A 57,671-nucleotide genomic window follows, 5' to 3' on the forward strand; every position below is an offset into this window, starting at 1 on the left:
CCGCCCCCCGAACCGCCACCTGCGGCTCATCACCGAACACCACCCCCGGCCACACCGCCGACGCCCCGACCGCCGACAAACCGGCCGACAAGCCGGCCGCAGGATCCAGATCCACCAACACGATCCGATCCGGATGCTCCGTCTGCGCCGAACGCAACAGACCCCACACCGCCGCCTGAACAGGATCCGCCGCCCCACCCCCGACAGCCATCGCCCCACACGTCAGCACCACCAACCGCGACGCGGCCAACCACTCCCGCGCCAACCACTCCTGCACCACACCCAACACCCACACGGTCACCCCGTGCACATCACCCGACACCGGCACCGGCAACACCACCACCGGCGGCACCACCCCACCCGCCAACTCCCCCACCAACGCACCCACATCACCGAACCCACGCACACCAGCGACCCCGACAGCACCCAACGCCGCCCAACCCGCCACATCCACCGACACCGGAACCGACACCGGTGCCGGCACCCAGTCCACCGCGAACAACGCGTCCTGCCATGCGTCCGAGGCCGCCTGAAGTGCCCCGGCCGAGACCTCGCGCATCACCAGCGATTCCACCGTGGCGACCGGCTCGCCCACGCCGTCCGCGAGGAGCAGCGAGAAGCCCTCCGCCGTGCCCTCGACCCGAACGCGGAGCACCGACGCGCCGACCGCGTCCAGCCGCGCCCCGGTCCAGGCGAACGGCAGCCGGGTACCGGTGGCCCGCACCGCCGGAGAGAGCCCCACCGCATGGAGAGCCGCGTCCAGCAGCGCGGGGTGCAGACCGAAGCCGCCCGCCTCGACCGCCACCTCCTCGGGCAACTCCACCTCGGCATACACCACATCGGCGTCCCGCCAGGCCGCCCGCAGACCCCGGAACACCGGCCCGTAGCCATAGCCGCTGTCCGCCAACGCGTCGTAGAAACCGTCCAACGGCACCACCGACGCACCAGCCGGCGGCCAGACCGTGAGGTCCGGCCCGGCGTCGGAAGGCACCGCGTCGGAAGGCCCGGCATCGGCCAGGAGTCCGGCCGCGTGGCTCAGCCAGGGCGCGTCCGGGGCCCCGTCGGGCCGCGAGTACAGCTCGACCGTGCGCTCGCCGCTCTCGCCGTCGGCGCCCACGCTCAGCTGGATCTGCACGCCGCCGTGCTCGGGCAGGACCAGCGGTGTCCGCAGGACCAGTTCCCGGATCGCCGGGCGACCGACCCGGCGGCCGGCGGCCCAGACCATCTCGACCAACGCGGCGCCGGGCACCACCACCCGTCCGAGGATGGCGTGATCGGCCAGCCACGGGTGCGTCGCCACCGACAACCGCCCGGTCAGCAGCAGGGCACCGCCGTCGGCCACCGTGAGGGCGGCGCTGAGCAGCGGGTGTCCGACCGGCTCCAGGCCGGCCGTGCCCGGGTCACCGGCCGTCGGGACGGCCTGCGGCCAGTACCGCTCCCGCTGGAACGCGTAGGTCGGCAGGTCCACCCGGCGGCCGGCCGGCAGCACCGACCGCCAGTCGACCTCGGCGCCGACCGTCCACAGCCGGGCCAGCGCGCGCAGCGCCGTGTCCACGTCGTCCCGGTCACGGCGCGCGACGGGTGCGAACACGCCTTCCGGGACGGACTGTTGGGCCAGCGCGCAGAGCACTCCGTCGGGGCCCAGTTCGACGAACCGGCTCACCCCCTGGCCCTCCAGGTGGGTGACGCCGTCGGCGAAGCGGACCGCCTCGCGGACCTGCCGCACCCAGTACTCCGGCGTCGACAGCAGGCCGGGCCCGGCCACCGCTCCGGTCAGGTTCGACACCACCGGAATGCGCGGCTCGGCGAAGCTCAACCCCTCCAGCACCGTGCCGAATTCGGCCAGCATCGGCTCCATCAGCACCGAGTGAAAGGCATGCGACACCGTCAGCCGACGCGTCCGACGCCCTTCGGCCGCCCACCGCCCGGCCAGCTCCTCAATGACCTCCGCCTCCCCCGACACCACCACCGACGCCGGACCGTTGACCGCCGCGACATCCAGCCGGTCACCGATCGCCGCGATGACCTCGGCCTCGGACGCCTCCAGCGCCAGCATCGCCCCACCGTCGGGCAGCGCCTGCATCAGCCGGCCGCGCGCCGCCACCAACACACACGCGTCCGCCAGCGAGAACACCCCCGCGCAGTGCGCCGCCGCCACCTCACCGATCGAATGACCCAACAGGAAGTCCGGCCTCACACCCCAGGATTCGAGCAACCGGAACGACGCCACCTCCAGCGCGAACAACCCCGCCTGCGCCCACACGGTTTGGTCCAGGTCGGCGCCCTCGAACACCACGTCCCTGACCGGCCGGTCCAGCAGCAGGTCCAACTCCGCGCAGACCGCGTCGAAGGCGTCCGCGAACACCGGGAACGCCTCGTAGAGCCCGCGTCCCATCCCGGCCCGCTGCGCGCCCTGGCCGGTGAACAGGAACGCCGTCTGGCCCTCGCCCGCCACGGCGGCGACCACGGCGCCGGACGGCGTGCCCGTGGCCAGGGTGGCCACCCCCTCGGCGAGGCCGGCCGCGTCCGCGGCGAGCACGACGGCGCGGTGCGGGAGCGCGGCCCTGCTGAGCAGCGCGTGCCCGAGGTCGGCGGCGTCCCGCCGCGGCCGCTCCGCCGCGGAGGCCGTGAAGCCCGCAAGGGCCGCGGAGCCCACGAAGCCCGCGAGCCGGTCGGCCTGGGCGCGCAGGCCGGGCTCGGTCCTGGCCGACAGCAGCCAGGGGATCACCGGCGGCACCGGTGCGACGGGCTCGGCCGGGGCGGGGCTCGGGAGCGCCTCGATGATGACGTGCGCGTTGGTGCCGCTGATCCCGAACGAGGACACGCCCGCCCGGCGCGGCCGGTCGGCCGCCGACCAGGGGCGGGCCTCGGTCAGCAGCTCCACCGCGCCGGCCGACCAGTCCACGTGGGGGGTCGGCTCGTCCACGTGCAGGGTGGCCGGGAGGACGTCGTGGCGCATGGCCATGACCATCTTGATGATGCCGGCGACGCCCGCGGCGGCCTGGGTGTGGCCGATGTTGGACTTGATCGACCCGAGCCACAGCGGCCGGTCCGCGGGCCGGTCCTGACCGTACGTCGCCAGCAGGGCCTGCGCCTCGATCGGGTCACCCAGCCGGGTCCCCGTGCCGTGCGCCTCCACCACGTCGATGTCGGCGGTGGTCAGCCCGGCGGTCGCCAGCGCCTGGCGGATCACCCGCTCCTGCGCCGGGCCGTTCGGCGCGGTCAGCCCGTTGGAGGCGCCGTCCTGGTTGACCGCGCTGCCGCGCACCCCGGCCAGGACCCGGTGCCCGAGCCGGCGCGCGTCCGACAGCCGCTCGACCAGCAGGACGCCGACGCCCTCGCCCCAGCCGGTGCCGTCCGCCGCCGACGCGAAGGCCTTGCACCGGCCGTCCGAGGCCAGCCCGCCCTGCCGGTCGAACTCGCCGAAGGTCGCCGGCGAGACCATCACCGTGACACCGCCCGCGAGCGCCATCGCGCACTCGCCGCGCCGCACCGCCTGGGTCGCCAGGTGCAGGGCCACCAGCGAGGACGAGCACGCCGTGTCCACCGTCACCGCCGGCCCCTCCAGGCCGAACGAGTAGGCGACCCGGCCGGAGATCACGCTGTTGGCGGTGCCGGACAGCAGGTGGCCCTCGGCGCCCTCGAAGCCCTGGGCGCCGCCCCCGCCGTAGCCGGAGGACGAGGCGCCGACGAACACGCCGATCTGCGCGCCGCGCACCGAGCGCGGGTCCACCTCGGCGTGCTCGAAGGCCTCCCAGGCCGCCTCCAACAGCAGCCGCTGCTGCGGGTCCATCGCCAGCGCCTCACGCGGCGAGATCCCGAACAGCCCCGCGTCGAACCGCGTCGCCTCGTGCACGAAACCGCCCTGCCGGGCGTACCCGCCCTCGGCGGCCGCGAACTCCCAACCGCGGTCGGCCGGGAAGGCCGTCACCCCGTCCTCGCCGGCGGCGACCAGCTCCCACAACTCGTCCGGCGACGCGATGCCGCCGGGGTAGCGGCAGCTCATCCCGACGATCACGATCGGGTCGTCGGTGTCGGTGCCGACCGGCGCGGCGGCCGGCGCCGCCATGGCCGTGACCGGCGCCAGGTCGTCGAGCAGCTCACCGGCCAGGTGCTCGGCCAGGTCGCCGGGGGTCGGATGGTCGAAGATCAGGGTGGCCGGCAGGGCCAGGCCGGTCTCGGTGCCGAGCGCGTTGCGCAGCTCCACCGCGGTCAGCGAGGTGAAGCCCAGGTCCCGGAAGGCCCGGTCCGGTTCGACGACCTCGGCGGTGCTGTGCCCGAGCACCGCGGCGACCCGGTCGCGGACCAGGTCCAGCAGCATCCGGGCCCGTTGCGGGGCCGGGGCCGCCGCGAGCCGCCGGACCAGGGCGGAGCCCGTCTCGACGGCCGGCTCCTCCCCCGCCAGGGCCCGCGCCGCCTCGGGCAGGTCGGCCAGCAGCGCGCTGGGGCGGCCGGAGGTGAACGCCGGGGCGAACCGCGCCCAGTCGACGTCGGCGACCACCACGCAGGAGTCCTCGCGGTCCACCGCCCGGGCCAGCGCGGTGACGGCCAACCCCGGGTCCAGCGCGGGCAGTCCGCGCCGGCGCAGGAAGTCCTCGGCCTCGCCGCGCACCGCCATGCCGGCCTCGGCCCACGGCCCCCAGGCCACCGAGAGGCCCGCCCGGCCGCGCGAGCGCCGTTGCTGCACCAGGGCGTCCAGGTACGCGTTCGCCGCGGCGTAGAGCCCCTGTCCGCCGCTGCCCCAGATCCCGGCGATGGACGAGAAGGTGACGAACAGGTCGAGGTCCCCGGTGAGTTCGTCCAGGTGCGCCGCGCCGGTCACCTTGCCACCGGTGGCGGACCGCACGTCCGCCGGGCCGGTCCAGTCGAGCGGAGCCGTCTCGGCGACCCCGGCCGCGTGCACCACCCCGGTCAGCGGGAGTTCGGCCGGGATCGCCGCCAGCACCCGGACGAGCGCGTCCCGGTCCGCGGCGTCGCAGGCCTCGACCGTCACCCGGGCGCCCAGGGCGGTCAGTTCGGCCACCAGCTCGGCCACCCCGGGCGTGGCCGTGCCGCGCCGGCCGGTCAGCACCAGGTGCGGCGCGCCGCGCCCGGCCAGCCAGCGCGCGACGGCCGCGCCCAGCGCGCCCGTGCCACCGGTGACCAGCACCGTGCCCGAGGGCGTCCACGGCTCGACGGCGGTCTCCTCGGCGGCCGCCCGGACCAGCCGGCGGGAGTAGACCGCGCTGTCGCGGACGGCGACCTGGTCCAGGCCCGGCCCGCCGGACAGCACGGCGGCCAGCCGGGCAGCGACCCGGGCGTCCACGGTGGCGGGGACGTCGATCAACCCGCCCCAGCGATCGGGGTGCTCCAGCGCGGCGACCCGGCCCGCTCCCCAGACCTGGGCCTGGAGCGGGTCGCGCAGCGGGTCGGAGCCGGCGACGGACACCGCTCCGCTGGTGACCGTCCAGAGCGGGGCGTCGATCGCGGCGTCACCCAGCGCCTGCAACAGGACCACCGACGCGGTCAGCCCGTCCGGGCCGAGCGCGGTCAGCGACAGCACCCCCGCGAGGTCGGCGGGCAGGTCCGCGAGCCGCCCGGCCAGCCCGGCCCGGCCTTCGGCCACCGGGTCGCAGACCAGCTCGACCAGGTCGGCCCCGCCGGCCCGCACCGCCGCGACCAGGCCTGCCGCCGGCCCTGCGGCGTCGGCCGGTGTGACGAGCAGCCAGGTCCCGGCGAGCGTGGCCGCGCCGAGCCCGTCCGTGGTCGGCTTCCAGGTGACCCGGTAGCGCCACCCGTCGATGACCGCGTCCGCGCGGCGGCGCTTGCGCCAGGACGACAGGACCGGCAGCAGCGGCTCCAGCTCCCGCGGTGCCTCCACCGCGAGGGTGCTCGCCAGCTCGCCCAGGTCCTCGCGTTCGACCGCGTCCCAGAACCGGGCCTCCACGGCGTCGCCGGCGCCCGCCGGGGCGGGCCCGGGGCTCGCCTCGGGCCAGTACCGCTCGCGCTGGAAGGCGTACGTCGGCAGCTCGACCCGCCGGCCGCCGCCCAGGACGGCCCGCCAGTCCAGGGGGACGCCGGCCGTCCACAGTCCGGCGACGGCGGCCGTCCCGCCGTCCGCCCGGTCCCGGCGCTGCATCGGCACGAAGACCCCGTCGGTGACGGTCAGTTGGGCCATCCCGCAGAGCACGGCGTCCGGCCCCAGCTCGACGAACCTGCGCACCCCCCGGTCGCGCAGGCACGCCACGCCGTCGGCGAACCGGACGGTCTCCCGAACGTGCCGGACCCAGTAGTCCGGCGTGCCCAGGGTCCCGGCGCCGGCGAGGGCGCCGGTGAGGTTGGAGACGATCGCGATCCGCGGCTCCTCGAACGCGATCGTCTCCAGCACCGCGCGGAACTCGGCCAGCATCGGCTCCATCAGCGCGGAGTGGAAGGCGTGCGACACCGTCAGCCGGGAGGTCCGGTGCCCCTCGGCGCGCCAGCGCGCCGCCAGCTCGTCGATCACGGCTTCGTCGCCAGAGACGACCAGGTCGGCGGGCCCGTTGATCGCGGCGATGTCGGCCCGGCCGTCCAGCGCCTCCCGGACGACCTCCTCGGTGGCCTGCACCGCGAGCATCGCGCCGCCGGCGGGGAGCGCCTGCATCAGCCGGGCGCGGGCCGCCACCAGCCGGCACGCGTCCGGCAGCGAGAAGACGCCGGCGCAGTGGGCCGCCGCGACCTCGCCGATCGAGTGGCCGAGCAGCAGGTTCGGCGTGACGCCCCAGGATTCGAGCAGCCGGAACAGCGCGACCTCGACCGCGAAGAGGCCGGTCTGGGCGTAGACGGTCCGGTCCAGGTCGACGCCGTCGGCCAGCACCTCCCGGATCGGCCGGTCCAGGGCCGGGTCCAGCTCGGCGCAGACCGCGTCGAAGGCGTCCGCGTACACCGGGAAGCGCGCGTACAGCTCCCGGCCCATGCCGGCGCGCTGCGCGCCCTGGCCGGTGAACAGGAACGCCGTCCCCCCGGGGACCACCGCGGCGGCCGTCGAGCCGTCGAACGCGGCCAGCCGGTCCAGGAGTTCGGCGCGGTCCCCGGCGACGAACACCGTGCGACGGTCCAGGGCGGCGCGGGTGGTGGCGAGCGAGTAGCCGATGTCGGCCAGGTCGGCGTCCGACTCCGCGACGAACGCCCGCAGCCGCTCCGCCTGGGCCCGCAGGCCGTCCGGGGTCTGCGCGGAGAGCGGCCACAGCGCGAGCGCGGGCGCGGGGGCGTCCTCCTCGACGGCCGCCGGCGGCTCCTCGATGATGACGTGGGCGTTGGTGCCGCTGATGCCGAAGGAGGACACGCCCGCCCGGCGCGGCCGGTCGAGCGCGGGCCACGGCCGGGCCTCGGTGAGCAGTTCCACCGCGCCGCGCGACCAGTCCACCTGGGTGCTGGGCTCGTCCACGTGCAGGGTGGCCGGCATCGTGCCGTGGCGCAGCGCCTGCACCATCTTGATCACACCGGCCGCGCCGGCGGCGGCCTGGGTGTGCCCGATGTTGGACTTGACCGACCCCAGCCGGAGCGGCGGCCCCCCGGCGCGGTCCTGGCCGTAGGTGGCCAGCAGGGCCTGCGCCTCGATCGGGTCGCCGAGCACCGTGCCGGTGCCGTGGCCCTCGACGAGGTCGACGTCGGACGTGGCCAGCCCGGCGTCGGCCAGCGCCCGCCGGATCACCCGCTGCTGCGCGGGGCCGTTCGGAGCGGTGAGGCCGTTGGAGGCGCCGTCCTGGTTGACCGCGCTGCCCCGGATCACCGCGAGGACGCGGTGGCCGGCGCGCCGGGCCGCCGAGAGCCGCTCGACCAGGAGCAGGCCGACGCCCTCGCCCCAGCCGGTGCCGTCCGCCGCGCCCGCGTACGATCGGCAGCGCCCGGTGGAGGAGAGCCCGCCCTGCCGGTCGAACTCGCCGAAGGCGGCCGGTGACACCATCACGGTGACGCCGCCGGCGAGTGCCAGCTCGCACTCGCCGCGCCGCACCGCCTGCGCCGCCAGGTGCAGGGCCACCAGCGAGGACGAGCACGCCGTGTCCACCGTGACGGCCGGCCCTTCGAGGCCGAAGGTGTACGCGACCCGGCCGGAGATCACGCTGTTGGCCGTGCCGGACAGCAGATGCCCCTCGGCACCCGCCAGTCCGAAGCCGCCGGCGCCGTAGCCGGAGGAGGACGCTCCCGCGAACACCCCGATCTGCGCGCCCTGGACCGACCGCGGGTTCACCCCGGCGGACTCGAAGGCCTCCCAGGCCGCCTCCAGCAGCAGCCGCTGCTGCGGGTCCATCGCCAGCGCCTCACGCGGCGAGATCCCGAACAGCCCCGCGTCGAACCGCGTCGCCTCGTGCACGAAACCGCCCTGCCGGGCGTACCCGCCCTCGGCGGCCGCGAACTCCCAACCGCGGTCGGCCGGGAAGGCCGTCACCCCGTCCTCGCCGGCGGCGACCAGCTCCCACAACTCGTCCGGCGACGCGATGCCCCCGGGGTAGCGGCAGCTCATCCCGACGATCACGACCGGGTCGTCGTCGGCCGCGACCTCGGCGCGGGTGTGCGCCGGGAGCGCGGCCGGCTCCTCGAAGATCTCGCCGAGCAGATGGGTGGCCAGCGCCGTCGGCGTCGGGTGGTCGAAGACCAGCGTGGCCGGCAGCCGGAGGCCGGTCTCCGCGTTGAGGAGGTTGCGCAGCTCCACCGCGGTCAGCGAGTCGAAGCCCAGGTCCCGGAAGACCTGGTCGGGGTCGACCGCCTCGGCCGTCCGGTGGCCCAGCACGGCGGCCGCGCGTTCCCGGACCAGCTCCAGCAGCACCGGGTGGCGGTGCCCGGCGGGCCCGGCGGCGAGCCGCTGCCGCAGCGCGGCGCCCAGTTCGAAGTCGGTCGTGTCCCCGGCGAGCGACCGCGCCACCTCGGGGAGGTCGGCCAGCAACGGGCTGGGGCGGCCCAGGGTGAAGGCCGGGGCGAACAGGGCCCAGTCGACGTCGGCGACGGTCACGCAGCCTTCGCCGTGGTCCACCGCCCTGGCCAGGGCGAGCACGGCCGGCGCCGGGTCCAGCGCGTTCAGCCCGCGACGGCGCAGGAAGTCCGCGGCCTCGCCCCGGACGGCCATGCCGGCCTCGGCCCAGGGGCCCCAGGCGATCGAGGTGCCGGCCAGCCCCCGGCCGCGGCGGTTCTCGACCAGCGCGTCCAGGTGGGCGTTGCCCGCCGCGTAGGCGGCCTGACCGCCGCTGCCCCAGGTCGCCGCGATCGAGGAGAAGGTGACGAACAGGTCCAGGCCGTCGGTGAGTTCGTCCAGGTGCGCCGCGCCGGCCGCCTTGCCGCCGACGACGTCGGCCAGCTCCGCGAGGCCCAGGTCCTCGATCGGGCCGTGCGCCGCCACACCGGCGGCGTGCACCACGCCGGTCAGCGGGAGTTCGGCCGGGATCCGCGCGAGCACCGCGGCCAGCGCGTCCCGGTCCGCGACGTCACAGGCCTCGACGGTGACCCGGGCGCCCGTGCCGGTCAGCTCGGCGACCAGTTCCTCGGCTCCCGGCGCGGCGGCGCCCCGCCGGCCGAGCAGCACCAGGTGCGGCACCCCGCGCCCGGCCAGCCAACGGGCGACGGCCGCGCCCAGCGCGCCGGTGCCTCCCGTCACCAGGACGGTGCCGGACGGCGCCCACGGCTCCCCGGCCGGCTTCGTCGGCTCCGCCCGGGACAGCCGGCGTCCGTAGACGGCGGAGCCGCGGACGGCGACCTGGTCCTCGCCCGTACCGCCGGACAGCACCGCGGCCAGCCGGGCGCCGACCCGGCCGTCCAGGGTGGCGGGCAGGTCGATCAGACCGCCCCAGCGGTCCGGGAGTTCCAGCGCGGCGACCCGCCCCAGCCCCCACACCTGCGCCGACCGCGGGTCGGAGGGCGGGTCGAACCGGCCGACCGAGACGGCGCCGGAGGTGAGCAGCCACAGCGGCGCGTCGATGCCCGACCGGCCCAGGCCCTGGAGGACCGTCAGGGCGTCACCGGCCGGGTCGGGGCCGGCGGCGAGCGCGAGGACGCCGGCCACCCCGGCCGCGTCGGTGGTCGGCCACTGCCCGGGCTCGCACCGGAGCACGGTGGCACCGGCGGCCCGGACGGCCTCCGCCACGGCGGCCGTCCGCTCGTCGTCGCGGGCGCCGGTCAGCAGCCAGGTGCCGCTGAGCGCGGTGGCCTCACCCGCCACGCCCAGCGGCTTCCAGGTCACCCGGTAGCGCCACGCGTCGACGACCGACTCCTGCCGCTGGGAGCGGCGCCAGGCGGACAGCGCGGGGACCACGTCGTCGAGGACGCCGGGGGCCTCCTCCAGCCTCAGGGTCACGGCCAGCTCCGCGAGGTCCTCGCGCTCCACCGCCGCCCAGAACCGGACGTCCTGCTCCGAGCCGGGGTGCGCGGCGGCGGGGTGCGACGGGCCGGCCGGGGCGGCCATCCGCTGCGGCCAGTAGCGCTCCCGCTGGAACGCGTACGTCGGCAGCTCCACCCGCCGGCCCCCGGGCAGGACGGCCCGCCAGTCGACATCGACGCCCGCCGTCCAGACCCGGGCCAACGCGGCCAGGGCGGTCTCGGCGTCGTCCCGGCCGCGGCGCAGCACCGGCGCGAACACGCCGTCGGCGCCGGCCTGTTGGGCCAGGCCGCAGAGCACGCCGTCCGGGCCGAGCTCGACGAACCTGGTCACGCCCTGGGCGGCCAGGCAGCTCACACCGTCGGCGAACCGGACGGCCTCGCGCACGTGCCGCACCCAGTAGTCCGGGGAGGTGATCCGGTCGGGTTCGGCGACGGCACCGGTGAGGTTCGACACGATCGCGATGCGCGGCCGCGCGAACGCGACCGTCTCCAGCACCGCGCGGAACTCCGCCAGCATCGGCTCCATCAGGGCCGAGTGGAAGGCGTGCGACACCGTCAGGCGGCTGGTCTTCCGGCCTTCGGCGGACCACCGCGCGGCCAGGTCGCCGATCACGTCGTCGGCGCCCGACACCACGACCGCGTCCGGGCCGTTGACCGCCGCGAGGTCCGCGCGCCCGGCGACCGCCGCGACCGCCTCGGCCTCGGTCGCCCGCACGGCGAGCATCGCGCCGCCCGCCGGCAGCGCCTGCATCAGCCGGCCGCGCGCGGCCACCACCGCGCACGCGTCCGCGAGGGAGAAGACGTCCGCGCAGTGCGCTGCCGCGAGTTCGCCGACCGAGTGGCCCAGCAGGAAGTCGGGGGCCACCCCCCACGACTCCAGCAGCCTGAAGGTGGCGACCTCGACGGCGAACAGTCCGGCCTGTGCCCACACCGTCCGGTCGAGGTCACGGCCCTCGAACACCACGTCCTTGACCGACGCGCCGAGGCGCGGGTCCAGTTCGGCGCACACCGCGTCGAAGGCCTCCGCGAACACGGGGAACGCCTCGTACAGGCCGCGGCCCATCGCCGCGCGCTGCGCGCCCTGGCCGGTGAACAGGAACGCGCACCGGCCCTCGCCGGCCACGCCCGACACCGCGCCGGCGGACTCGCCCGCGGCGAGCGCGTCCAGGCCCGGGAGCAGCGCGCCGAGCACCACCGCGCGGTGGTCCAGGGCCGCCCGGGTGGTGGCGAGCGACCAGGCGACGTCGGCCGGGTCCGGGCCGTCCTCCCGCGCGAGGTGCGCCCGCAGGGCGCGGGCCTGGGCCCGCAGCCCGGCCGCGCCCTTCCCGGAGACCGGCCACAGCGCCGGCCGGGGGACGGCGGCGGGCGACGGCCCGGCCACTGCGGTGGGCGCCGCCGGCGCGGCGTCGGCGGCCGGCGGTACGGGTCCGGGTTCGGCGGCCGGCGGTACGGGTCCGGCGTCGGCGGCCGGCGGTACCGGTGCGTCCGTGGGCGCCGCTTCCAGGATCACGTGCGCGTTGGTGCCGCTGATCCCGAACGACGAGACGCCCGCCCGGCGGGGGCGGTCGCCCTCCGGCCACGGCCGGGCCTCGGTGAGCAGCTCGACGCCGCCCCCGGTCCAGTCCACGTGCGGGGTGGGCGCGTCCACGTGCAGCGTCGCCGGGAGGGTCCCGTGCCGCATCGCCTGCACCATCTTGATCACCCCGGCCACCCCGGCGGCGGCCTGGGTGTGGCCGATGTTCGACTTGATCGAGCCGAGCCACAGCGGCTCGCCGGCCCGCTCCCGGCCGTAGGTGGCCAGCAGGGCCTGTGCCTCGATCGGGTCGCCCAGCCGGGTGCCGGTGCCGTGCGCCTCCACCGCGTCCACGTCGGCCGGCGACAGCCCGGCGCCGGCCAGCGCCTGCCGGATCACCCGCTGCTGCGCCGGACCGTTCGGTGCGGTCAGGCCGTTGGACGCGCCGTCCTGGTTGACCGCGCTGCCGCGCACCACCGCGAGCACCGGGTGCCCGAGCCGCTGCGCGTCCGAGAGCCGTTCCACCATCAGCAGGCCGACGCCCTCGCCCCAGCCGGTGCCGTCGGCCGCCGCGGCGAACGCCTTGCACCGCCCGTCCGAGGCCAGGCCGTCGAGGCGGCTGAACTCCGCGAAGACGCTCGGCGAGGACATCACCGTGACGCCGCCGGCCAGGGCCAGTTCGCAGTCGCCCGCGCGCAGGGCGTGGACGGCGAGGTGCAGGGCGACGAGCGAGGAGGAGCAGGCCGTGTCCACGGTGACCGCCGGGCCCTCCAGGCCCAGCGCGTAGGAGATCCGCCCGGACACCACGCTGGCCGCGTTGCCGATGGCCAGGTGCGTGGCGGCGCCCTCGGGGAGCGAGTGCGCGCCTTCGGCGTACCCCGAGGCCGAGGCGCCGACGAACACCCCGACCCGGCTGCCGCTGAGCGAGCGCGGGTCGATCCCGGCCCGCTCGACGACCTCCCACGCGGATTCCAGGAGCAGGCGCTGCTGCGGGTCCATCGCCAGGGCCTCGCGCGGGGAGATGCCGAACAGCCCGGCGTCGAAGTCGGCGACCGCGTCGACGAATCCGCCCTCGTTCGCGTAGCCGGACTCCTCCGGCCAGCCGCGGTCCTCGGGGAACCCGGTGATGCCGTCGCCGCCGCGGGTCACGAGCTGCCACAGGTCGGCGGGCGAGTTCACCCGGCCCGGGTAGCGGCAGGCCATCGCGACGATCGCGATGGGCTCCCGCTCGCGCATCTCGGCCACCTGGAGTTGACGACGTGTGCGCCGGAGATCGGCCGTCACCCGCTTCAGGTATTCGAGATACTTCTGCTCTTCCCCCACGCTGATCAACCCCTACTCCCGGCCTGCGGTGGACCGCAGCCGGTACCGATTACCCGTGAGACCGCAGCATTTCGCATCCTAGGGAGACAATCCGCGTGCGATACCCCTAGCCGACCCCAGAAATACGGACACCGGACGGCGCCGGCCGTTCCGGAACAAAGGCGGACCGGACCGGGCGCGCGCATTCGCGGCGCCCGGCTCCGGAATTCCCCGCGGAATCCGCCGTTGCCGGAACGGCGCGACCGCGCGCCGGTGTTCAGCCCCGCCGGAGCGAGGTCTGTCCCGGCTCCTCGGCGTTCACCAGGGCGGCCAGGTTGCCCACGCCCTGCTGGTTCGCGTACAGCATCTGGTGGCCCTCGCCGATCTGGTCGAAGGAGCCGCACCAGGTGATGCAGGGGTCGAGGCGGCCGTCCGCCATCAGCCCGATGACCGCGCGGTTCTCCCGGGTGTTCGAGCCGTGCGAACCCTGCAGCCGCTTGCTGCGCATCCACAGGTAGCGCAGGTCCAGGTCGCCGTTGTACCCGCTGGTGCCGCCGCACAGGACGACCATGCCGCCGTTGTCGCACACGAACAGCGAGGTGGGCAGGGTGTCCTCGCCGGGGTGCTCGACGACGATCCGCGGGTTGCGGCGCTCGCCGAGGATCTCCCAGATCTTGGCGCCGAACCGGCGCGCCTCGGCCGTCCACGCCTTGCCGGCCGCCTCGTCGTCGAGGTCCGGCAGCCGCCCCCAGTGCCGGAACTCCCGGCGGTCGATCACGCCCGCGGCGCCGAGGTCCAGGCAGAACTGGAAGCGGTCGGGGTTGGAGACCACGGCGATGGGGATGCCGCCGAGCAGCTTCACGATCTGGATCGCCGCCGAGCCGACCCCGCCGGAGCCGCCCCAGACCAGGACCGGATCGCCCGGCTTCACGTCGTGCGGTGCCCAGGTGGTCAACTGCCGGTACGCCGTGGCGCCGGTGATCAGGAAGCCGCCGGCCGCCTCCCACGACAGGTTGGCCGGCTTGGGGTGGCACTGGTGCTCCCGGACGACGGTGTACTGGGCGAACGAGCCGTAGTTCGTCTCGTAGCCCCACGCCCGGAGGGACTTGGCGGCCAGCGGGTCGACGCCCATCCGGACGTCCTCCGCCGTCTCGTCCCAGGTCGCCCCGGACATGATGACCTCGTCGCCGACCTTGAACTGCTTGACGCCCTCACCGACGGCCCAGACCACGCCGGAGCCGTCGCTGCCGCCGATGTGGAAGTCCTCCGGCGCGCCGAGCAGCCGCTGTCTCATCCCGATGACGTCGATCGGTTCGCCGAGCGACGCCCAGACGTTGTTGTAATTGATTCCCGCGGCCATGACGTACACCAGCACTTCGCCGTAACCGGGCTTCGGCACGGCGACGACCTCGGTCTGCATCGCCTTGGCGGGTTCTCCGAAACGGTCCTGCCGGATGACGGTCGCGTACATCTTCTCGGGGACGAGGCCGAGCGGCGGAACCTGGCCGAGTTCGTACAGTGGCTTGGACACGAACGACTCCTAGGGGCAGTGTCGGAGATTGTCGAGGACCGGCTCGCGGAGCAGCTCCGGGACCGGATCGGAAACCGGCTGCCCTTCACCACGGTCGACGCGCGCGGAAATCGTGGACGGGCCGCGCGGAAATCACGGACGGGCCGGTCAGCCGAGCCGGCCGCGGATTCCGTCGACGACGGTGCCCGCGTGCGCGTTGAGGTAGAAGTGACCGCCGCGGAACACCTCCAGCTCGAACGGGCCGGAGGTGTGGTCGCGCCACATCCGGGCCTCGTCGAGGGTGACCTTCGGGTCGTCGTCGCCGACCAGGGCGACGATCGGCGCGGTGAGCTTCGGGCCGGGGTCGGGGCGGTAGGTCTCGGCGGCCCGGTAGTCGCTCCGGATCACCGGGAGGATCATCCGGACCATCTCGTCGTCGTCGAACAGGTTGGAGTCGGTGCCGCCGAGCCGCTTGACCTCGGCGAGCAGCCCCTGGTCGTCGCGCTGGTGGATCCGCTCGTCGCGGTGGGCACCGGGAGCGCGCCGGCCGGAGGCGAACAGGCTGTGCGGCACGATGCCGAGGGCTTCCAGGCGCAGCGCCAGCTCGAACGCCACCGAGGCCCCCATGCTGTGGCCGAACAGCGACAGCGGGCGGTCGGCCCAGGGCTTGACGACGTCGACCAGGAGGTCGGCCAGCTCCTCCACCGACTCGACGCACGGCTCGTGACGGCGGTCCTGGCGCCCCGGGTACTGCACCGCGAGGACGTCGACCTGGGGCGACAGCGCGCGCGACACCGGGAAGAAGTAGCTCGCGGACCCGCCGGCGTACGGCAGGCAGAGCAGTTGGTGCCGGGCCTCGGGTGCGGGGTGGTAGCGGCGTACCCACAGGTCGTCGATTGCTGCCATGGTGACTGGTCATCCCTCCGGCGGTCGGCATGGTGGGACCACGACGCCGGTGAGCTGCCGCCCGCGGGCCGCGCGGGGCCGCGCGGCGGACCGTCTCACCGTGATCTGCGGGCGGCCGCGCACGAGGATCCGTGGCCGGCCTCCGGTCGCCCACTGTCCTGTCGGGACCTCATCGGCACCTACCGTGACGGGCTCCGCCCGGCCGGACAACCCCTAGCCCGGCGGTGCCGGCCCTCCCCCGGAGCCCGGTCGGCGGCCCCGCTAGGGGAGGCCCCGGCGCCGTCGCGGGCGGCTGGTCTGCGGCGAACATCCGGGCCGTCGGTCGGCGCCGGGCCGGGCCTGGCGTCCGGACCGCCGGACCTGCCCCGCCGCGGGGCAGGTTAGGGGGCGGGGCACGGCGAACTTTAGGGGTGTCGCCCGACGGCCTCCGCAGGCAGAACGTGCGCGGAACGACGGCCTCCGGTCCGGTCCGGCGCGGTCGGCACGGCATTGACCGGTCCCCCTCGGACGGGCGCACCCGATACAAAAGGAATGCGCTGTTCCGCTTCCGCTCCGCCCGCCCTCCGGAAAGAACCGGAACGAACGATTCAGCTCCTCCGTACCAGTGACTTAAGGCACCGGCCCGGCCGCCATCAGGCCGCGGATGGCGTGGTGGACCAGCAGATGGCCCCAGACCTCCTGCTCGACCCCGTCGGGCGACCGGGAGCGCAGCACCCGGACGGCGCCGAACTGATTCTCCGTCAGTTCGTCCAGCGCGGCCCCGGCCGCCCGCCGTTCGCGGCACAGGGTGACCAGATCGGCGGCGGGGGCGGCCCCGGGGTCCAGGATCGTGGTGACCAGCCGGCCGGCGGCCGCCGGCTCCCCGGGCAGGGGGCAGTCGACGACCCGCACCACCTCGCACTCCGCACCGTCACCGACACCGTCACCAGCACCGACACCGTCACCAGCACCGCCGCCGGCACCGTCACCCGCCGCGGCGCCGAGCTCCGCCAGGTACGAGCCGTCGGAGAGCCGCTGACGCACCGGCAGCGGCACGTCCGGGCCGGCCCGCCACAGCAGGTCCGCGCCGCCGGCCGAAGCCGTCCGCCACAGCCCCGGACCGTCGAACCCGCGGTCCGCCAGCACCAGGTCCCCCCGGCCGAGCCGGCCGAACAGGCCGCCGGCCAGGACCGACTCGCGGGACGAGGAGGGCCCCAGCACCGCCGCGGTGACGGCATTGGTGCCGCACTCGGCCAGCACCACCACCCGCACCTGCGGATACCCGCCCGGACCGGGCACCGGCGGCCCGAAGCACGCGGCGTTCTCCGGGCTGTTCGGCACGTCGAAGACCGCGCTCTCGACCGCCACCAGGCGCCGCCCGCGGTACCAGGCACCGCCGGCCCCCTCGGCCGGCAGCGACCGGGTGGCCTCGGCGAACAGCGCCTCCAGCGGCTCCGCCCCCAGCTTCGCCCGCGCCCGCGAGATCGCGGCCGCGGTGGGCACCTGCCCCGGCCCGCAGCACCGCCTCCCCCGGACCAGCCCCTGCGCCAGCCTCCGGGCCACCTCCTCGTAGCCCTGCCCCGGGAACAGACACATCGCCAGCACGAGGTAGACCACCACGCGCGGGGGCAGCAACCGGTTCCGCAGCCCGTCCCGGCCGCACCGGGTCACCACCCGGTCCACCAGCTCCGGCGGGAAGGCGCGGACCAGCAGCCCGATCGCGATCCGGTCCGGCAGCCACCCACCCGCCTCCGGCTTGACCTGCCCAGGTCGCGGCATCCGGCACCTCCCGAAACCACGCTACACGGGCGCCTAAGTCACTGATCTTGATCCGGTCGAAAGCTCTGGCCTTCCTTGCCGAAGTTCACCTAGGGTCAAGTGGATGCAAATCCGGACGTGCGGACCCGGGACTCCCCTCATGCTGTATGCGTGATGCACCCAGATGATCACTCAACGTCATGGAGGCTTGAGCGACGCGGGCGATCTCGCCTTTCCGTTGCGGTGGATGCAGGCTCTTATACAACATATCGGGGGAGGCATTCTTGCTGATTCGGGCCGAACAGCATGAAGCTTTGGAGTATTTGCTGGATCTATTCGACGGGCTGTCCAGCGGGAGCGGCCGGACAGTGCTCGTCAGTGGCACCCTGGGAAGCGGTAAAACCCAACTACTGCATGAATTCTCGGTGTTGGCCGCGAAGGAGGGGGCTCTGGTCCTCCACGCGACCGGCTCCCGGGCCGAGCGTGATCTCCCCATGGGAGTCGTCGAGCAACTCATCCACTGTGCCGAATTACCGCACGATCTCGCCAGGCAGCTGTCCACCCTGGTCGCCGAGGCATTCGCCGACCACCAGAGCCCCGACGACCGGTTCGAACGACCCCTGGCCGTGCAGAACGAGACCATCCGGACGGTCTGCAATGTCCTCCTGGGCGCCTTCGAAGGGCGTCCCGTGCTCATCGGTATTGACGATGTTCACTTCGCTGACACATCTTCACTGCAGGCGCTCCTCTATCTCCAGCGCCGCATGCGCCCCCAGCGCATGCTGATGGTCCTCAACGAGTGGGACCGCCCGCAGCCCACCCTGCCGCTGTTCCGGGCCGAGGTGACCCGCGCGCCGCACAGCCGCATCCAGCTGAAGCTGATGTCGGAGCGCACCATCCGCGCGATCCTGGAACGGACGGCGGACCACGCCATCTCCCCCCGCCTCGCCCCGGCCGTGCACCGGCTGAGCGGGGGCAACCCGATCCTGGTCAACGCCCTGATCGAGGACAACCACCTCGAATGCGCCGACGGCGGGGGCCGGCCGGCCGACCTGCCGGTGGTCGGCCGGTCCTTCGAAATGGCCGTCCTGGCCTGCCTGTACCGCTGGGAGCCGCAGATCCTCTCCGTCGCCAGCGGCATGGCCGTCCTGCGCGAGCACGCCTCCCCCGCCCTGCTCGGCCGGCTGCTCGACCTCGACCAGCGACGGGTCGCGCAGGCAGTGGAGATCCTCACCAACGCGGGCCTGGCGACCGGGAACGAGTTCCGGCACCCGAACGTCGCGACCGCCGTCCTCGCCTCGCTCTCCCACGAGGAGCAGGCGACGCTCTACACCAGGGCGACCAGGCTCCGGCGCGACCTGGGCCTCGCCACCACCGACCTCGCCGCCCAGCTCGTCGCCGCCGGTGAGGCCGACGGCGACTGGACCGTGCCGATCCTCACCGACGCCGCCGAGCAGGAGATGGCCGAGGGGAAGACCTCCACCGCGCACCTCTACCTCAACCTGGCGCTGGCCGCGGCGACCGACGACGACCAGCACCTGGCCACCCTGCGCACCTACGTCCACTCCACCTGGCCGACCAATCCCGCCGCCATCGCGCCCCACACGACGGCGCTGCGCAAGGCCCTGGCCGAGGGCAAGCTCACCGGCAAGGACGTGGTCGCCCTCTTCCGGACCTTGCTGTGGCGGGGAGACCTGGCCGGGGTCTCGGCCGTACTGGCGGAGGCGAAGAGGTCCGACGTCGTCCTCGGGCACCAGGACGGCGTCGAACTCCTCCATCTCTTCCTCTGGTTCTTCGGGCCCTCGTTCACCCGCTCCTGGAACCTCGACGAGCTCTGTCGCGGCGCCGCCGAGGGCGCTCAGCCGCCCTCGGCCACCGAGGCGATCGAGGTGTTCTCCCGGGCCTGGGCCCGCGGGGGCGACGAGGAGAGCGCCTCGATCGCCGAGCGCCTGCTCTCCTCGTGCCGGGTGGACGCACTCCCGTTGGAGGCGGTCACCACGGCGATCCTCACCCTCGCCGACGGCGACCGGTCCGGCCGGGCGCTGCTCTGGTGCGACGAGCTGATCGGACACGCCACCCGCCGCGGCGCGACCACCTGGCTGGCCCAGCTCAAGGCGGTGCGGGCCGACGTCTGCCTGCGCGACGGAGATCCCGGGGCCGCCGCCGAACTGGCGTCGGACGCCCTGGCGCTGGCGGGCGAGGAGAACTGGGGGGTGTCGATCGGCTATCCGCTGTCCGTCCTCATCCAGGCCCACCTCGCGTCGGGGCGGACGGACGACGCCGTCAAGGAAGCCGGGCGCGAGGTGCCGAGCGCCATGTTCGAGACCGTGATCGGCATCCACTACCTGCACGCCCGCAGCCGGCTCGCACTGGCGACCGGCCGGACCGCGGAGGCGCTCGAAGACCTGCGGACCTGCGCGCGAAGACTTCGCGTCTGGCGACTGGACATCCCCGCCCTGATCCCCCTGACCACCAGCCTGGTCGAAGTGACCTTCCGGGCCGGTGACACCGAGGCCGGCCGGGACCTGGCGGCCGGCCGGCTGGAGGATCCCTCGCTCGACGGACGCACCAGAGCCGCCCTGCTCCGGATCCTGGCCGACCACGACGCCGGCCACGACGGGGCCCCGGAGAGACCGGCCCCGCTCCAGGGGGCCGCCGACTGCCTGCTCATCTCCGGCGACCGACCGGAACCCGGCCGGACGAAGGCCGAACTGTTGCCCCCGGCCCGCACCGGGGCCGCTCCGGCCGCTCCGGCCGCGCCAGTCGCTCCGGGCGCTCCGGGCGCTCCGGGCGCTCCGGGCGACGTGTTCGCGTTCGGCGACGGCCTGCGGGGCGACGGCGGTCCGGCGCTCGCGCTGGAACCGTCCCCGACGACCGAGACCGGCAGCGCGGCACCCACGGTGGTCACCGGCCTCAGCCGCGCCGAGCTCCGGGTGGCGAAGCTGGCCGTGCAGGGGGACAGCAACCGGGAGATCAGTGACAAGCTCTGGATCACCGTCAGCACGGTGGAGCAACACCTGACGCGCATCTACCGCAAGCTGAACCTGAGCGGCCGGGCCGGTCTGGTGAACCTGCTCCGCTCCGACCAGCTCCCGGCGGAAGCCCTCGTGTTCCGGGACGCGGCCACCGGGTCCGCCCAGGCCCGGCACGAAGCCGGCTTCCACGCGGTGGAGATGACGTATCGCACCGCCTCCTCGGTCGAGGTGCTGAACGCCGTCGGCGACGGATACGACCACGGGGCGGACGGCATCGCCGTGGGCTGAACCGCCCGGGCCGCCCGGGGCGGCGCCCGACCGCGCGGCACCGGGCGTCCTCACGGCTCTCACCGCGAGGACGCCCGGTGCCGCGCGGTCGGGCGCCGCCCCGGCAACACGCCCCCACGCCGGGCCGGCCGGGGTCCGCGGGCTCCGGAGGCGGCGCCCCGAACGACCCCAACCGGGGCCCGGGAGTTGGCCTGTTGGCCTGCCGGTCGGGCTCCTGGGTGACCTAGAGTAGCCGTATGGTCAACGAGGAACTGCCAGCCGTACGCACGACGCCCGAGGCCGCGGTGGAACCCCGGGCCGGGGACGCCGACCGGGAGGCGGTGGCCGAGCAACTGCGGGTCGCCGCCGGTGAGGGCCGCATCGACCTCGGGGAGTTGGAGGAGCGGCTCGACCGGGCCTTCGCCGCCCGGACCTACCCCGAACTCGACGTCCTGGTGGCGGATCTGGGTGGCCGGACGGCCGGGGACGATCCCGAGGACGAGGACGTCCTGGTACTCAGGACCAGGCGGAACAACATCGTGCAGCGCGGCCGGTGGACCGTGCCCCGGCGGATCATCGCCGAGTGCCGGCTGCCGCTCATCACCATCGACTTCACCAACGCCGTGTGCGTCCACCGGGAGGTCACCGTCGAGGCGGTGACCGGCCTGGGCCACATCCGGCTGATCGTCCCGCGCGGCTGGGGCGTGCGGATCGACAAGTCGAGCACCAACACCGGCCACATCATCAACAAGGCCAGCGAGGTGGCGGAGTCCGGCGCCCCGACGCTGACCGTGATCGGCCATCCCCGGTCGGGGCCGATCAAGATCAAGCAGCGCCGCCGGGGCTGACGGGCCGGGACCCGCCCGGCCGGTGCCCCGCACCGCACCTCCCCGCGTGCGGTGCGCAGCGGTGGCGGGCGTGCTCCGCGCAGGCCGGGCGGAGCACGCCGAGCGGCAGCGGGTCGCCGAACTCCAGGCCGGCCTCGGCCGGCTCCCCGCCGACGGCGAGCCGTTCCCGGCCGCACCGGACGCACCGACGGCTCCGGCTCCGGCTCCGGCGGACGGTCGCCGACCGTACCCCCTCCGGGACGCGCACCTGACGGACGTCGGCGGCGAGCAGGACCGCACCGACGATCCGGCACTCGGCCGGACCCTCGGGCGGCGACGGCCGCCACGGTCCCGGGCCGCCCAAGCAGCCGACACCCGCCGGCCGACACCTGACGTTACTGCTTGACAGCGTGCGTAATACTGTAACGCGCACGCCCCGGGCGTCGTCGGAGCGGGCCGCGCCGCCCCGGCCTCGCGGGCCCGGCCGGTCCTTCTCCCAGCAGCTCGGAGCACGCCCATGCACCCCTTCCTCGACCAGCCGGGGCCGCTCGCCTTCGCGCACCGGGGCGGTGACCTCGGCCACCCCGAGAACTCGCTCGCCGCCTTCGAGGCCGCCGTCGCCCTCGGGTACCGCTACCTCGAAACGGATGTGCACGCCACCCGCGACGGCGTGCTGGTGGCCTTCCACGACTCCCGCCTCGACCGCGTCACCGACCGCGCCGGGGTGGTGGCCGACCTGCCCTGGGGCACCGTCAGGCAGGCCCGGATCGGCGGCACCGAGCCGGTGCCGCTGCTGGAGGACCTGCTCGGCGCGTTCCCCGGGGCCCGCTTCAACATCGACGTCAAGGCGGCGCCGGCCGTCGGTCCGCTGGTCACCGCGATCCGCCGGACGAACGCCTGGGACCGGGTCTGCGTCGGTGGCTTCTCCGACAGCCGCCTCGCCGCCGTCCGCGCCGCCGCCGGCCCCCGGCTGGCCACCTCGCTCGGCCCGCGCGAGGTGGCCCGGCTGCGGCTGCGCTCGCTGGCCGGGCCGCTGTCGCGCGGACGCGGGGCGCCGTTCGCCGGGGTGTGCGCGCAGGTGCCGGAGCAGTACCGCGGCGTCCGGGTCGTCGACCGGGCCTTCGTCCGCGCCGCCCACCGCCTCGGCCTGCAGGTGCACGTCTGGACCGTGGACGATCCCAGCCGGATCCGGGCCCTCCTCGACCTCGGTGTGGATGGCATCATGGCCGATCGCATCGACGTCCTGCGGGACGTCCTCGGCGAGCGCGGCTGCTGGACCGACGGCAGCACCGGCTCCAGCACCGTGACAGGAGCCCGATGAACACCACCACCACGGCCCACCGCCCGGACCACCCGGAGACCGCCGCCGACGACCGGGCCCTGCGCCGGATGCAGTTCGGCTGGTACCTCAACGACTGGGCCAACGCCGCCTTCTCGGCCACCGTCCTGACGGTGTTCCTCGGCCCGTACCTGACCTCGGTGGCCAAGAACGCCGCCGACCCGGCCGGCGACGTGCACCCGCTCGGCCTGTCGGTCCGCGCCGGATCGTTCTTCCCGTACACCGTCTCCTTCTCCGTGCTGCTCTCGGTCGCGGTGATGCTGCTGACCGGCACGGTCGCGGACCGCACCGGTCGGCACAAGGAACTGATGTGCGGCTTCGCCTACGTCGGCGCCGCCGCCACGATGGGGATGTTCTTCCTCGACGGCGACCGCTACCTGCTGGGCGGTGCGCTGCTGGTGGTCGCCAACATCGCGTACGCGGTGTCGGTGGCGCTCTCCTACGCCTACCTGCCGGGCCTGGCCGCGCCCGACGAGCGCGACGCCGTCTCCTCCAAGGGCTGGGCGTACGGGTACGCGGGCGGCGGCCTGCTGCTGATAGCCAACCTGGCGCTCTTCGAGGGCCATGACGCGCTCGGTCTCTCCTCCGGCACCGCCGTGCGGATCTGCCTGGCCTCGGCCGGCCTGTGGTGGGCGCTGTTCACCGTGGTCCCGATGCTGCGGCTGCCCTCCCGGGCCGGGGCGGCCCCCCGGCGCGCCGCGGCCGGGCCGGACCGGCCCACCGCCGGCAGCCTGCGCGAACTCGCCCGCACCCTGCGCGGCATGCGCGACTACCCGCTCACGCTGCTCTACCTGGGCGCCTTCCTCTGCTACAACGACGGCATCCAGACCGTCGTCTCCCAGGCCTCGCTCTACGGCAGCGAGGAACTCGGCATGGACCAGACCTCGCTGGTCGTCGCCGTGCTCCTGGTCCAGATCGTCGCGATCGGCGGCGCGCTGCTCCTCGGCCGGATCGCCCGCCGGTACGGCGCCAAGCGGACCGTCCTCGGCTCACTGGTCGGCTGGGTGGTCACCCTCGCCCTCGGGTACCTCATGCCCGCCCACCGGCCCGCCTGGTTCTTCGCCCTGGCCTGCATGATCGGCCTGGTGCTCGGCGGCAGCCAGGCGCTCTCCCGCTCGCTGTTCTCGCACCTGATCCCGGCCGGGCGGGAGGCCGAGTACTTCAGCCTCTACAAGGTCAGCGACCGGGGCACCAGTTGGATGGGCCCACTGGTCTTCGGCCTCGCCTACCAGCTCACCGGCAGCTACCGCTCGGCGATCATCTCGCTGCTGGTGTTCTTCGTGATCGGCTTCGCCCTGCTGGCGACGGTCCCCGTCCGCCGCGCCATCGAGGCCGTCGGCAACCCCGTCCCCGAACGCCTGTAGCGCCCACCCATGGGCCCTGGAACTGTCATGAACCAGGAAGCCCCGGGCCCCCGGGAATCACGCGACCCCTTCGCCCGACAGCAAGCACCACGAGCGGCTGCACCGTCCCCTCCGGCGGTGCAGCCGCTCACTATTGACGCCACGTCAGACCGCGCGCAGTCTCACCCCCGCAACCACGGACTTGCCACAGGTCCGCCGGGGCACGACGGCCCAGATGTCGCAGAGCGCGTCGACCAGCAGCAGGCCCCGCCCGCCGCACTCCTGCGGATGCGGTTCGACGAGGACGGGCCGGCCGGCCCCCGGGTCGGAGACGGCCAGCCAGCAGTGGCCGTCGGCGATCCAGAGGACGAGCTCGATCAGCTCGTCCTCGTCGGCGCGGGCGCCGTGGCGGATCGCATTGGTGACCAGCTCCGAGGTCACCAGGCGCAGCACGTCGGCGAGCTGGGGCTCATGGGGCTCCGGGATCGCGCCGACCACGGCCCGGCGGGCCCGCCGGACGGAGGCGAGCTCGGCGGGAAAGCGCCAGTGCGACGGCACCTCGGGGACGCCGGGCAGCGTCGGCGCGAGCACGACGGGGGTGGACGGAAGCGGGATTCCAGGCATGGCTGACTCCTCGCGGATGTGCAGTGGTTGAGCGAGCGCTGGTGCGGCTCCGACGCCGGTGGCACGCCTCCCTGGGCGCGGGCACACCTGTCCCAGGGAAGGCGGGCATGCTCGCGCGGTGCACTTCCGGACATTGCCGACTGTGATCCTTGCAACACTGAGAGTATCGCACGGCGGGGTAAATTTGCCGAGCTTCCTGGCAATCTGCCCCCGGGTAGTGGGTTGCTCCCTGCGGGCGGCAGACTGCATCCCACGTCGCACGGAAGGAACGGCATGACTCCCAGGATGTCTCTCACTGAACGTCAGAAGCGGTTGGGGATCGAGCTGCGGAAGATCCGAACCTCGGCAGGCATGAGTGCCGAGTACGCGGCGGGGCTGCTCGGCGTCGATCGTGGCAAGATCTCCAACATGGAGTCGGGTCTGCGGCCGATCACCACCGAGCGCTTGCGCACCCTGGCCCACAACTGCCACTGCACAGACCAGAAGTACATCGATGCCCTGGTCGACATGGCGCAGCCCGGGGACAAGGGCTGGTGGGAGCGGTATCGCGGCAGTCTTCCCCAGGGGCTGCTGGACATCGCCGAGCTCGAAGCACGCGCGAAGCGACTCCGCACCACCGACACCGTCCACGTTCCAGGACTGTTGCAGACCTCGGACCACGCTCTCGCCGTATTCCGGGCAGTGTTCCCACCGCTGCCCGAGCATGAGGTCGCCCTGCGACTCGCTCATCGGACGGAACGCCGGCAGGTGCTCACCGGTGACGATCCGCCCGACTATGTCGCCGTTGTGCACGAAGCAGCTCTGCGAATGCAGTTCGGCGGCCGCAAGGGCATGCACGCCCAACTGGACTACCTGCTCGACGCATCCGAACGGGACAACGTCACGCTCCGCGTCGTTCCTTTCGAGCACGGGGCCTTTCCGGGCGCCGGGCACACCGTCCTCTACGCGGAGGGGACAGTGCCACAGCTCGACACGGTTCAGGTGGACAGGGCACATGGCCCCGAATTCCTGGATGCCGAAGGCCAGCTGACGAAATACCGTGCCCAGCTTGATCGGTTGGAAGATCTGGCGCTGACCCCGCAACGATCCCGTGACTTCATCCGCGAGATCGCCAACCAACTGTAAGGAGAAGTTCGATGCCCACCATCACCTGGGAAGACCCCTTCTGCGGCGAGGGCAACTCATGCTTCCGCCTCGGCACCGACGCCGACGGCAACGCCTACATCGCCGTCAAGGGCCAGGAGGACCGGGCCATCACCGACTCCAGGGCTGCCCTGCGCACCCTCATCCTGGACATCAAGGCGGGCAAGGCCGACCACCTGCTCTAGCCCCTCCGGCCCGCAGCCGCCGGGCGGATGCCGGGCCGCCGCCGCCACGTCCCGCGCCCCGGCTGGAGCCGCAGCCGCGCGACGCCGGCGGCGTCCTGAGCCCGCCTCAGCCGGGTGCGCCCGTGCGCAGCAACTCCCCGGCCCGGGCCGCCAGCCCGTCGGCACCGCAGTGGGTGGCCAGCTCCAGTCCCCGGGCCAGGGCGGTGCGGGCGGCCGGCGCGGTGCCCAGCGCCTCGCCCAGGTCGACCAGGGCGATCGCGTGCTCGTAGCGGGCGGGTGACCGCTCCAGGTGCCGAACGGCCTCCGCGAGCAGTTCGGCGGCGCGCGGCCGGTCGTGCACCGCCGCGCAGAGCCGCAGCGCACTGCCGACGGCCGAGTCCGTCCCGGACTCCCGGGCCCGGCGGACGGCCTCCCCGGCGAGGTCCCGGGCCCGGTCCGGCTGGTCGGGGGCAATCGCGCGCGCCAGGTGCCCGAGCCACGGCGCCCACACCGTGTTGCGCCACCCGCGCGCGTCCAGGGCCGCGCCGGCGGCGGTCAGCGTCGCGGCCGCGCCGGGCGCGTCGCCCCGGGCCAGCAGCAGCCGGCCGTACAGCGTGGGCGCGTCGGGCAGCACCATCACCGTCGGGTACGGCGGGCCGAAGGCATGCGTCCGGGTCAGCTCCAGGGCCTCGGCGAGTTGCCCGCGCGCGGCCAGGGTCTCGGCCAGTGCCCCGACCGCGTCCCAGTGCAGCGGGGTCCCCGGCCCTATCCGCTCGGCGATCCGCAGGGCGCGGCGCAAGTAGTCCTCCGCCTCCGCCAGGGCGCCGCAGCGGAACCGGAGCATGCCGGTCAGCAGGTGGGCGAAGCCGAGGTGGCCGCCGCTCCACCCGGCCACCTCGTACGCCCGGACCGCCTCGGTGAAGAGCTCCTCCGCGCGGTCGACCCGGTCCGCGTAGAGGTAGCTGATGCCGAGGATCCCGGGCAGCTCGAAACCCCAGGTGGTGTTGGTCCAGCCGAGGCTGCGGGGCAGCCGGCCGCCCGGCAGCGCGGACTCGGCCAGCGCGATCGCCTCCGCCCGGTCGGCACCGCGCAGCGTGAGGTCCCAGCAGCGCAGCACGGCCACCGCGTGGGCCAGGCCGTCGCGTTCGAACAGGACCTCGTCGGGGGTCGGCCCGCCGCCCGTCCCCGGGCCCGCGGCGACATCGGCGGCGACACCGGCAGCGGCTCCGGCGTCGGTGAAGGCCAGTCCGATCATGTCGAGCATCTGGGCGAAGTCGGCGAGCCGCCGCGAGCGGCCCCGGCCGTCCGCGTCCTCGGACTGGAACGCGGCGAACATGAAGTGGGCCACCTCCAGGCGCAACCGGCCCGGGCCCGGCTCGGTGCGCGCGGCCTCCTCGGCGCACACCGCGGCGGCCTCGCCGACCCGGTTGCTGTGGGCGAGGGCCTGGGCGAGCCGGAAGGTCGCGTCCACCCTGAGCTCGGGGCCCGGCCCGTACGGGTCCGCGAGCGCCAGGCGCAGCTGGTTGACGGTGGTCGCCGGGTCGGTGAGCAGCGCGGAGCAGCCGAGTTCGTAGAGCACCACGGCCCGGTCCTCGTCGGCGGGCGGTTCGCTGATGGCGCGCCGCAGGCAGCGCTGGGCCGCCTCGGGCGCCCCGATGGCCAGATGTTCGCGGGCGGCCCGGCGCAGCTTGCCGACGATCGCGCCGTCCCCCTCGGGCAGGGTCTCCAGCAGGTGCCGGGATGCCGTCAGCAGGCCGAGGCCGGCGTTCTCGGTCTCGACGGCGGCGACCCCGTGCATCCCGGTCCGGACGGCAGGCGGCATCGACTGGTAGACGGAGGTGGCGATCAGCGGGTGGACGAACTCCAGTCGGCCGCCCGGTGTGCCGGTCAGCACCCCGTGCCGGCGCAGCTCCCGGATCGACTGGTCGGCGGTCTCCGGGCCCTGGGCGCAGACGACGGCGGCGAGGTCGGGGCGGATGTCGGTGCCCAGCATGGACGCCGCCCAGGCGAACTGCAGCGTGGTCGGGCCGATCTTGTCCAGCCAGTGCCGCAGCGTCATCCCCCGTGCGCCGGCGGCGAGTTCGCGCAGCTGCCCGGTGCTCTCCTCGACGGGGTCGAGCCGCTGGTCGGCCACCTCGCGCAGCAGGGCGGTGGTCTCGTAGGGGTTGCCGGCGGTGACGGCCCAGACGTGGCGGCAGAAGGCGTCCTCCGCCTCCGCGCCCAGGGCGGCCCGGACCAGGTGCGCGACCGAGGCCGGCTGGAGCGGCCGAAGTTCGTGCCGCCGGTCGGCCCGGCCGACGAGGCCTCGCTGCAGCGTCAGGGCGTCGTCGGGGAACTCGTCGCGGCAGGCGAGCACCAGCAGCGCCGGCAGCTCGCGTGCGCGCACGGCGAAGCCCGCCAGCCAGCCGAGCGACTCCGGGTCGGCCCAGTGCAGGTCGTCGACGATCACGGCCACCGGCGAACGCAGCTGCACGAGGCGGGTGAGCACGAAGTCCAGCCCGTCTCGCACGCCCTGCGGGTCGAGCTGCCCTCCGGGCGGCAGCAGTCCCACCGCAGGACCGACGATGTCCTCCCAGGGCCCGAACACCTGCGCCCGTTCCTCGTCCGACAGGGCCGCCAGCACCGGCTGCACCAACTGGCGCACCACGCGGAACGGCTCGTGGCGCTGCCGCTCCCCGCCCCGGGCGAACAGCACCGTGCAGCCGGCGCGTCGCGCCTCCCGTCGCGCCTCGGTCAGCACGGCGGTCTTGCCCAGCCCGGCCGCGCCGGTGTACACGAGCAGTTCCCCGGTTCCGGCACCGGCGGGCCGGGTGAGCGCCCCGACCGCCTGCCCGGCCGACCGGATCTCGACCTCGCGTTCGTGCAGCGGACAGCCGTCCTCGCCGGCTCCGCCGTCACCCCCGGCCCCGGACTCCCCTTCGGCCACCGTCGCCCCCAATGCGCCGTCGTACGAACGTCGTTACCGATGCCGAGGCTACTGCTGAACGGACGGCTCCGGTGCGGGCTTGACAATCCGCCCGGCCGGAACCGGATCCGCGCGAACGAGGCGTCCGGGCGGCGACGACGGGGGCTTTCCGCCGTCGCCCCGGCCTGCTACGGCCCGCGCGCGGGAAGCCGCGCGCCCACCCGCCGAGGAGACGGGGTGCGGCGCCGGCCGGGTCGGGACTCGCCCCGGCCGGTCACCCGGCCCTCACGAGCCGGCGGTGGCCGCCTCCAGGGTGGTCGCCATGATCGGACTGGTGAAGGTGTTCGTCGCGTTCCCCGAGGAGGGGTGGTAGGAGCCCCACTTGAGGTAGTTGCGGTCGCCGTCCCAGGTGGTGCCCTTGAAGGTGCCCGAGCCGGTGGTGAAGGTCTGCTTCACGCCGTCGAACCAGAAGTCGATGGTGCCGCTGGTGCGGCCCAGGCGGATCTTCAGCGCGTAGGAGTGCCACGTGTTGTTGGTGGTCGGCGCGGTCCACAGCGTGTGCGCGACGTGGTGGGTGTCCCACTCCTGGAGGCGGATGCGCCCGGTCGTCGCGTCGATCTCGATCGGGTGGTTCGCCGTGTCGGTGCTCGGCGAGCACTTCAGCTGGAAGACGTAGCGGCTGTTCGCGTCCTTGATGTCCACCTTGGACGACCAGCCGAGGTAGAAGGTGGAGCCCTCCTTCAGGTTCGGGCCGAGCGTCTCGCAACGCTCCTCCCCCGCCTTCTGGAACGCCCGCCACACACGGCCCTTGGCCGCGTCCTTGACGACGCCGAAGCCGCCCGACGCGCACTGGACGCCGGCGAAGGAGGACGGGCCCTTACTGGTGCTCGGGGCCCACAGGACCTTGCCCGTCACGGCGGCGGAGCTGGTGGCGACCGCCGAGCCGCAGGAGATCGCGAGCGTGGTGAGGGCCACGACGCCGAGGACGGTCTTGCGGTGGTGGAGCAGAAGGGACATGCCTCTCCCAGGTGGATGAGTGGCCGCAACGGACGAGGTCCGGGCCGTTCGGCCCGGACGCAGGCACCGATTCGACCACCTGACGGCCCGTCGGGCCAAGCGGGCCGACCGATCGAGGCCCTTTCGGGCACGTCGACCGGTCGGCCGGGCACCGGGCGAGGGCTGCCCGGCGGGGCGCCCTCACCGCCGGCGCGGACCGCTACCGGGTGCGCGGCTGCGCCCCGCCCGGTCCCCCGGAGTCCTCGCTGCCCGCGTCGTAGGAGGAGGTGCCCTCGTCCAGCAGCGGCTCCTGCGTCTTGAGGTGCGCGGGGGCCAGCGCCCGCAGCACGTGGTACCCGGTGATGACGACCAGGGTGCCCAGCGCGATGCCGCTGAGGCTGAAGGTGTCGGTGAACTTCATCGTCACGTTGCCGATGCCGATGATGATGCCCGCCGCGGCCGGCACCAGGTTCAGCGGATTGCGCAGGTCCACGCGGGCCGTGGTCCAGATCTGCGCGCCGAGCAGGCCGATCATGCCGTACAGGATGACGGTGATGCCGCCCAGCACCCCGCCGGGGATCGCGGCCACCACCGCGCCGAACTTCGGGCAGATGCCGAACAGCAGCGCGAAGCAGGCCGCGGCCCAGTAGGCGGCGGTGGAGTACACCCGGGTGGCGGCCATGACGCCGATGTTCTCCGAGTACGTGGTGTTCGGCGGGCCGCCGAGCGCGGTGGAGAGCATCGAGCCGACGCCGTCCGCGGAGATCGCGGTGCCGAGCTTGTCGTCCAGCGTCTGACCGGTCATCTCCCCCACGGCCTTGACGTGCCCGGCGTTCTCCGCGACCAGCGCGATCACCACGGGCAGGGCCACCAGGATCGCGGACCACTGGAAGGACGGGCCGTGGAAATCGGGCAGGCCCACCCAGGCCGCCTTGCCGACGCCCGACAGGTCCAGCCGCCAGTGGTCGGTGAGGTGTCCGCCGGCGTCCATCGAGTGGATCTTCCCGAAGACCCGGTCGAACAGCCAGGAGATCCCGTAGCCGAAGAGCAGCCCGAGGAAGATCGCCACGCGTGACCAGAAGCCGCGCAGGCACACCACGGCCAGCCCGGTGAACAGCATCACCAGCAGCGCCGTCCACTGGTCCTGCGGCCAGTAGGTCGCGGCGGTGACGGGCGCGAGGTTGAAGCCGATCAGCATGACGACGGCGCCGGTGACGATCGGCGGCATCGCGGCGTGGATGATCCGCGCCCCGAACCGCTGGACCGCCAGGCCCACCAGGAACAGGGCCACGCCCACCACGAACACGGCGCCGGTGACCGTCGCGCTGGTGCCGCCCTGTGCCCGGATCACCGCGGCCACGCCGACGAAGGACAGCGAGCAGCCGAGGTAGCTCGGGACCCGGCCGCGGGTCGCCAGCAGGAAGATGACGGTGGCGACGCCGGACATCATGATCGCCAGGTTGGGGTCGAGCCCCATCAGCACGGGCGCCACGAAGCTCGCACCGAACATGGCCACCACGTGCTGGGCGCCGAGCCCCGCCGTCCGGGGCCAGGAGAGTCGTTCGTCGGGGCGGACGACCGCCCCAGGTGCGGGCGTACGCCCGTCACCGTGCAGCTTCCAGCGCACGCCGAGATCCATGTGGGGGGTTCGCTTTCTCTGTACTTCCGGGGGAATGTCCGCACCATTCTCGTGGTCACCGGCGCCCCCGCCCGCCACCGCCCCGCCCCTGACCTGCGCCTGCGCCCCCCGGCCCGGTCGGCGGCCCCGCCCCGGCGCGGTGAAGGAGGCGCCGGGGTTCTCCTCATCGAGACTGTAGAAGCCGTACGGCCGGTCGGGACCGTTGACCATCCGGGGCATCTGGTCAACGGTGGCGATCCCGGCACCGGGGGCCACCCCCGGGCCGGCCGCCGGCAGACGAACGGAGACGTGTGATGGACGTGAACCCCCAGGGGCAGTTCGGGGACTTCCAGAACGAGATCTACTTCAACGGCCTGTCGGGCGTGGTGCCGACGATGCCGATGACCTTCACCGAGCTGGAGGCCCGCGCCCAGGCCGCGCTGCCGCCGTCGGTGCTCTCCTACGTGGCCGGCGGGGCCGGGGACGAGTCCACCCAGCGGGCGAACGTCACCGCCTTCGGACGGTACGGCCTGGTGCCGCGGATGATGGTCGGCGCCGCCCGACGGGACCTGTCGGTCGACCTGTTCGGGCTGAAGCTGGCGTCGCCCCTGTTCATGGCCCCGGTCGGGGTGATCGGGCTGTGCGCGCAGGACGGCCACGGCGATCTGGCCACCGCCCGCGCCGCCGCACGCAGCGGAGTGCCGATGATCGCCTCCACCCTGACCGTCGACCCGATGGAGCAGGTCGCCGCCGAATTCGGCGCCACCCCCGGCTTCTTCCAGCTCTACACCCCGACCGACCGGGCGCTCGCGGAGAGCCTGGTGCACCGCGCGGAGGCCGCCGGCTTCCGAGGCATCGTGATCACCCTGGACACCTGGCTCACCGGCTGGCGCCCGCGCGACCTCAGCACCGGAAACCTCCCGCAGCTGCGCGGCCACGCGCTGGCCAACTACACCTCCGACCCGGTCTTCCGCGCCCGCCTCGCGAAGGCCCCCGAGGAGGACCTCGGGGCCGTCGTCCGTGAATGGATCGGCATCTTCGGCAACCCGCTGACCTGGGACGACCTGCCCTGGCTGAGGTCGATCACCGACCTGCCGATCATCCTCAAGGGCATCTGCGCCCCGGAGGACGTCCGCCGGGCCAAGGACGGCGGCGTGGACGGCGTCTACTGCTCCAACCACGGCGGCCGCCAGGCCAACGGCGGGCTGCCCGCCCTCGACGCCCTGCCCGGCGTGGTCGAGGCCGCCGACGGCCTGCCCGTCCTGTTCGACTCCGGGATCCGCACCGGCGCCGACGTGGTCAAGGCGCTCGCCCTCGGCGCCACGGCCGTCGGGGTCGGCCGCCCGTACGCCTACGGCCTGGCGGTCGGCGGCACCGACGGCATCGTGCACGTGCTGCGCTCGCTGCTCGCCGAGGCCGACCTGATCATGGCCGTCGACGGCTACCCCACCCTCGCCGACCTACGGGCCGAAGGTGCGCTGCGCCGGCTCTGAACGACATGACCGCGGCCCGGCTCCCCGCCGAGGGGGAGCCGGGCCACGGCTGTTCGTCAGACCGTCACCCGGTGCAGCCGGTAGGGCGGTTCGGCCCCGGAGCCGGTCCGGTCGCCCCTTCGCTAGCCGAGACCGCGAGCGTCCTGCTTCAGTGCGGTGTCCACGGTCAGCGCGGTCGCCACGACGAGGCTGAGCAGCGGGTCGGCGAGCGGGCGGTGGATCTGGAGCACGTAGTTGTCGGCCGTGGTGAACATGGTCTTCGCCAGGCCTTCCCAGGTCTTGGTGATCCGGGCGACCTCGGTGTCCGTCTCGTCGACGATGGAGAAGTTCCAGGCCCGCCAGTTCTCGGCCTTGACGGCGCCGATCTTCTGCCCACCGACCTCCATCGCGAAATTGATCTTCCCGATGGCGTTCTGCTGAACGATCTGGCCGACCTCCTGGCCGTTCGGACGCTGCACGACCACCCGCGACTTGATGAACTTCGCCGGGCGGGTCAGCAGCAGCACCGGGACGCCCTGCGCGTCACGGATCTCCAGCTTGTGGGTCAGGTACTGGTCGAGGGAGGTGAGCAGCCGGATGGCCTTGCGCAGCGCGCTCTGACCGACCTGGACCACCGAGCCCAGCGCGGCCCCCTGCTGGTCGAAGACCGCGTACTCGTTGGTCAGCTCGATCAGCTTGGCCTTCTGGTTCACCACCAGGACCGGCTCGGAGAAGAGGGTGCCGCCGCCACCGGCGACCGGTCCGACGCCCGCCTGCCGCTGCACCTGGCGCTGCACCTTGGCGGAGTCGCCGACCGGAGCGGCCGGCTGCCCGGGGAAGCCGGGGATGTTCGTGTTCTGGGACATGGCGGGCAGGCTAGGCTCAATCCTCCCCGGGTAGCCAGATCGTTTGCGCGGCCCCAGATCGTCCAGGGCAGCGGATTGTGCCTGTGACCTGCGGATTCGGCCGCTGCGACGGCCAGTTGGCCGCGACCCGACGGGCAGCGGTGTGGCCGATATCACACCCCGGACGCTCGCCGCGCGGTCGCGTCGACCGCGTTCGTCCCGGCCCGGACCTGTCGCAACGACAGCTCCCGGACCTCGCCCACCGAACCAGCGCCGTCGCCATTCCCGAAGCCTTCCAGGGCCCGACCTCCGGCACACGGACCCATGACACACCGAAGGCGATGCGGACGAGCCCCAGGTCACGGCCGGCGCAGCGAACCGGGAGCACCGCGCCCGTCACGCCCGATGAGCGACGATCAGGTCGCGGCACCAGGCATACGACGCCTTGGGCGTGCACCGCCACGTCCCGAACCCGACGCGGACGACGCCGAACCTGTGAGGGAGCCCCTCGGCCCGTCGGACAGGCTGTCATCTCGGCTTACCCTCCGGTCGCCCCCCGTCGGGGGCGCGGTCAGTGCTCCGGGACGCGGCCGCACATCACATTGCCGGCCTCGGACGGGTCACCGCTGATCCAGAACTGCTCCCACAGAAGGGCGAATTCGGACCGGCTGAGATAGCCGTCACCGTCCAGGTCGAGGAGGCCGAAGACATCGCCGGTCTCCACGCTCCGGCCGTGCCAGACGTCGACGAGGCGACCGTGCTCGGCGCGCGAGATGCGGCCGTCGCCGTTCTCGTCCACAGCGTCGAAGACCGTGTCGGCGGTCGCCGTGACAACCTCACGCAGGACGGGGAGCCGGTCGACGAGGGCCAGGAACTCGCCCATGTCGACCTTGCCGTCGTGGTTGGTGTCGGCGACCGTGAGCAGGTGGTCCCACCAGCCCATCATGAGCGCCTCGACCCTGCCCCTCAGCCCCGCGTCCCGCCGGACGGCCGGCAGGCGACTCCAACGTTCCGTCAGGGCCTCGAAGTCGTTCTGCCGCAGGCAGCCGTCCCCGTCCGTGTCGAACGCGGCGAACACACCACGGAGCTTGCGCCGCTGGAACTCGTTGGCCATGAACAGGCCTCCCCTGTGCCGAACCACTGCCCCACCACGCGTGGCGACATGACGGTGACCATAAGTGCACGGAGCCGGCCTCGCCGGGGCTTCGAGAGAAGTCCCGGCACAGTCACCCCGTGGTGTGGTAGGCCACCACCCTCCTGTCGCGACACCCGCGCACTCGACACCTTCGGCGTGCGGCGCCGCGTCGTGAAGTCGAGGCGGACGGGGCTGAAGCGCTGTGGGTAGCCCTCAGCCCGTCGAACGGGCTGTCATGTCGGGAGAGCCTTGACCCTACGTCAGCAAACTGTCCAAGTGTGCGCTCTGACCGTGGAGTTGAGGCGACAGCTGGGGCACCTACTGCGCGTATCGCCCCCGGTGGGCAGTGACCAGTTCCCGGTACCAGGCATACGACGCCCTCGGGGTGCGCCGCTGCGTCCCGAAGTCGACGTGCACCAGGCCGAACCTTTGATGGAACCCCTCGGCCCGTCAGACACCCTGTCATTGTACAAATCGGTCGATCATTGTTGTTGGCGTCACACGAACTCGCCGCGCGCCCCGTTCCAACTCGGTGCTTCGCCGGAGCCTTGATGAAGCCCTCGTGCGCGTGGATGGCCCTGGTACGCAAGGACCTCCACCACCTTGTAGACGGCGTCCTCGACGGCCTCGTGCTCCCACACTCTCAGAGGGTGCCAGCCAAGCCGGAGGAGGGTGGCATCGGTGTCCCTGTCACGACGCGTGTTGTCGTCGAGCTTCCGCCACCACCACTCGGCATTGTGCTTCGGCGCGTGCCGGTGTTCGGGACAGGCGTGCCAGAAGCACCCCTGTACGAATACCGCCGTGCGCCAGCGCACGAACGTGTTGTCCGCCCTCCGGCGCCGCATCGTGGGAAGGGGCAGGTTCACCCGGTACCGGAAGCCCATCGAGTGCAGCGCCCGCCGGAGGGCGAGTTCGGGAGCCGTGTCCACGCTGCGCTGCGCCCGCATCACCCGACGGACGTTGGCATCCCTCGGCGGCGGAACGTCCGTCCGATTGCCCCTGTCTCCCATGCACCGATCAACCTCGGTCGAGGTGTAATGGTCACCCTCTCGGAGACGGCGATGACATCGATCGGCGCGCCGTACCTCAACAACGGCCTCCGCGCCGACCCCGGAGCTCAGTCAAGTGGCAGGGCAGCCAGGCGGAGCTGTTCCTCCTCCACGATCCGAACCGCCAATGACTGCTCCGAGACGTCCACGGCCTCCGGCGTCGACTCCGCCACCTCGCTTCGCCGCGCATACTCGTCGAAGAGCCGGTCCTTCGCCCGCAGGATCTCCAGCATCCGCTGGTCGACGCTGTCGGCGACGAGCAACCGGTGCACCTGGACCCGCCGGACCTGTCCCATGCGTTGTGACCGACCCACGGCCTGACTCTCCATGGTGGGCTTCACCTGCGGCTCGCACAGGATGACGACCGAAGCCGCCTGGATATTCAGCCCCACACCTCCGGCCTGGATCTGGCTCAGCAGCACTGCGTGGCCCACCACCGCGGCGAACTGGTCCACCACGTCCTGGCGCCGAACCGCCGGGACGCTACCGTCGATCGGACCGAACGCCCTTTGGCTCAGTGCTTCTTGGACAACCGCCAAAACGTCGCGGAAATAGGAGAAGACAACGACCTTCCGCCCGTTTCCGGCAGCCTCCTCGATGAGCTCCCGGAGGCGCTGCAGCTTCGCCGACTGCCCAGGATTCGCGTACGCCGCACGGCGCATGGCCATGAAGTTGCCTTCGGCGACGGCCGCCCGGTACGCCGCGAAGTCGGCAGGCGTGAACTCCTCCCACTCGTCGACGTGAACGGCATCGGGAAGTTCGGTGAGGACATCCTGCTGGTTCCGGCGGAGGTAGGCCGGAGCAACCGCCTTCCGGAACGCCTTCGGTCCGGCGGCAGCCGAACCGCTGTGGATCCGAGGCAGCAGGTCAGGCTGGAGGTAGCTGACCAGGTTGCCGAACTCCTCGACCCGGTTCTCCATCGGAGTGCCGGTGAGGAAGAGCACCCTCTCGACACGGTCGGTCCACGCGGCTACCGCCCGGGAGCGCTGCGCCTTGGGGTTCTTGACGTAATGGGCCTCGTCGACCACGACCATTCCGACGGCTTGCTCCGGAGGGGCCTCCAGCTGGCGGAGGCCGTCGAACGTCACCACCACGACGCCACCTTCACGGAGCCACTCGGCACGCGCCAGTTCCCGGTCCTGGCCGTGGAAACGGTGGGCGCGCAGCATGCTTCGAGCCTCGATCTCCCGGGTCCAGTTGATGAGGACGCTCGCCGGACAGACGACGAGGAAGTGCGTGCTCCCGCGCGCTCGGAGGTGCGCCATCGCAGCGATCGCCTGAACGGTCTTCCCCAGACCCATTTCGTCGCCGATGATCACCCGCTTCTGCTTGAGTGCGAAGCGGACTCCGAAGGCCTGGTAGCCGCGGAGCGAGACCTTGCACTGTGTGTCGTCCAACGGCTCGGCCCGGACCCCGTCGGACAGTTCATCGGGGAGGAAGCCTTCGGAGGCGCTGACCTCAGCCGGAGCGAACCCGGCAACCTCGCCAAGGATGCTGTAGAACTCGGCCGCGTGGTGCTCGAAGTCCGTCCACGCCTCGACCTCGGATGCCGGCGGACGCAGGAGGTCCGCAGAAGTCTGGGCGAAGAGCATCGATGTCGTCTGCACCTCCAACTCCGCGAGAAGAGCCGTGAGCTGATCGATCGCCGCGAGGGCTTCCTGCTTCCTCTGCCGTCCGGCGAACAGGGAACGGATGGCTCCTCTGGCCGGCTGAGCAGTAGAGATGAGGCCAGCAACCTCACCGACGACACGCTGCGCGATCTCATTGGCACGAGCAGCCTCGGGCCCGGCGACGACCAGCCGCTGGAGCGCGATGACCAGCGTCGTGCTCGCCTGGTCCCGGTGCTCGATGTCGAGCCGGATCGCCACGGTCTGCTCGGCCGCCTCGGCGATCCGGCGTGCAGCGGCGATGGTCTGGGCAGCCGTCTGCGCACCGATTCCCGGGAGCTGCTGGAGCGCGTAGGCGGAGGCATCCAGGACCTGCCGCACGGTCCCGAGCCCAGCGGCCTCCAACGCGCCGACCCTGAGGCGCCCCTCCGTCACATCCCTGAGCCGGCCTACTGGGATGGCTTCCAGTTCGTCGCGAACCAGGCGGTCCCTCAGCGCGGCCGCGGCCTGGATCACCTGTGTAACTACACTCCGATGATCTTCAGTGACCGCGCGAGCGGCCGCGTGGAGTCGCTCGGCATCCGCGAGGACTACCCGCGGCTTGCGAGCGGTCCGTTGCCCGTCCCCCACTCACAGCCCCCATCAAGGCTCAACCATCCGTCGTTCTCGCTGGCGCTCCACATGATTCCACCCCAGCCCTGCCCACGCCGCCACGATCGTCTTCCTCATCCGCGACCCGCGTTGGGCTCAGCGCGACCCAGCGCGAGCCGAGAGAGGGCGCACAACCCGCGGACTCGCTGAACGCCTCCGTGCGCCCGTACGCCCCAGTCGTTCACGTCAAGAACCGTCCCCTTTCCGCCAAAGGACGGATCCACAGGCATAGTCCTGGCTAGGCTCGTCACTCCGCGTGCGAATCGACACGTAGGCTGTTACGAGGGGGAGTCGTGGAAGAGCTTCAGGTAGCAGAACACCGGATCGAGTTCTTGGACAGCGACCCGCTACGCGCCCGGCGCGAGGCCCGCGAGCTGACCGCAGCGCTCTCGGCTCACGAGATCGAGGCTCCCCTCCTGCTTCCCGGCGCCCAGCCGTCAGCCGGTACCGACAAGGGCGCCGAGGTGGCGGAGTTGGTTGGTGTACTGATCTCCGGGGGCTCCCTCGTCGTCTCGATCGTGCAGACCTGGCTCGCCCGAGTACCCAACCGCACGATCAGCGTCACACGGCGTTCGGACGGTGCGACGCTCACGGTCTCGGGCAGGCAGGCGCGGGAAGACGCGGCCCTCCTGGAGCGCTTCCTCTCCGAGGGCTCCGCAGGCCCGGAGGAACGGGACGGCTCCGCCGAGTCCGAAGGCTGAGCCCGCCCGTGGACAACGACCGCCATGCGCTCCTCCTCGGAGTCTCGGTCTACGAGAGCGACGCCTACCACGACCTCCCCTCCGTCCGAGCCGACCTGCACTACATGCGCGCCGTGTTGGAGAGCACGGAGATCGGGATGTACAACGAGTGCGCCGTGGTGGCCGAGCCCACCCGGGCCGAAATGCTGCGCGCCCTCGAGGACTTCCTAGCAGAACGCCAGCAGAGTGAGACTGCACTGGTGTACTTCAGCGGCCACGGGGAGTTCTGTGAGGAGGACAACCAGCTCTACTTCCTCACCCGCGACTCCGATCGTTCGAACCTCCCTGGAACCGCAGTCTCCGCCGAATTCCTGGAACGGACCCTGCAGGAGTGCCGGGCCGCCTCGAAGATCGTCCTGCTGGACTGCTGCTCCAGCGGTTCCGTGGTCCAGGGGTGGACCGCCAAGGGGGCCCAGCCGGACCCCGATGGAGAGGAGCAGCCGCTGGAGGGTGTTGCCCGCAGCACCCTCCTACACCCGACCGGGGTGTACTTCATCACTGCATCAGACGCACTTCAGGCCGCCTCGGCCATGGCACCTCCCGGTTCGACGCTCGGGACGTCCCGCTTCACAGGTGAGATCGTCGAAGGACTGCGCAACGGGCGTATCAAGGACAGTGGGTGGATCAGCCCGGACGACCTCTTCACCTACCTCACCCAACAGATGGCGCGCAACGGAGTGCCCGAGGAACAACGACCCACCAAGTCCACGATCCGGGCCACGCGGAGTCTCCCGTTCGCCCGCTCAGTGGCTCAGCCGGTCTTCCTCCCGCCCGCGCCCGGGCAGCGACCGCACGGAGACGTCCCGTCGTCTTCCCTGCTCAAGGCGCGGCTCCGGGCGACAACCGAAGAGGGTGCCGGTATCGACTGGCAGCGGCTCATCGGTTACTACGTCGGCTGCATCGCCGCCGAAACGGCCTCGGAAATGCTCCCCCAGCGTGAGGGCGGCGAGGGGAGCAGTTACTTCCTGCTCGGATCCGGTCCGGAGCTGATCCAGAGCGGCCTGAAGCGCTCGTTCCGCGCGCCCCGGATCCCGGATCGCCACGACGGCCGGGAGAACGAGTTCTGGTACGGGTACCCGGCGGTCTCCCTACCGACCGAGGACAGCGCCAACCGCGGCCGGCTGTCCGTGCGTGTTGCACCCCTCCTGCTCCAGCAAATGGAGCTGACTCCGGACGAGGAGGGACGATCGACGCTCCGGCCGAGCGGTGTGCCGTCCTTGCACAGCGGTCTCCTCACACAGCTCATGACCGTCGAGGAAGCCGCGGAACTCGTTGCCCGCTGGCAGCCCGCCTGGCAGGAGGGCAACGGGGCCCAGATGCTCCGGGCCATCCGCGAGCTGCTGACAGAACTCAGGCTGCCGGAGCTCGAACCCTTGGACGTCTCCGCCCTGAGTCGGGAGGGCGTGGTCACTGCACTTCGACCCGGTGCCCACAACACCGCCATGCTGCTGGTCGCATCGGGCTCCAACCAGATGACCCAGGGGCTCGTGGACAACCTGGAGTACATGGCCACCCACCCGCACTTGATCCCCGGTACGGCTCTGGAATCCCTGCTGTCGGGTCACGAACTCGGCTCCACGGACGGCGAGCCCGTCACCGTGGTGGTCTCCGGCCCGTGCAACGAGAGCCAGGAAGCGGTTATCCGCTCGGCCATGGGGAACACCGTCACCATTGCCACTGGTCCACCGGGCACCGGGAAGAGCGAGGTGGTGACCGCACTCGTCGAGACGTGCGTCCAGGCGGGGCAATCGGTCCTCGTGGCCTCCACCAACAACGAAGCCGTCAACGTTGTCGCGACCCGTTGCGAGGCGATCGCACCCGGGTTGTTGTTCCGCACCGGAAACTCCAAGGCGCTGCAGGAGGAGGCCTCGAAGCTGGAGCGGCTCCTGCGCGAAACCCCCCAGCCGCCCGGACGGAGTTCGGCCACGGTCACGGGCGAACTCCGCATGACCGCTGCCCGAGTCGGCGACCAGCGTCGCGCAATGGGTCGACACGTGCGGAGGGAGCTCCGGCTGACGGACCTCCTCCGCCTGCGTGAGTCACACGCAAAGACGCTCGATGTGCCCGACAGTGTCCTCTCAGCCGCGTGGATGAGCGAGGACGAGGCCCTCCAACGATGGGAGGAGAGGGCGCGCAGAGCTCTTCGGGCGCGATGGTTTGCTCCTGGCTTGCGCCGATCGCGCGCAACAGCCGCCTTCGTCAAAGCGGCCACCGCTGGCACGGGCTCGCCGTGGCCGAGATCTGGCCCCGGAGGGCCTGAAGACCTCGGCCAGCTGGCCGACTTCGCCATGACTGAAGTCGAGCTCAGGAGACTTCTGTCCGAACTGGAGGCTACGGACGACCAGACCACTGGAGCGGGTTTGCTGACGCTCGCCGGCAGGATGTCCGCGCTGTCGGCCGAGGCTTCACAGTCCAGGTCCGCAGAAGCTCTCCGTACAGCGAGGGAGGCAATGAACGAGCGACTCCAGGCACTTCGCCAGCGGAAGTCCTTCCAGAAGAGTCAGCGGCAACTACTGAGGCACCTCAAGGGTTGGGCCATCAGTACCCACTCGGTGCGCCAGTTGGAGCGGTCACCCAAGTTGTTCGACCTCGTGATCATCGACGAGGCCAGCCAGTGTTCCGTCCCGTCGATCTTCCCGTTGCTGCTCCGCGCCAAGCGGGCGCTGATCATCGGCGACCCGATGCAGCTGGGGCACATCGCCTCGATCTCCCCCGAGCAGGAGAGAACCGCCAGGGAGCGCGCTGGGTTGAGCGCCGCCTGGTTGGAGGAGCACCGGCTCTCCTACCGGACGCATTCCTCTTACGACGCCGCCCGCTCAGGTGCGTCGTCGGCGCTGCTACTCGATGAGCACTACCGCTGCCACCCCGAGATCGCGGATGTCGTGAACGGCTACTGCTACGCGGGGCGGCTGAAGGTGCTGACCGACATCCGGGAACAGGTACCGGCTGTGAACCTGACCGGGGGCCCCGGTCCCGGGGCCGTGCTGTCGTGGGTCGATGTGCCCACCGGGGATTCCGCCCGCGGCCAGCGCGGGGGATCCTGGTGCAACACCATGGAGGTGTCGGCTGTCGAGCGGGTGGTGTCCGAGTTGCTGAGCCACCTGCCTGTCGATGCGACCGTCGGCGTTGTGACTCCCTTCCGGGCACAGAAGGAACTCCTGGAGCGGAGACTGCGCGACGACCGCGTCCTGGTCGGAACGGTGCACGCCTTCCAGGGCGGCCAGCGCGACGTCATGGTGCTCACCCTCGTCGCCACCGACAACGCGCCGCAGAACACGATCCACTGGGTGGCGGGCCAGATGAACCTCTGGAACGTTGCCATCACCCGAGCCAGGTCTCAGCTGATCACGGTTGGCCACCGTGCCTTCTGGCAAAAGCACGCCGGGCTTCCGGCCGAGCTGGCGAACCGGTCGGTCCCGGTCAACCGCGACCGGACCACCAGGCCGGCTGCGCTCGATCACGTGCCCATTACCCCGGCTCCAGTGTCCGCACGACACACTGAACTCGCGGACCGGCTCCAGGCCCACCTCAACGACCACGGCATCCACGCTCTGGAGCGCTCCGCCCCTGTCGGGGGGACGACCGTCGACTTCGTGGTCACGACACGCGGCCAGGACTCGGGGAATGACGAGAACGTCGTGCTGATCATCGACGAAGGCCCACAGAACGACGAGGAGCCGGCGCGCCACCTGCGACTCGCACAGGCTCGCTGCGATCTTCTCGTGGGACTGCCTTCGGGTGGAGTCGGGGCAAAATCGGCACCGGTCACCCGAAGCATCCGCACCCCGGCATGGCGCATCTTGGCCGGAACGGGCGTGCCAGGTCTCACCAGTTGAGCATGAAGATACCCCTCGGGCACCGACGAACTGGTCGGCGGCGATCCATAGTGAATCTTCCGTGGTCGCCGCCTGGCGTTCGAGTCGCAGCTCGCCGCTACTCCTCCTGCCAAGCCCACTGAGCCGCGATCAGGTACCAGTTCTTCGACATGGGATCCTGGATTTCACTTCTGCGTGCGGCAGTTGACGTCATATGGAGCGAACCACCAGCCGAACACCTCTGTCCGCCTGGCGTCTCTCCGGTCCGTACACTGAAGTCACGAGTACGTCGTCGAGTGTTTCCGCCGAATTCGAAGGCGAGGCCATGCCCGACTCCTCCGTCCCGCGCTCCCGTTCCCACGGATCCTCCCGACGCCGAGGGTCCCGTTTCATCGACCAAGCTCGTTTCACCCAACCGGAATTGCTCGCCGACCGACTGCTCGTCCATGTGGACGCCACGCGAGTGGGGTGGGTGCGAGGCCAGCTCAACACCGGCCGGAGCGGGCTCGTGATCGGTGGGCCGAAGGCCCTCAGGAAGGCACTGGACCTACGGGAGGAGGGCTATGAGGACGTGCTCCTTGCCGACCCGGCGTTCTACGAGGTCGGCATCGCGACGGCAGGCCTGCCCTACCTGCAGCGGACCGGTGAGTTCCCCGCCGCCGACCCGCTCGGTCAGGCAGTCCAGGAGCAGCTCGCCGTCGGCGCGACGGCGGCACTCACGCCAACCGGGTACCTCCGTGCCGGGGACACTGCCGCTGTGCGGGCTGCTGTGCGCGAGGTGGTCGTGCGCGAGGATCCTCGAATCGTGCTCGCGCTACCGATCGACGTCGGCTGGTTGCAGCCCGACTTGGTCGACAGTCTCATCGATGAACTGAGCACAGCACCGGGATCCAAGGCCATCATGCTCGGCGGCCAGTTGGACCCGCTGGCGAGCTTCCCCGACGCTCTCACCGGCCTGACCCGAGTCCTGGCTCAGGTACCGGGCACCGCCCTGCTGCGGGCCGATCTCGCGGCGTTCGGCGCGCTCGCCGGGGGCGCGGCATTCGCCGGCTACGGGCTTTCGGGGCGCCTCCGGCACGTCGTGCCGCCCGGCGAGCCGACGCAGAGCTCGGGATTCGCCGATTCCCCGTCCGTTCTGTTCCCCGAGTTGATGGCCCTGTTCCTCGGAAAGACCCTCGCACGCCGCTTCGCGGCGACGCTCGCACCCGTTTGTGAGTGCACGGCCTGCGGACGACGGCCGCTGGACAGCTTCCCGAGCAATCGTGACGCCAAAACGGCAGCCCAGCACAACACATCCGTGCTGTTGTCCTGGCAGCAGACGTTGCAGACCCTGGCGCCCGGGCCCGACCGTCAACGGTGGTGGCAGGAACGCTGCCGTGCCGCCGTGAACCGCTATCCGCTCGTCAACGCCGCCATCCAGCAGCCGAACGGATTCAGGGTCCAGCCGCAACTGCTGCGATGGTCCCTCCTGAATGCGACGACACCTTCGACCTCGGCAGGCACAGACTGATAGGCGGGCGGTTCAACCAAGTCGCCCGTACAGCTCCTCGACGAAGTGCCAGGCCGCTGCGGTGTGCCGCAGTGGCCTGTACGCCTCGGGTTGCAGGGCTATCCGGATCCCGTCCCGCTCATGGACGAAGACGCCGATGCCGTAGAAGGCGGCCTCCGTCAAGATCTCGTCCAGCCCCGCGCACGGGGGCCGGCGGAGCAGGACAGCTCGGCGGCAGAACGGTGCGAATCGGCCTGCACGCTCGAGACCCCGCCGCCAGTCGGTGGCCGGCACAACCGCGAGGTCAACGGCGAGCGGCCGGACCGCTCGACGTGTGACCAGCTCCGTGTCCGACTCGACCGCTCCGTGTGGGAAGCCAGGAACCTCTACTCGCTGCGGGAGCGAGCCCACCGGAACGGGAAGGTCGACCGGAAGGCCGAGCAGGCGCTCCAATACGGGGATGCTGTCCAACCGCTCGGCGCCGACCGCTTCCCGCCTGCGATGCTCACCTTCATCAATCCGGTACAGCAGAAGGGCGCGGGTACCCAGGACCGAGAGCGTGATCCCTTCACTCTCCGAGGACACCTGCGAGAGGGCCGCCTCGCGGACAGAGCGCCAAGCCGCAGGATTCGCCACACTTGCCATGGACCCCACCTTGCCGTACAGCGCGGCACCACGGCCAGGCGCCCCTCCGCGCCGGGCCTCCGGGATTGCACGAGCGGATCTCGCATCCTCAGGGCTGCACGGGCCCGAGTAGCCGCGTCGGGCCCGTAGCTGAACCACTGGGGACGGGCTACGGACTCGTCGAACACCCTGTCTTCTGCCTGAGGCCGGGCTCAGCTGCTGCGGTCCGCGCCATCCCAATGGCCCCTCGACTGCCGCCAAGCGGCCATCCATTCCGCAGCGTCGTGAGGCCAACTAAGTTGAAGAATTCGATCGATGAGTGGTAATCAGGTCGCGGTACCAGGTGTAGGACGCCTTGGGTGTGCGCCGCTGGGTCTCGAAGTCGACGTGCACCAGGCCGAACCTCTGACTGAACCCCTCGGCCCATCGAACGAGCTGTCAATCTATCCGTGGCCGGTGGTCGGCCAGGTCCTCGAGGAGGATGTCGGCGACCACCTCCTCGACCACTGCGGTTCGCAGTTCGGCCATGGAGTCGGTGAGCGTCCGGTCCCACGGTGCGGGCGTGAGACGCCCCGGATCGGGGCCTGCGGGGACCCGGGGCGCGGCGGCCCGGTAGTCGTCGGATGTCAACCGCCATGGGAGGGCTCCGGTCCTGGCGAGGACGTGGGCCGCGATGCGGATGCCCTCGCCGTCGAAGTCCCCGTGGTACTGCAGGGACGCGCCGTCTTCGGCGAGTCGACGCAGCAGGTGGATCACGGCGGTGTTGGGCCAGCCGGAGGTGCAGACCAACGGGGGGCAGTGGCGGCCGAAGCGCCGTAGAGCCAGGGCGAGCACACTGGGGTTCTCGGTGATGTGCACCACTCCTGCGGGACCGGTGAATTCGCCGGGTGAGCGCAGTTGGGCGAGGGTGAGACTGACGGGGTGACCGGCTCCGGCGCAGATGCGGGAGATCATGGCGACCGGGCCTTCTCCCCCAGGGCGGAGACCGACGGCGAGCACCGTGGCGGACAGTTCGTCGTCGGCCACCCCGGCCCGGCTCCAGAGCGCACGGCGCCCCTCGGCGCCGTCCGGCACATCGGTGCCGTACAGCACCGCCAGTGCGCGCAGGACGAGGGAGGACAGCCGAGTCCCGTCGTCGAGCGCGTGGGAGTCACCATCGAGGAGGCGGGCGGCGAGGACCGGCAGTGGCTCGCCACCGGCTGGGAGTGCGGCGAGGACGGTCAGCGCGGCGGTCAGCAGGCCGCGGGTCCGGTCGGGTGAGCCGTCGACGAGGCCGTTGGCCCGCAGGTGACCGACCCATTCCAGGAGAACGGGCTGGGCCATGACCACCTCGTGGCCGGCCAGCCACCCCCACAGGGCGTCGCGCCGGCCGGTCTGGTGCCCTCGCTCGGCGGCCCGGTCGTGGATCGGGCCGAGGATCGCGGCCGCCACGTCCCGGAGGGGTCGGCCGCAGGCGTCCAGCACGGCACCGTCGAGGACCGCGAGGGGGATCGTCGGTTCGACCGCAGGGAGCCGGTCGAGTCCGAGGAGGTCGGCCAACGCCTCCCGGCCGGCCTGGTCGAGCGGTCCGGACCGTACCCGGCTGACGGGGCGGCCGGTCGAGAGACGATCGTGGACGGCCGACCAGAGGGGTCGGAGTTCGGGGAGGTCGAGGGGGTGGCGGTCCGTCATGCCGGTTCGTCCGTGCCGGGTTCGTCCGTGTCCGGTTCGTCCGGCAGGAGGTCGGTACCCGTCCAGGTGAAGCGGGCGCTGGTGACGGCGTCGTCGCCGTCGCCTCCGGTGATCAGCTGGTGAACGGCGATGCCGGAGAGCTCCCGGTAGGTGCACCACTCGTGGTCGGAGGTGAGCACCAGGTCGAGGTCGAGCGCAGCGAGGAGGCCGAAGACCTGCCCGCGGTTGACGGTGTCGACGCCGACGAAGACCTCGTCGAGCAGGATCAGCCTCGGGGACTCCGGCACCGCCTCGTAGTGGGCGGCCACGGCGGCGAACAGCGGTAGGTGGAGGGCGATGGCCTTCTCGCCGCCCGAGAGCGCGCCGTGGAGCTTCTTGGTGAGCAGTTGCCACCCGGAGCCGTTGGCGCGGTCCAGCTTGACGACGAACTGGTGCCAGGCCGTGTAGTCGAGGACCTCGGCGAGCTGTTCCTCCCAAGTCGCCGCCGTGTTCCGGGTCTTGGCCTCCTCGATGCGGCCACGGAAGAAGGCGTGCAGGGCCTCGCGGTCGGCTTCGGTGATCCGGCCGGGGTCCCCGGGACCGGGAGCAGCTCGGCCGCCACGACGCACAGTAGCGTGTAGCGGCGACGGTCGAACGGAGCCCTGCCCGACCGCAGTCGGCGGGCGGGGCGCGAGGCGTCGGGGACCGCCCGGATCTTGAGCAGGCGCGCGTATCCCAGGCGTGGCTCCACCACCAGCTGCCAGCCGCAGTGGTAGTCGAACCACTTCGTCAGCGGGTCCTGCCGGCGGCGGATCAGCTCGAAGGCGGTCGGGTCTCCGCGCTCGGTGATCAGCGGCCGCCCGAGGAGCAGTCTGACGGCTCGGGCGACGTCCTGCTTCTCGGCCAGGACCAGCTGGTTGGCCAGGGTGCTCATGCGCCCCTCCCAATGATGATCACGCTCCGGTCGCTCATGCGGTCTCCTCACGCTGGACCGCCCGCAGGGCGCCCGGGCTGCGGATCTCCACCAGGAAGTCGGGCCCCTCCAGCCGACCGCGCGAGGTCCTCAGCACGGACCGCCCGCCGTCGGGAAGCGGCCGGAGCACGACCTCGACGCGACCGTCGGAGGTGACCGCCCGGCGCGCTCCGCCGGCGTCCGGTCGTACCGCCAGCGCCCGGCCGAGCAGGTCGAGCAACCGCTCGAAGACGGCGTGGTCCAGCGTTCCGAAGCCGGAGAGCCGCACCGGACCGTCGGTACCCAGGACGTCCCAGGCGGCTTCGAGTTCGGCGCGCTCCTTCCGGGCCCGCTCGGCCCGGGACGCCTTGAGGCCCCCGATGTCGCGCACCTTGCCGGTGCGCGTGAACCGCTCGGTGCGGCCGCTGGTGCGCAACAGGGCCGACACCTCCACCGGCGGGGCCACGGCCCAGCTGTCCGACGAGGGAACCAACTCCGGATCGGGGTGCGCGAGATGGGCGTGGCGGGCCGGGCCGAGACCGAAGGCGGCCGACCACAGGCGGTGGAGGTCGTCCTCACCGGGCGCCGCGGCGAACCAGCGGGCCAGCTCCCGGAAGTCCTGGACGGCGCTGGACGAGCGGCGCCGTGATTCGGTGATCCGGTCGAGGACCCGCAGGAGCGTCACGATCGCCCGCCGTGCCACGTCGTGCAGCTGTTCCACGCGGGGTCGCGACCCGTCCGCCGGCCGGAACCAGGCCTGAAGCCCCTCCCAACGCGCCCGGCGTCGTTCCAGCCAGGCCGGCGCGGGATCGCCGTCGGCGACCGGCGGCAGCTCGGCGCCCTGCAGTGCCCGCGCGTGCAGCAGGTTCACCCCGCGCTCCTCGACCCGCTCCACGGCAGAGGCAACCGCGTTTCCCCGCTGATCGAGGTTGACGAGGAATTCCTGGAGATAGGCCACCGTCGCCGCCTTCACCTCCCGAAACGTCGCCAGGTCCGCGCCCTCGGCGCGCAGCAGGCGCTGCAACTCACCGTTGAACGCCTTGGTGTTGGCCAGCAGCGCTTCCAGGTGGCCCTCCAGCTCCTGCAGCGTGGTGAACACCCGACGGTCCGAGGAGGCGGAGTCCCCCAGCAGGACGTACAGCTCGTCGAGCCGGTCCGTGATCGCCTCCAGCACCGCCGTCTGGAGCGCACCGGTCGATGCGAGCACGGACAGGGCGTGCTCGACCCCGGCGAACGCGGCCTCACCGCGCCGGGTCAGTGAGTACTGGAGGTTGCGGCGCTCGTACTCCTCGGCGGTGCGGTAGTTCTCCGCGTGGTTCTGGACGACATCCAGCAGCTGCCACTCCCTGAGTTTCCGCAGTGCCTCCTGGAGATCGTCGTCATGGATCGCGTCGAGCCAGCCGACCGTCCGCAGCCGGGCGCGGACGTCGTCCAACCCGAGCGCGGTCTCCAACCGCTCGTTGGCCGCACCGAAGGCCTGGAGGATCGCACCGTAGAGCTCGGCCTTCTCCCCCGTCGTGAACCGGAACATCTCCGGCGGCACCCTGCGCAACGCCTGTCCTCCCCTCGCCCCCCGTGTCCCCGGTGGTCACCACCGTACGCGGACCCACCGACACCCCGGTCCGGCCACCTCGTCCCGGTCACCGGTCCTCCCCCGACTGCGGTGATCCGAGCGTCCGGCCCCGCGGCCGGCTGTCAGCGCAGATGTCAGAAGCCGGAGAGGGCGTCCAGGAGATCCTGGAGCAGGGCGTCGTCGACGGGCGTGCGATGGGCGAGCTTGTTGCGTGCCCGCCGGAGCGTCGACAGCCGACCGAACTGCTCGTCGGTCAGGGTGATGTCCCGGTGCACCGCCGCGTCGTAGAGCTCGCCGAGTTCCATGGAAGCCGGATCCGCCGATGCGCCGTTGGCGTCGCGCAGGGACTGTCGAACGTAGGTGTCGACGAGTCGGGTGACGCCGCGCACCGCTATGCGCGGAAGCAGCTCGACGAAGCCGACGCGGGCGTCGTCGATGAGGGGCAGGAGAACGCGGTTCTGAGCCTGCCAGACCAGCTTGTCGAGTTCCGTGCCACCCGATCTCCCCGCACCGGCGCGGGGGCTGTGACGGATCTGCCCCTCCCAGCTGTCGACCAGCCCGGCCGACCACGCCTCGCGCAGGCCGTTCTCGGGGAGCGGCGCGTACGCCGCTCCGGGCGTACCCCGCCCCTGGGAGCCCCGTGCTACGGCGTCGTCCGCGTGGCAGCACTCACGCAGGGCGGAAGCCAGGTCATCGGTCCTGCCGTTCCAGACCTTGGCCAGCTCCACCGCCAGTCCCAGATCAGGCCCGGCCGTCTGGACCACGGTCTCGCGGCGCAGGGCGTGCCGGATGAGCTTGGTCGGCGTCATGCGGTTGTGGGCCTGCCCGAAGCCCGCATGCGGAATCGCATCGGCCACCACGGTGGCCGTGTCGAGGTGATTCCAAACCCCCCACCACCAGTGCGGCCTGGTCACCGTTCCGTCGAGGAGGCCCATGGTGTCCGCCTCCAGGTCCTGGAGGCGCGAGGCCACCAGCAGCCGCGGACGGTCGCTCGGCTTGAGTCCGGCCTCCTTCACGGCCGCCTGGAAACGACGTAGCAGCCGAGAGACCGCGTGCGGGTTCGCCTCGGTCCAGGCACGGACGACGAGCACGGGTGCACGGCCGTCCCCGTGGCCGACCAGCTCCGATACCAGGTCCCCGTCCAGGCCCAGACTGCGGGCCAGGCGCGCGGCGACGTCCGTGTCCGGGCCATCGGCGAGCCGGGCGTCGACGGTGGGTGCGAGCTGTGGACCCGCGGAGGCGTGGAAGCCCCCACCGCCGAAGACACCGAACGGGTCCCAGCCTCCGAAGCCGTCGTCGATGTCGAAGGTGTCCTCGACGTGGTGAACGACCGACTCGCCCCCGCTGCCGAGCGGCTCCCATGAGCCCCACGGCTCCGGCAAGGCCGCGACCGGAGTCGTGCGCACGGCCGCCGCCTTGCCGGGAACGTCCACGACGTCGTCCAGGCCGTGGATCACCTCCTCCACGGCTCGGTCGGCCCGGTTTGCCTCCACCTCGGCGTCCGGAAACAGCCAGACGCAGGTCAGCCCGGCGCGCAGGTCGGCAAGCACCCCCGCACAGTGGCGTCGTGGGCCCGGCAGGTACCGGACCGCCTCCGGAGACAGCGCGCCGGCCGGATCGATGAGCTCGGTCACACCGGCCCGCCCTGTGCACGGGCCACGGTCTTGAGCGCCCGGAAGGTGACGCTGTCCACGGTGAGGACCTCGCCGTCGTCGTCGAGAACCCCGAGCGCCTCCAGATCCGCCAGCAGTGCCTCGGCCTCGTCCAGGTCGTCGTCGAGCACGACGGCCAGGTCCTGGGGGATGGCGTGGGCCCTGCCCTGTCGGTGCTCCTCCAGGCTGAACATGTCAGCCCAGCCGGCCATCTGCTCGACACGGCGGTCGGAGAGACCGGCCCGCTGCAGGTGGCTGCGGGCGAAATCGGGGTCATCGGTCCGGGCCCGCACCGCGTCGAAGAGCCTCTCCCGGGGAGCGCCCTGCAGGTACTGGGCGATGGCCTGCTCGACGAAGGCCGGCCAGCCCCCGGTCACCTCGATCAGATTGCGACGCTCCTGGACCGAGACGAACGGCTGCTCCGGCCAGGCCCGCAGGCTGGTCGCGTTCCAGCGTTGCGGCTGTGCCCGGAACACCTCCGGGAAGTCCGGGCCGAGCGCGGTCAACGGGTCGACGACGGCCAACGCGCGCCGGCGCGGGATCTCCTTGCCGTCCTCCTCCGACGCCGAGGCGTACAGGGCGAGTCGCTCGACGGCGGCCCACACGTCCGCCGGGGAAACGCCCTGAAGGTCGACGAAGAGCAGGTGCGGCGAGCGCTCCCGGGCCCACCTGGTGACCGCCTGGGTCAGCTCCGCGGGCGCCACGGACACGACCTGACACTCTCGTCCGACGTGCTGCTCCACGGCCTTGGCCAGGGAACCGGCACCGAGCGCCGCCGAGGCCGTGATCACCGCCGTGCGCCGGGACAGCGCGTCGTGCCACTGCTCGTCCGTCAGCGGGCTCATCCGCATGACCCGTCGGTGGTCGAGGCCGATGGACCGGCGGGCGACGCGCGGGTTGTAGTCGTACTTCTGGGTGAACTCGCTGGTGCGCAGCTCCGCTTTGAGCTCGTCGCGGGTGCCGAGCATGTTGACGAGGTTCGGGCTGCGCATGACGAAGCTGTTGCTCCGGCCCGGGAGCGGGAGGACCAGTCCGAGGCCCTCCATCTCCACCAGGTCGGTCCGGACCTCGTCCACGCCGTTCTGCTCGGGGAATCCGTCCGGCCACACCCGGTGCGCCTCCTCCTGCAGCTCGTGAGGCGTGTAGCCGCGGGCGTAGCCGTCCGTGAGGCTGCGCAGGGCAAGGATCAGCGTCAGGACCCGGTACCGGTCCTCCAGATCGATGGTCAGGCGGAGCCGGTCGCGGATCTTGTCCCGGATCCCTCCGGACGCGACGACCTTCTGCACGTCGGCGTTGGTGATCCGGGGGCGCCCGCCCTCCGTGGACAGGGCGCGGCCCTGCATCTCCTCGACCAGTCCCTCGCAGACGATCTGGACGAGGTTGGCCTGGTTGTTGGTCAGCGCCAGGATGCTCCAGACCAGATCGGGATTCTCGAAGAACAGCCCGGCCGCGGCCAGTGGTTCGACGACCAGATTGATCGCGGCCTTCGCGCGCAGCGGCCCGACCAGGACCGGCTCACCGCCGTGCCCGGTGATGGAGTTGGTGAGCCGGTTGTAGCGCTGCACCTGGTGCAGACCCGCGAACACGATCTTGAAGCGGCGCTCGGTGTCGGCCATCAGCTTCATCAGACCGGTGAGGGTCCGGAAGGTCGACTGGGCTCCCGCCGTCTCGACCGGCCGGGCATCCGCGTTGAGGAACGCGTCCGCCTCGTCGGCGAGGAAGAGGATGCGGCGCTCCTCGCTCTCGTTCAGCCACTGCTGGACCTGGGCGCCGATGGCAGTGGCGGTGGCGTGCTCCGAGCCGCTGCGGTCGAGTACCCCGGCGTCCGTCAGCTGCTGAGCCAGTACGCTCCAGATCTCCTGAGGGAGCCGGCTGAGCCCGATCTCGGCGAACCGCAGATCCGTGTAGACCGCGACCTGGTTGCCGCCGTGCCCCGCCCGGAAGCTGTCGGCCACCTGCTGGAGCAGCGAGGACTTGCCCAACTGCCGGCCACCGTAGAGGAAGAGGCCGCCCTCGCGGGCCATGATCGTACGTTTCTCGTCATCACGACCCTTGAACACCTCCGCAGCCACCTGGCCGGCCTGGAACGGCTCGTACGGCCGGTACGCGGCCCACGGCAACGTCACCCGCTGGACCGCGCGGAAGGATCGGGCCTCGCCGGCGGCGATCCAGCCGAACACCGCCGGATCGACGACGATCGCCTGCTGCGGCTTCTGGTGGGAGGCCTGGGCGAGGCGCCGGCGCCCGCCGATGCCGAGCGGTTGAAGGTAGAGGATGATGTTGGCCCCGAGCGCGGACTCGGGCAGGTGACGCAGCAATGCGTCCGGGCCGAGCTCCTCGGTGCCGACGATGAGGACCCGGTAGTTGCCCTTGGCCCGGGAGCCGATCCGGGACACATAGCCCGGGACGTTGTCGCTTATCTCCGCGGTGATCGAGAGCGTCATCACCTGCCAGTCCTTGCGGTCCTGGTCCACCAGCCGGACCGGTCCCTTGACGCTCAGGCCGAGCATCCGCAGCACGCTGGGAACGTGCTTCTGGAAGGAGTTGCGGCGCTCGTTCAGCCGCCCCAGCGACTCCCAGGCCTCCAAGGCGACCGTGACCGCATCGGTCTCCGCCTCACCGGAACGCCCGCGTGCGTAGTGGTCGAACCACCAGCGCGCGTCGACTCCGGTGCTGCTGGCCTTGGGCGACTGCGGGTGACGGACACCCTCAAGGAAGGCCGCCAGCTCGGTGCCGGTCTCGGCGACCTGTTCCGGGATGCGGTCGCCCTTGCGGGCGAAGGAGAGCAACTCCTCCGCGGTGGCGACGTCGCCACGGTCGATCAGAGCGCTGACCCGGGCAAGGTCCGCCTCCTCCAGGTTCAGTTCGACCAGTTGCTCGCGCAGTTGGTCCGTCTTCTCCGACATCCTGTCGTCCAGTTGGGCGACAACGTCCCGCACCCGCTCCAGCAGACGGCGGAACCGAAGGCTCCGGTCTGAGGTCTTGAGGTCGAGGAGTTGGGCCGCCAGATGGCTCTCCTGCTCGGGGGTGAGCAGGTTCTGCAGGCGGACCTGTGCGAAGAGGTCATCGGCCTGGCGCAGGGCCGTCTCGACCTTGAGGCGCCACTGGGCCTCGGCGTCACCGAGCCGACGCCGCCACACGTCCGGCTGGTTCACCTCAAGCGCGGAGACGGCACCCAACCGGCCCGCTACCGCAAGGTCGAGGAGCCGCCCGGCGATGTGCAGGTCACCGCGGTCGATGTGAGCGGCGAACGCCTTCCCCGGATCGGCCGGATTCAGGAACTCCAGCAGGGCGTCCAGGGCGTCCGGCGCGGCGAGGTCCGGCGCGTCCTGGCCGTCCGCCGCCACGGTCCAGGCCAGGCGCGGCAGCCCGAGCAGCGCGTCGGTGCCGGGCAGACCGTGCAGGGCCCGCGTGACTCCCCTGGAGGCTCCGGTGCCGATCCAGTCGAGCAGCAGTCGGACCGCTTCGCCACCAGGGCCCGGAAGCAGTGCCGCCTGTCGCGCCGCCCGGAGCGCGGCGACCAGCTCGCTACCAAGTCGGCGGTTGTCGCTGCGGGGCGGCAGCTCGGCGACCTGAACTGCCTCACGCAGCAGCGCCGTCACCTCCCCGATGCGCCCCCGCAGTTGGTCCAGAGCCGTGGCAATGATCTTGGTCTTCCGCTGGTTGGGAGAACTGACCCGGCGCGTCGTCTCCTTGATGATCCGATCGATCGCGTCATCTTCCCCGTAGGTGTCCTCCAGGTCCTGACGGAGTTGCTCGGCGGTGGCACCGCCGACCGACCACGCCGCGACCAAGTTGAGGGTGTGCCCGAGTTCCGCGTCGTCCTTGAGCAGGGTCTGGAGCACCCGCGACGCGAGCTGGTACGCCGTCTTGCTGGTCCCCAGACGCGTCTTGAGGGCCACCGCCCGATCGCGCAGATCCGCCGGGTCCACGGTGTCGTCCTGCCCGAGCCGGACCTCGTCGCCCGGCTGGACGGGAACCCCCTTACGGATTTCCAGTGCCAACGTCCGGAAGAGCTCGTTCCAGACCTCGGGCAGCCCGGGGAGCTGGGCGAAGTCGTTGACGATCGGCAGCGCCCAGCCCGCCTGCAATCCGCTGCGCACCGCGGCGGCCAGGGCGATGAGGTAGCCGTCCCGATCCTCTGCGCTCGGCAGCGCTTTGCCCTCGACGCTGACCTGCAGGGTGATCGCTGCCTGCTGCCCAGGGGCCAAGCCGAACGCCGATGTGGCGAAGGCCAGAGACTGGCACCGCTCCTGGCGCTCCCGCGCGGCCCGGGTCAGCCAGTACGCCTCGGCCAGCCTGCCCTCGGCGACCATCTGCTCGACCGGGGAGGAGCCGTCGCCGGTCCGCGTCCAGACGTCGGTCGGCTCGACTGTCACCGGCTCCTCGACCGCCTCGGCGGCCTCCGACTCCGCTTCGACCGATGCCTGCTTCGGGATGCCGAGCGAGTGGGCGGCTCGCGGCTCGACCAACTGCCTTGACGGGCTCGATGGTTGCTTGATCTTGGATGTGGCGGGCCTGGTGCGGCCGTTCGACTCGTCCGCGGTCCGCGAGGCCGCAGCCGACCCCACTGGCGCGGGGATCGCGTTGGCCGGCGCCAGCTCGGGCTCGGTCGCTCTCTCGCCCGCCGCAGGCTCTGCCGGTATGGCTTCCTGGGCTCCCTGACCCCGCTCGGAGACCGGCGTGTCGAGGGTGTCCAGGAGCTGCGCGGGCGCCTCGAAGGTCTTCTCCGGCGGCTGCGTTTCTCCCTCGACTGCGGCGGGGATGGCATCTGCACCCGCCTGGGAGGACAGCTCCTCGCCAGAAGCGCCGCCCGTCGCGCCCGGCTCCGCGGACACCTCCGACCGGGGGGCGTGGACCGGGCGGGGCACGAGCCCCCGTCCATCGATCGACTGCAGCTCCTGGAGCCGGGCGTCGATGGCGTCAAGCTCCACCTGCAGCGCACTCAGCACACCCGGATAACTCACCGTGCCCAGCATCGCAACAAGTACCTCGCGCTCGGCCACGGCCGTCGCGATCTCCTCCCCGGCCTTCGCCGAGCGGACGTCCGCCAGGATCCGGTCGAGGTCATCATGGGTCTGCGCAGTTGCCCACCGGACGTCGCTGCCAAGTCCGAGCGCCAACTCCGCCGTATCCTCCCGCCGACCGAACCAGGCGTCCACTGCTGCAGACAGGTCGGTGTCCCGCCGCCCCACTCCTCTGCGGACATCCGCCGCCAGGCTCTCCAGCCGCCCAGCCAGTACCTCGCCTTCCCTACGAAGGCGGTGCGCAGCGGCTTCGAGCTTCTCCGCCAGGTCGCCAGACATCAAGCTCTCCCTGTCTACGTCTACAACTTCGGATCGCACGCTAGGCGGGTCGTCGCATCGGGCCGCATGCGAGGCCGTGCCGGACGCGCGCGTCTCCACTCTGCTCGCGCGGCGGGGGCGTTTCGGCTCGGGCCAATCCGCTGCAGTGGCAGCGGCCTCCCACAGAACGTCCCATTGCACCAGGACATGGTCGCGTTCGGGCGTGCTCTCGTCGGTCAGCACATACCAGTGGAGGGCGAGGCAGGCGAGGGACGGCGGCAGGCTCGTCAACGCCGCTCTCAGGCAGTCGGTGTCCGCGCCATGTAGGCCCTGCTTCACGAAGCCTTGCTGACGTGCCATCTGGTCGGCCACCTCGTGCCCGACCTCGGCGACACGCAAGAGCAGATCCGCAGGAGCCTTTGCGACCCAGGAGCGCACACCTGCGGCACTCGCGCGGGTATGTCGGGTCGATTCGCCCTTGTAGCCGAAGGGCTGGCCGTGCACGACGGCGAGGAAGGCGAGCAGGTGCTGAAGGGCGTCCGGCGGCTGACTGGAGAGCCAACGGCGGAGCTCGGGAGCTGGCGGCACGCCGCCCATCCTCACACGGCCTCGAGCTCATCCGCAGGAGAATCGGCCAGTACAGCAGCGTCTCTCGGCTTTCAAACATCGAGATCGCGCTGGCGCGCGCCCCGAGTCGCAAGCGCCCGGCCCTGCGCGACCGGCCCGCAGCAGAACAGCGGCAGCGGGATCCGAACTTGTCGAGCTCCCCGTTCTTTTGCTTGTTACTCAGGCCGCAGCTCCCGCGGGCCGCTCCATCCGGAGGACCTCTCGGGCATGACCAAGGAGAGCCTGCATCCACGCCGATCGGACATCAACCAAGTCACCATCCCTTCCAAGTATGCGACCTGACAAGGGGGGTGAAGGCGACAGCCCGGGAGCCTACTTCGCGAGTCGCTCCCGATGGGCAGTGACCAGCTCCCGGTACCAGGCGTACGAGGCCCTCGGCGTACGCACCTGCGTCTCGAAGTCGACGTGCAGCAGGCCGAACCTTTGATGGAACCCCTCAGCCCGTCGAACAGGCTGTCATTATAGCGAAGTCTTAACTCTAAGTCACCACATTTTCCAAGTATGCGATTTGACAAGGAAGTTGAGGCAACAGTCGGGGCGCCTACTTCGCGAATCGCCCCCGATGGGCAGCGATCAGCTCCCGGTACCAGCCATACGAGGCCCTCGGCGTGCGGCGCTGCGTCTCGAAGTCGACGCACACCAAGCCGAACTTTTGATTGAACCCCTCCGACCACTCTAGGTTATCGATCAGTGACCAGGTGTAGTAGCCGCGGACGTCGACGCCTTGGGCGACGGCCTCGGCGAGGGCGTCGAGGTGGCCGGCGAGGTAGTCGATGCGGGGCTGGTCGTCGACGGCCGCGGTCGTCGAGCAGCCGTTCTCGGTGATGGTGATCGGCGGGAGGGCGGCGCCGTACCGATCACGCAGACCGACGAGGAGTTCGCGCAGGCCGTCGGGGACGACGGGCCAGTCGAATGCGGTGCGGGGGACGCCGTCGATGGGGGCCTCGGCGAAGGGGAGGCCGGGGTCGGTGGGGGCGGCGATGCGGGTGGGGTTGTAGTAGTTGACGCCG

Annotated in this window: 28 protein-coding genes and 6 pseudogenes (1 of these 34 running past the window's edge); 11 read left to right on the top strand and 23 right to left on the bottom strand. The window is 72.2% G+C overall.

The window, feature by feature from the left end:
• The 4 genes and pseudogenes from ACIQTO_RS35960 to ACIQTO_RS35975 all read right to left on the bottom strand — a co-directional run.
• Positions 1-13,156 (bottom strand): annotated as a pseudogene (locus ACIQTO_RS35960) (type I polyketide synthase); the annotation flags it as partial.
• 262 nt (positions 13,157-13,418) lie between these two features.
• Positions 13,419-14,672, bottom strand: a complete 1,254-nt coding sequence (ccrA, locus tag ACIQTO_RS35965) for a crotonyl-CoA carboxylase/reductase (RefSeq protein WP_402397385.1) — start codon at positions 14,670-14,672, stop codon at positions 13,419-13,421.
• A gap of 147 nt (positions 14,673-14,819) precedes the next feature.
• Entirely contained in the window at positions 14,820-15,557 is a 738-nt protein-coding gene (locus ACIQTO_RS35970) for a thioesterase II family protein (protein WP_402397386.1), read from the bottom strand.
• Positions 15,558-16,166: 609 nt separating this feature from the next.
• Entirely contained in the window at positions 16,167-17,315 is a 1,149-nt protein-coding gene (locus tag ACIQTO_RS35975) for an IS4 family transposase (RefSeq protein ID WP_402397388.1), read from the bottom strand.
• A gap of 302 nt (positions 17,316-17,617) precedes the next feature.
• On the opposite strand from ACIQTO_RS35975, the gene ACIQTO_RS35980 reads away from it, so the two are divergent.
• From ACIQTO_RS35980 to ACIQTO_RS36000, 5 genes are all read left to right on the top strand, one after another.
• Complete coding sequence (locus ACIQTO_RS35980; RefSeq protein ID WP_402397447.1) at positions 17,618-20,557, top strand: AAA family ATPase; 2,940 nt, start codon at positions 17,618-17,620, stop codon at positions 20,555-20,557.
• Positions 20,558-20,793: 236 nt separating this feature from the next.
• Positions 20,794-21,384, top strand: a complete 591-nt coding sequence (locus ACIQTO_RS35985) for a DUF1707 domain-containing protein (RefSeq protein ID WP_402397391.1) — start codon at positions 20,794-20,796, stop codon at positions 21,382-21,384.
• A gap of 70 nt (positions 21,385-21,454) precedes the next feature.
• Complete coding sequence (locus ACIQTO_RS35990) at positions 21,455-21,769, top strand: hypothetical protein (RefSeq protein ID WP_402397393.1); 315 nt, start codon at positions 21,455-21,457, stop codon at positions 21,767-21,769.
• 111 nt (positions 21,770-21,880) lie between these two features.
• The gene (locus tag ACIQTO_RS35995) at positions 21,881-22,684 is read left to right on the top strand and encodes a glycerophosphodiester phosphodiesterase (protein WP_402397396.1); all 804 of its coding nucleotides are present in this window, start codon (positions 21,881-21,883) and stop codon (positions 22,682-22,684) included.
• On the top strand, positions 22,681-24,066 hold the full coding sequence (locus ACIQTO_RS36000) for an MFS transporter (RefSeq protein ID WP_402397398.1): 1,386 nt from the start codon (positions 22,681-22,683) through the stop codon (positions 24,064-24,066). Before ACIQTO_RS35995 ends, ACIQTO_RS36000 begins: the two co-directional genes overlap by 4 nt.
• A 144-nt stretch (positions 24,067-24,210) precedes the next feature.
• On the opposite strand, the gene ACIQTO_RS36005 is transcribed toward ACIQTO_RS36000, so the two are convergent.
• Complete coding sequence (locus ACIQTO_RS36005) at positions 24,211-24,669, bottom strand: ATP-binding protein (protein ID WP_402397401.1); 459 nt, start codon at positions 24,667-24,669, stop codon at positions 24,211-24,213.
• 273 nt (positions 24,670-24,942) lie between these two features.
• On the opposite strand from ACIQTO_RS36005, the gene ACIQTO_RS36010 reads away from it, so the two are divergent.
• Positions 24,943-25,794 (top strand): helix-turn-helix domain-containing protein, encoded by an 852-nt coding sequence (locus ACIQTO_RS36010; RefSeq protein ID WP_402397403.1) that lies wholly within the window; start codon positions 24,943-24,945, stop codon positions 25,792-25,794.
• 11 nt (positions 25,795-25,805) lie between these two features.
• Positions 25,806-25,997 carry a hypothetical protein gene (locus ACIQTO_RS36015; protein ID WP_360625274.1) on the top strand — a complete coding sequence of 64 codons (192 nt, stop codon included), beginning with the start codon at positions 25,806-25,808 and terminating at the stop codon, positions 25,995-25,997.
• Positions 25,998-26,103: 106 nt separating this feature from the next.
• Here ACIQTO_RS36015 and ACIQTO_RS36020 read toward each other — a convergent pair whose 3' ends face one another.
• The 3 genes from ACIQTO_RS36020 to ACIQTO_RS36030 all read right to left on the bottom strand — a co-directional run bounded on the left by ACIQTO_RS36020 (position 26,104) and on the right by ACIQTO_RS36030 (position 31,516).
• Entirely contained in the window at positions 26,104-28,914 is a 2,811-nt protein-coding gene (locus ACIQTO_RS36020) for an ATP-binding protein (protein WP_402397407.1), read from the bottom strand.
• A gap of 252 nt (positions 28,915-29,166) precedes the next feature.
• Complete coding sequence (locus ACIQTO_RS36025) at positions 29,167-29,898, bottom strand: heparin lyase I family protein (RefSeq protein ID WP_402397410.1); 732 nt, start codon at positions 29,896-29,898, stop codon at positions 29,167-29,169.
• A gap of 199 nt (positions 29,899-30,097) precedes the next feature.
• Positions 30,098-31,516, bottom strand: coding sequence for a uracil-xanthine permease family protein (locus ACIQTO_RS36030; RefSeq protein WP_402397412.1), 1,419 nt, complete (start codon positions 31,514-31,516; stop codon positions 30,098-30,100).
• A gap of 293 nt (positions 31,517-31,809) precedes the next feature.
• On the opposite strand from ACIQTO_RS36030, the gene ACIQTO_RS36035 reads away from it, so the two are divergent.
• Positions 31,810-32,988 carry an alpha-hydroxy-acid oxidizing protein gene (locus tag ACIQTO_RS36035; RefSeq protein ID WP_402397415.1) on the top strand — a complete coding sequence of 393 codons (1,179 nt, stop codon included), beginning with the start codon at positions 31,810-31,812 and terminating at the stop codon, positions 32,986-32,988.
• Between the two features lie 122 nt (positions 32,989-33,110).
• Here the strand turns inward: ACIQTO_RS36035 and ACIQTO_RS36040 are convergent, their stop codons facing one another.
• The 5 genes and pseudogenes from ACIQTO_RS36040 to ACIQTO_RS36060 form a co-directional block, all read right to left on the bottom strand.
• The gene (locus ACIQTO_RS36040; protein ID WP_402397449.1) at positions 33,111-33,929 is read right to left on the bottom strand and encodes a phospholipid scramblase-related protein; all 819 of its coding nucleotides are present in this window, start codon (positions 33,927-33,929) and stop codon (positions 33,111-33,113) included.
• Between the two features lie 454 nt (positions 33,930-34,383).
• Positions 34,384-34,926: an EF-hand domain-containing protein gene (locus ACIQTO_RS36045; RefSeq protein ID WP_402397418.1), complete on the bottom strand. Its 543-nt coding sequence runs from the start codon at positions 34,924-34,926 to the stop codon at positions 34,384-34,386.
• A 339-nt stretch (positions 34,927-35,265) separates the two neighbouring features.
• Positions 35,266-35,394 (bottom strand): annotated as a pseudogene (locus tag ACIQTO_RS36050) (family 1 glycosylhydrolase); the annotation flags it as partial.
• 50 nt (positions 35,395-35,444) lie between these two features.
• Positions 35,445-35,957 carry a very short patch repair endonuclease gene (locus ACIQTO_RS36055; protein ID WP_402397421.1) on the bottom strand — a complete coding sequence of 171 codons (513 nt, stop codon included), beginning with the start codon at positions 35,955-35,957 and terminating at the stop codon, positions 35,445-35,447.
• Between the two features lie 107 nt (positions 35,958-36,064).
• Positions 36,065-38,233 carry a DEAD/DEAH box helicase gene (locus ACIQTO_RS36060; protein WP_402397424.1) on the bottom strand — a complete coding sequence of 723 codons (2,169 nt, stop codon included), beginning with the start codon at positions 38,231-38,233 and terminating at the stop codon, positions 36,065-36,067.
• A 314-nt stretch (positions 38,234-38,547) separates the two neighbouring features.
• Here ACIQTO_RS36060 and ACIQTO_RS36065 point away from each other — a divergent pair, with 314 nt between their 5' ends.
• From ACIQTO_RS36065 to ACIQTO_RS36075, 3 genes are all read left to right on the top strand, one after another.
• Positions 38,548-38,955, top strand: coding sequence for a hypothetical protein (locus ACIQTO_RS36065; protein ID WP_402397426.1), 408 nt, complete (start codon positions 38,548-38,550; stop codon positions 38,953-38,955).
• 8 nt (positions 38,956-38,963) lie between these two features.
• Entirely contained in the window at positions 38,964-42,830 is a 3,867-nt protein-coding gene (locus tag ACIQTO_RS36070; protein WP_402397428.1) for an AAA domain-containing protein, read from the top strand.
• Between the two features lie 400 nt (positions 42,831-43,230).
• A complete protein-coding gene (locus ACIQTO_RS36075) occupies positions 43,231-44,319 on the top strand; it encodes a hypothetical protein (protein ID WP_402397430.1) in 1,089 nt (362 codons plus the stop codon).
• Between the two features lie 12 nt (positions 44,320-44,331).
• Here ACIQTO_RS36075 and ACIQTO_RS36080 read toward each other — a convergent pair whose 3' ends face one another.
• From ACIQTO_RS36080 to ACIQTO_RS36125, 10 genes and pseudogenes are all read right to left on the bottom strand, one after another.
• Positions 44,332-44,943, bottom strand: coding sequence for a hypothetical protein (locus tag ACIQTO_RS36080; RefSeq protein WP_402397432.1), 612 nt, complete (start codon positions 44,941-44,943; stop codon positions 44,332-44,334).
• A 273-nt stretch (positions 44,944-45,216) separates the two neighbouring features.
• A pseudogene (locus ACIQTO_RS36085) lies at positions 45,217-45,348 on the bottom strand (family 1 glycosylhydrolase); the annotation flags it as partial.
• A 12-nt stretch (positions 45,349-45,360) separates the two neighbouring features.
• The gene (locus ACIQTO_RS36090; RefSeq protein WP_402397434.1) at positions 45,361-46,593 is read right to left on the bottom strand and encodes a TIGR02679 family protein; all 1,233 of its coding nucleotides are present in this window, start codon (positions 46,591-46,593) and stop codon (positions 45,361-45,363) included.
• A pseudogene (locus ACIQTO_RS36095) lies at positions 46,590-47,165 on the bottom strand (SbcC/MukB-like Walker B domain-containing protein); the annotation flags it as partial. The gene ACIQTO_RS36090 and the pseudogene ACIQTO_RS36095, both read right to left, overlap by 4 nt.
• Positions 47,153-47,506, bottom strand: a pseudogene (locus ACIQTO_RS36100) (DUF2398 family protein); the annotation flags it as partial. The pseudogenes ACIQTO_RS36095 and ACIQTO_RS36100, both read right to left, overlap by 13 nt.
• 34 nt (positions 47,507-47,540) lie before the next feature.
• A complete protein-coding gene (locus ACIQTO_RS36105; RefSeq protein ID WP_402397437.1) occupies positions 47,541-49,055 on the bottom strand; it encodes a TIGR02677 family protein in 1,515 nt (504 codons plus the stop codon).
• A gap of 176 nt (positions 49,056-49,231) precedes the next feature.
• Positions 49,232-50,647, bottom strand: a complete 1,416-nt coding sequence (locus ACIQTO_RS36110; RefSeq protein ID WP_402397439.1) for a hypothetical protein — start codon at positions 50,645-50,647, stop codon at positions 49,232-49,234.
• A gap of 80 nt (positions 50,648-50,727) precedes the next feature.
• Entirely contained in the window at positions 50,728-56,622 is a 5,895-nt protein-coding gene (locus ACIQTO_RS36115; RefSeq protein ID WP_402397442.1) for a hypothetical protein, read from the bottom strand.
• 351 nt (positions 56,623-56,973) lie between these two features.
• Positions 56,974-57,093, bottom strand: a pseudogene (locus ACIQTO_RS36120) (family 1 glycosylhydrolase); the annotation flags it as partial.
• 109 nt (positions 57,094-57,202) lie between these two features.
• Positions 57,203-57,671 carry the 3' portion of a GH1 family beta-glucosidase gene (locus tag ACIQTO_RS36125; RefSeq protein WP_402397444.1) on the bottom strand. The gene runs 893 nt beyond the window's last position, so 469 of the gene's 1,362 nt are visible here — the last part of the coding sequence; its start codon lies beyond the right edge, outside the window; it ends in the stop codon at positions 57,203-57,205.

Origin of the sequence: Kitasatospora sp. NPDC091207, from assembly GCF_044768625.1 — a bacterium.
Taxonomy (GTDB): domain Bacteria; phylum Actinomycetota; class Actinomycetes; order Streptomycetales; family Streptomycetaceae; genus Kitasatospora.

What these genes read in the sequence shown, in the direction of transcription:
- ACIQTO_RS35970 (WP_402397386.1), bottom strand. Translation starts at nt 15,557, where the DNA reads ATGGCAGCAATCGACGACCTGTGGGTACGCCGCTACCACCCCGCACCC.
- ACIQTO_RS35975 (WP_402397388.1), bottom strand. Translation starts at nt 17,315, where the DNA reads ATGCCGCGACCTGGGCAGGTCAAGCCGGAGGCGGGTGGGTGGCTGCCG.
- ACIQTO_RS35985 (WP_402397391.1), top strand. Translation starts at nt 20,794, where the DNA reads ATGGTCAACGAGGAACTGCCAGCCGTACGCACGACGCCCGAGGCCGCG.
- ACIQTO_RS35995 (WP_402397396.1), top strand. Translation starts at nt 21,881, where the DNA reads ATGCACCCCTTCCTCGACCAGCCGGGGCCGCTCGCCTTCGCGCACCGG.
- ACIQTO_RS36000 (WP_402397398.1), top strand. Translation starts at nt 22,681, where the DNA reads ATGAACACCACCACCACGGCCCACCGCCCGGACCACCCGGAGACCGCC.
- ACIQTO_RS36005 (WP_402397401.1), bottom strand. Translation starts at nt 24,669, where the DNA reads ATGCCTGGAATCCCGCTTCCGTCCACCCCCGTCGTGCTCGCGCCGACG.
- ACIQTO_RS36010 (WP_402397403.1), top strand. Translation starts at nt 24,943, where the DNA reads ATGACTCCCAGGATGTCTCTCACTGAACGTCAGAAGCGGTTGGGGATC.
- ACIQTO_RS36015 (WP_360625274.1), top strand. Translation starts at nt 25,806, where the DNA reads ATGCCCACCATCACCTGGGAAGACCCCTTCTGCGGCGAGGGCAACTCA.
- ACIQTO_RS36025 (WP_402397410.1), bottom strand. Translation starts at nt 29,898, where the DNA reads ATGTCCCTTCTGCTCCACCACCGCAAGACCGTCCTCGGCGTCGTGGCC.
- ACIQTO_RS36030 (WP_402397412.1), bottom strand. Translation starts at nt 31,516, where the DNA reads ATGGATCTCGGCGTGCGCTGGAAGCTGCACGGTGACGGGCGTACGCCC.
- ACIQTO_RS36035 (WP_402397415.1), top strand. Translation starts at nt 31,810, where the DNA reads ATGGACGTGAACCCCCAGGGGCAGTTCGGGGACTTCCAGAACGAGATC.
- ACIQTO_RS36045 (WP_402397418.1), bottom strand. Translation starts at nt 34,926, where the DNA reads ATGGCCAACGAGTTCCAGCGGCGCAAGCTCCGTGGTGTGTTCGCCGCG.
- ACIQTO_RS36055 (WP_402397421.1), bottom strand. Translation starts at nt 35,957, where the DNA reads ATGGGAGACAGGGGCAATCGGACGGACGTTCCGCCGCCGAGGGATGCC.
- ACIQTO_RS36080 (WP_402397432.1), bottom strand. Translation starts at nt 44,943, where the DNA reads ATGGCAAGTGTGGCGAATCCTGCGGCTTGGCGCTCTGTCCGCGAGGCG.
- ACIQTO_RS36090 (WP_402397434.1), bottom strand. Translation starts at nt 46,593, where the DNA reads ATGACGGACCGCCACCCCCTCGACCTCCCCGAACTCCGACCCCTCTGG.
- ACIQTO_RS36105 (WP_402397437.1), bottom strand. Translation starts at nt 49,055, where the DNA reads ATGTTCCGGTTCACGACGGGGGAGAAGGCCGAGCTCTACGGTGCGATC.